General features: G+C 63.2%; 51 protein-coding genes (2 of these 51 only partly in view). 19 read left to right on the top strand and 32 right to left on the bottom strand.

Going from position 1 to position 57,526, the window contains the following annotated elements:
* The 3 genes in view from H6718_26875 to H6718_26865 are tightly spaced (at most 52 nt apart) and all read right to left on the bottom strand, a layout consistent with a single transcriptional unit that may run on beyond the window.
* Window positions 1-1,253, bottom strand: partial view of a hypothetical protein gene (locus H6718_26875; protein MCB9589066.1) — the 5' portion only. 958 nt of this gene lie to the left of the window's left edge; 1,253 of the gene's 2,211 nt are visible here — the first part of the coding sequence; its start codon is at window positions 1,251-1,253; the stop codon falls past the left edge of the window.
* 28 nt (window positions 1,254-1,281) lie between these two features.
* Window positions 1,282-2,661, bottom strand: a complete 1,380-nt coding sequence (locus H6718_26870; protein MCB9589065.1) for a hypothetical protein — start codon at window positions 2,659-2,661, stop codon at window positions 1,282-1,284.
* 52 nt (window positions 2,662-2,713) lie between these two features.
* Complete coding sequence (locus H6718_26865; protein MCB9589064.1) at window positions 2,714-3,700, bottom strand: PEGA domain-containing protein; 987 nt, start codon at window positions 3,698-3,700, stop codon at window positions 2,714-2,716.
* 345 nt (window positions 3,701-4,045) lie between these two features.
* On the opposite strand from H6718_26865, the gene glgP reads away from it, so the two are divergent.
* A complete protein-coding gene (gene glgP, locus H6718_26860) occupies window positions 4,046-5,731 on the top strand; it encodes an alpha-glucan family phosphorylase (protein ID MCB9589063.1) in 1,686 nt (561 codons plus the stop codon).
* 30 nt (window positions 5,732-5,761) lie between these two features.
* On the opposite strand, the gene H6718_26855 is transcribed toward glgP, so the two are convergent.
* The 4 genes from H6718_26855 to H6718_26840 are packed head-to-tail and all read right to left on the bottom strand — an operon-like array spanning window position 5,762 to window position 8,307.
* Window positions 5,762-7,003 (bottom strand): hypothetical protein, encoded by a 1,242-nt coding sequence (locus H6718_26855; protein ID MCB9589062.1) that lies wholly within the window; start codon window positions 7,001-7,003, stop codon window positions 5,762-5,764.
* Entirely contained in the window at window positions 7,000-7,413 is a 414-nt protein-coding gene (locus tag H6718_26850; protein ID MCB9589061.1) for a hypothetical protein, read from the bottom strand. Before H6718_26850 ends, H6718_26855 begins: the two co-directional genes overlap by 4 nt.
* Window positions 7,410-7,631 (bottom strand): hypothetical protein, encoded by a 222-nt coding sequence (locus tag H6718_26845; GenBank protein MCB9589060.1) that lies wholly within the window; start codon window positions 7,629-7,631, stop codon window positions 7,410-7,412. Before H6718_26845 ends, H6718_26850 begins: the two co-directional genes overlap by 4 nt.
* Window positions 7,624-8,307 (bottom strand): glycosyltransferase, encoded by a 684-nt coding sequence (locus H6718_26840; protein ID MCB9589059.1) that lies wholly within the window; start codon window positions 8,305-8,307, stop codon window positions 7,624-7,626. Before H6718_26840 ends, H6718_26845 begins: the two co-directional genes overlap by 8 nt.
* Before the next feature lie 42 nt (window positions 8,308-8,349).
* Between H6718_26840 and kdsA the strand changes: the two genes are divergently transcribed.
* Genes kdsA through H6718_26825 form a run of 3 tightly spaced genes read left to right on the top strand, consistent with a single transcriptional unit; the run spans window position 8,350 to window position 12,258 of the window.
* Window positions 8,350-9,225, top strand: a complete 876-nt coding sequence (gene kdsA / locus H6718_26835) for a 3-deoxy-8-phosphooctulonate synthase (GenBank protein ID MCB9589058.1) — start codon at window positions 8,350-8,352, stop codon at window positions 9,223-9,225.
* Entirely contained in the window at window positions 9,222-9,986 is a 765-nt protein-coding gene (gene kdsB / locus H6718_26830) for a 3-deoxy-manno-octulosonate cytidylyltransferase (protein ID MCB9589057.1), read from the top strand. Before kdsA ends, kdsB begins: the two co-directional genes overlap by 4 nt.
* A gap of 43 nt (window positions 9,987-10,029) precedes the next feature.
* Complete coding sequence (locus H6718_26825; GenBank protein MCB9589056.1) at window positions 10,030-12,258, top strand: molybdopterin-dependent oxidoreductase; 2,229 nt, start codon at window positions 10,030-10,032, stop codon at window positions 12,256-12,258.
* A 71-nt stretch (window positions 12,259-12,329) separates the two neighbouring features.
* Here H6718_26825 and H6718_26820 read toward each other — a convergent pair whose 3' ends face one another.
* Window positions 12,330-12,839 (bottom strand): hypothetical protein, encoded by a 510-nt coding sequence (locus H6718_26820; protein ID MCB9589055.1) that lies wholly within the window; start codon window positions 12,837-12,839, stop codon window positions 12,330-12,332.
* Between the two features lie 54 nt (window positions 12,840-12,893).
* Here H6718_26820 and H6718_26815 point away from each other — a divergent pair, with 54 nt between their 5' ends.
* Window positions 12,894-13,865, top strand: coding sequence for a hypothetical protein (locus H6718_26815; protein MCB9589054.1), 972 nt, complete (start codon window positions 12,894-12,896; stop codon window positions 13,863-13,865).
* Here the strand turns inward: H6718_26815 and H6718_26810 are convergent.
* A complete protein-coding gene (locus H6718_26810) occupies window positions 13,853-14,305 on the bottom strand; it encodes a DMT family transporter (protein ID MCB9589053.1) in 453 nt (150 codons plus the stop codon). The genes H6718_26815 and H6718_26810 overlap by 13 nt on opposite strands.
* A 344-nt stretch (window positions 14,306-14,649) precedes the next feature.
* Between H6718_26810 and H6718_26805 the strand changes: the two genes are divergently transcribed.
* Both H6718_26805 and H6718_26800 read left to right on the top strand, forming a co-directional pair.
* Window positions 14,650-15,771 (top strand): beta-lactamase family protein, encoded by a 1,122-nt coding sequence (locus tag H6718_26805; protein MCB9589052.1) that lies wholly within the window; start codon window positions 14,650-14,652, stop codon window positions 15,769-15,771.
* Window positions 15,772-15,789: 18 nt separating this feature from the next.
* Complete coding sequence (locus tag H6718_26800; GenBank protein ID MCB9589051.1) at window positions 15,790-16,068, top strand: hypothetical protein; 279 nt, start codon at window positions 15,790-15,792, stop codon at window positions 16,066-16,068.
* A 295-nt stretch (window positions 16,069-16,363) separates the two neighbouring features.
* On the opposite strand, the gene H6718_26795 is transcribed toward H6718_26800, so the two are convergent.
* The 4 genes from H6718_26795 to H6718_26780 form a co-directional block, all read right to left on the bottom strand.
* Window positions 16,364-16,981 (bottom strand): hypothetical protein, encoded by a 618-nt coding sequence (locus tag H6718_26795; protein ID MCB9589050.1) that lies wholly within the window; start codon window positions 16,979-16,981, stop codon window positions 16,364-16,366.
* 91 nt (window positions 16,982-17,072) lie between these two features.
* Window positions 17,073-17,681, bottom strand: a complete 609-nt coding sequence (locus H6718_26790; GenBank protein ID MCB9589049.1) for a hypothetical protein — start codon at window positions 17,679-17,681, stop codon at window positions 17,073-17,075.
* 223 nt (window positions 17,682-17,904) lie between these two features.
* Window positions 17,905-18,672 carry a hypothetical protein gene (locus H6718_26785; GenBank protein ID MCB9589048.1) on the bottom strand — a complete coding sequence of 256 codons (768 nt, stop codon included), beginning with the start codon at window positions 18,670-18,672 and terminating at the stop codon, window positions 17,905-17,907.
* A 139-nt stretch (window positions 18,673-18,811) separates the two neighbouring features.
* Entirely contained in the window at window positions 18,812-20,410 is a 1,599-nt protein-coding gene (locus H6718_26780) for a glycosyltransferase family 39 protein (GenBank protein MCB9589047.1), read from the bottom strand.
* Between the two features lie 58 nt (window positions 20,411-20,468).
* Here H6718_26780 and H6718_26775 point away from each other — a divergent pair, with 58 nt between their 5' ends.
* Both H6718_26775 and H6718_26770 read left to right on the top strand, forming a co-directional pair.
* The gene (locus H6718_26775; protein MCB9589046.1) at window positions 20,469-21,293 is read left to right on the top strand and encodes an inositol monophosphatase; all 825 of its coding nucleotides are present in this window, start codon (window positions 20,469-20,471) and stop codon (window positions 21,291-21,293) included.
* A gap of 49 nt (window positions 21,294-21,342) precedes the next feature.
* Window positions 21,343-22,347, top strand: coding sequence for a hypothetical protein (locus H6718_26770; GenBank protein ID MCB9589045.1), 1,005 nt, complete (start codon window positions 21,343-21,345; stop codon window positions 22,345-22,347).
* A gap of 26 nt (window positions 22,348-22,373) precedes the next feature.
* Here the strand turns inward: H6718_26770 and H6718_26765 are convergent, their stop codons facing one another.
* Entirely contained in the window at window positions 22,374-23,210 is an 837-nt protein-coding gene (locus H6718_26765; protein MCB9589044.1) for a M15 family metallopeptidase, read from the bottom strand.
* A gap of 285 nt (window positions 23,211-23,495) precedes the next feature.
* Here H6718_26765 and H6718_26760 point away from each other — a divergent pair, with 285 nt between their 5' ends.
* The 3 genes from H6718_26760 to H6718_26750 all read left to right on the top strand — a co-directional run bounded on the left by H6718_26760 (window position 23,496) and on the right by H6718_26750 (window position 25,977).
* Window positions 23,496-23,918, top strand: coding sequence for a group 1 truncated hemoglobin (locus tag H6718_26760; GenBank protein MCB9589043.1), 423 nt, complete (start codon window positions 23,496-23,498; stop codon window positions 23,916-23,918).
* The gene (locus H6718_26755) at window positions 23,915-24,826 is read left to right on the top strand and encodes a hypothetical protein (GenBank protein ID MCB9589042.1); all 912 of its coding nucleotides are present in this window, start codon (window positions 23,915-23,917) and stop codon (window positions 24,824-24,826) included. The genes H6718_26760 and H6718_26755 overlap by 4 nt, the downstream gene beginning before the upstream one ends.
* A 62-nt stretch (window positions 24,827-24,888) precedes the next feature.
* Window positions 24,889-25,977, top strand: coding sequence for a radical SAM protein (locus H6718_26750; protein MCB9589041.1), 1,089 nt, complete (start codon window positions 24,889-24,891; stop codon window positions 25,975-25,977).
* Here H6718_26750 and H6718_26745 read toward each other — a convergent pair.
* The 4 genes from H6718_26745 to H6718_26730 all read right to left on the bottom strand — a co-directional run bounded on the left by H6718_26745 (window position 25,951) and on the right by H6718_26730 (window position 33,607).
* A complete protein-coding gene (locus H6718_26745; protein MCB9589040.1) occupies window positions 25,951-27,468 on the bottom strand; it encodes a radical SAM protein in 1,518 nt (505 codons plus the stop codon). The two genes, H6718_26750 and H6718_26745, sit on opposite strands and share 27 nt — an antisense overlap.
* Before the next feature lie 51 nt (window positions 27,469-27,519).
* On the bottom strand, window positions 27,520-29,397 hold the full coding sequence (locus tag H6718_26740) for a radical SAM protein (protein ID MCB9589039.1): 1,878 nt from the start codon (window positions 29,395-29,397) through the stop codon (window positions 27,520-27,522).
* Window positions 29,397-30,782, bottom strand: a complete 1,386-nt coding sequence (locus tag H6718_26735) for a radical SAM protein (GenBank protein MCB9589038.1) — start codon at window positions 30,780-30,782, stop codon at window positions 29,397-29,399. The genes H6718_26740 and H6718_26735 overlap by 1 nt, the downstream gene beginning before the upstream one ends.
* A 503-nt stretch (window positions 30,783-31,285) precedes the next feature.
* Window positions 31,286-33,607 (bottom strand): radical SAM protein, encoded by a 2,322-nt coding sequence (locus tag H6718_26730; protein ID MCB9589037.1) that lies wholly within the window; start codon window positions 33,605-33,607, stop codon window positions 31,286-31,288.
* A 276-nt stretch (window positions 33,608-33,883) separates the two neighbouring features.
* Here H6718_26730 and H6718_26725 point away from each other — a divergent pair, with 276 nt between their 5' ends.
* Window positions 33,884-35,464 (top strand): hypothetical protein, encoded by a 1,581-nt coding sequence (locus tag H6718_26725; GenBank protein ID MCB9589036.1) that lies wholly within the window; start codon window positions 33,884-33,886, stop codon window positions 35,462-35,464.
* 6 nt (window positions 35,465-35,470) lie between these two features.
* Here the strand turns inward: H6718_26725 and H6718_26720 are convergent, their stop codons facing one another.
* Both H6718_26720 and H6718_26715 read right to left on the bottom strand, forming a co-directional pair.
* Window positions 35,471-37,756, bottom strand: a complete 2,286-nt coding sequence (locus H6718_26720; protein MCB9589035.1) for a hypothetical protein — start codon at window positions 37,754-37,756, stop codon at window positions 35,471-35,473.
* 245 nt (window positions 37,757-38,001) lie between these two features.
* Entirely contained in the window at window positions 38,002-39,111 is a 1,110-nt protein-coding gene (locus tag H6718_26715) for a hypothetical protein (protein ID MCB9589034.1), read from the bottom strand.
* Window positions 39,112-39,222: 111 nt separating this feature from the next.
* Between H6718_26715 and H6718_26710 the strand changes: the two genes are divergently transcribed.
* The gene (locus tag H6718_26710; GenBank protein ID MCB9589033.1) at window positions 39,223-39,774 is read left to right on the top strand and encodes a hypothetical protein; all 552 of its coding nucleotides are present in this window, start codon (window positions 39,223-39,225) and stop codon (window positions 39,772-39,774) included.
* Here the strand turns inward: H6718_26710 and H6718_26705 are convergent.
* From H6718_26705 to H6718_26685, 5 genes are read right to left on the bottom strand one after another with little or no spacing between them, the layout of a single operon-like run.
* Window positions 39,771-41,393 (bottom strand): radical SAM protein, encoded by a 1,623-nt coding sequence (locus tag H6718_26705; GenBank protein MCB9589032.1) that lies wholly within the window; start codon window positions 41,391-41,393, stop codon window positions 39,771-39,773. The two genes, H6718_26710 and H6718_26705, sit on opposite strands and share 4 nt — an antisense overlap.
* A complete protein-coding gene (locus H6718_26700; GenBank protein MCB9589031.1) occupies window positions 41,390-42,502 on the bottom strand; it encodes a hypothetical protein in 1,113 nt (370 codons plus the stop codon). The genes H6718_26705 and H6718_26700 overlap by 4 nt, the downstream gene beginning before the upstream one ends.
* A gap of 29 nt (window positions 42,503-42,531) precedes the next feature.
* A complete protein-coding gene (locus tag H6718_26695) occupies window positions 42,532-42,990 on the bottom strand; it encodes a hypothetical protein (protein ID MCB9589030.1) in 459 nt (152 codons plus the stop codon).
* Window positions 42,987-44,546, bottom strand: a complete 1,560-nt coding sequence (locus H6718_26690) for an AMP-binding protein (protein ID MCB9589029.1) — start codon at window positions 44,544-44,546, stop codon at window positions 42,987-42,989. The genes H6718_26695 and H6718_26690 overlap by 4 nt, the downstream gene beginning before the upstream one ends.
* The gene (locus H6718_26685) at window positions 44,543-45,520 is read right to left on the bottom strand and encodes a hypothetical protein (protein MCB9589028.1); all 978 of its coding nucleotides are present in this window, start codon (window positions 45,518-45,520) and stop codon (window positions 44,543-44,545) included. The genes H6718_26690 and H6718_26685 overlap by 4 nt, the downstream gene beginning before the upstream one ends.
* Window positions 45,521-45,589: 69 nt before the next feature.
* Here H6718_26685 and H6718_26680 point away from each other — a divergent pair, with 69 nt between their 5' ends.
* The gene (locus H6718_26680) at window positions 45,590-46,003 is read left to right on the top strand and encodes a CBS domain-containing protein (protein ID MCB9589027.1); all 414 of its coding nucleotides are present in this window, start codon (window positions 45,590-45,592) and stop codon (window positions 46,001-46,003) included.
* Window position 46,004: 1 nt separating this feature from the next.
* Here H6718_26680 and H6718_26675 read toward each other — a convergent pair whose 3' ends face one another.
* The gene (locus H6718_26675) at window positions 46,005-46,583 is read right to left on the bottom strand and encodes a hypothetical protein (protein MCB9589026.1); all 579 of its coding nucleotides are present in this window, start codon (window positions 46,581-46,583) and stop codon (window positions 46,005-46,007) included.
* Window positions 46,561-47,448, bottom strand: a complete 888-nt coding sequence (locus H6718_26670) for a CPBP family intramembrane metalloprotease (protein ID MCB9589025.1) — start codon at window positions 47,446-47,448, stop codon at window positions 46,561-46,563. Before H6718_26670 ends, H6718_26675 begins: the two co-directional genes overlap by 23 nt.
* A gap of 93 nt (window positions 47,449-47,541) precedes the next feature.
* On the opposite strand from H6718_26670, the gene H6718_26665 reads away from it, so the two are divergent.
* Window positions 47,542-48,321: a hypothetical protein gene (locus tag H6718_26665; GenBank protein MCB9589024.1), complete on the top strand. Its 780-nt coding sequence runs from the start codon at window positions 47,542-47,544 to the stop codon at window positions 48,319-48,321.
* Window positions 48,322-48,389: 68 nt separating this feature from the next.
* Here the strand turns inward: H6718_26665 and H6718_26660 are convergent, their stop codons facing one another.
* The gene (locus H6718_26660; protein ID MCB9589023.1) at window positions 48,390-49,853 is read right to left on the bottom strand and encodes a UDP-N-acetylmuramate:L-alanyl-gamma-D-glutamyl-meso-diaminopimelate ligase; all 1,464 of its coding nucleotides are present in this window, start codon (window positions 49,851-49,853) and stop codon (window positions 48,390-48,392) included.
* 139 nt (window positions 49,854-49,992) lie between these two features.
* Here H6718_26660 and metF point away from each other — a divergent pair, with 139 nt between their 5' ends.
* Window positions 49,993-50,853, top strand: a complete 861-nt coding sequence (metF, locus tag H6718_26655) for a methylenetetrahydrofolate reductase [NAD(P)H] (protein ID MCB9589022.1) — start codon at window positions 49,993-49,995, stop codon at window positions 50,851-50,853.
* A gap of 96 nt (window positions 50,854-50,949) precedes the next feature.
* Here the strand turns inward: metF and H6718_26650 are convergent, their stop codons facing one another.
* Window positions 50,950-52,284, bottom strand: a complete 1,335-nt coding sequence (locus H6718_26650) for a L,D-transpeptidase (GenBank protein MCB9589021.1) — start codon at window positions 52,282-52,284, stop codon at window positions 50,950-50,952.
* A gap of 196 nt (window positions 52,285-52,480) precedes the next feature.
* Here H6718_26650 and H6718_26645 point away from each other — a divergent pair, with 196 nt between their 5' ends.
* Window positions 52,481-53,245, top strand: coding sequence for a hypothetical protein (locus H6718_26645; protein MCB9589020.1), 765 nt, complete (start codon window positions 52,481-52,483; stop codon window positions 53,243-53,245).
* Window positions 53,246-53,291: 46 nt separating this feature from the next.
* Here the strand turns inward: H6718_26645 and H6718_26640 are convergent, their stop codons facing one another.
* Window positions 53,292-53,966 carry a glucosaminidase domain-containing protein gene (locus H6718_26640; GenBank protein ID MCB9589019.1) on the bottom strand — a complete coding sequence of 225 codons (675 nt, stop codon included), beginning with the start codon at window positions 53,964-53,966 and terminating at the stop codon, window positions 53,292-53,294.
* Between the two features lie 163 nt (window positions 53,967-54,129).
* On the opposite strand from H6718_26640, the gene H6718_26635 reads away from it, so the two are divergent.
* On the top strand, window positions 54,130-55,104 hold the full coding sequence (locus H6718_26635; protein MCB9589018.1) for a hypothetical protein: 975 nt from the start codon (window positions 54,130-54,132) through the stop codon (window positions 55,102-55,104).
* A gap of 76 nt (window positions 55,105-55,180) precedes the next feature.
* Here the strand turns inward: H6718_26635 and H6718_26630 are convergent, their stop codons facing one another.
* Together H6718_26630 and H6718_26625 are read right to left on the bottom strand one after the other, a co-directional pair.
* Window positions 55,181-56,638, bottom strand: coding sequence for a hypothetical protein (locus H6718_26630; GenBank protein ID MCB9589017.1), 1,458 nt, complete (start codon window positions 56,636-56,638; stop codon window positions 55,181-55,183).
* Window positions 56,639-56,883: 245 nt separating this feature from the next.
* A protein-coding gene (locus H6718_26625) for a radical SAM protein (GenBank protein ID MCB9589016.1) crosses the window boundary here: on the bottom strand, window positions 56,884-57,526 show its 3' end. It continues 1,745 nt past the right edge of the window; only the last 643 of its 2,388 coding nucleotides appear in the window; the start codon falls outside the window, past its right edge; it ends in the stop codon at window positions 56,884-56,886.

Below are 57,526 nucleotides of genomic sequence, written 5' to 3'. Positions count from 1 at the left end.
GCCCCATGCAGTACGTGATCTGCTCCTGGAAGTCGCGCCGCGCGTTTCATGATCGTCGGCAGGAGTTCCTTGGAGCGACCAGGCATCCACCGCCGAACCCGGCTGGTGTGGATGAATGTGTTCCATAAATGAGATGCAGGGTGGGAACCGGTCACGTCACCCTCTGCCAACAGCAGCTCGTGAGCAGCCACCAGCTTCCCCTGCTCCAGCAGAGCGCGGACTCGCCAGAGCCTTGCCTCGCTGCTGTCTAGCGATCGCAGCGTACGTTCCGCGTCCTCGTATCTCGACTCCAACACCTGACACGCTCCCACAACGAGCCTTGCAGTCTCATCTGCAGCGAGCTCGAGCGCGGACCTTGCGAGGCGCTTCGCATCCGCAATTCGAAGTTCGAACAGGCGGAGCTGCGCAAGGCGTGCCAGGTAGGCGACCCGATTCTCTCGACTGAATGCACGTTCTAGCAACGCCGCATAAGCGTCCAACGCACCGACCTCGAGCAGCGCGTCCGCGGCCCAATCAATCTCTCGTTCGGTCGGAGCCAGCGCCCACAAGGACTCCGCGGCCGTTCGAGCCCTGTCACGTTCGCCCAGCGCCGCACAGCACATCATCTCCCGGGCCACCAGCGCCGCGCATGGAGCTATGGTGTTTGCCGTGCAGAAACAGTCTGCCGCGTCTCGGAACTTACCAATGCTGGCTAGCAGCCGACCGAGCTCGGAGAGTTCATCTGCATCACGAGCGAGGGGTACGGCATTTTCGCAGAGGGAAATGGCCGCGAGAGGCTTTCCCGCAAGTCGCAGGAGCAACGCAACAGCCATCTGTGACGCGAGGGTCTGGAAAGTTGCTGGAGCGTCCAGGTCCTCCCACACGAGGGAAAGGGCAGAGAAGTTCTCTCCACTCAGCACCAGCTCAAGCGCCTTGACGAGGCGCTTCCGACCTGCGTCTCCGTCGCAAGCAGCCGCACCGGGACTTTGGGCTGCTTCGATCGTGGCACCGAGCGCTTTCCTCTCGGAATCACCGAGCCTCGCGAGTACCGTTGCCCTCAATTGCTCGAGGCCCGCTGAATCCTTTAAGGTACCTTGTTGCCAATGGGCCTCGACTCCATGCGCTCTTACGCTCAGCGCGAGATCGCGAAAGCCCCGCTCAGGATGGACGTAGCGCAGCGCCAGCCGCCGGTCGTCGATGACGATCCTGGCTGGACGAATGCCGCGTGGCCAGCGTTCCATCCAGGTTGGGATCGGGAGCCGGACATTTGCCATGGGGTCACGATAGCCGTGAACGCGTTGGCTATTGTCCTGGATTCTTGGAGCAGCTCACCACTTGGATGTCAACGTAGTGCTGCGTGCCACCACTCCCGTTATCTTCTTCGCCGACCCAGGCCACCGCGCTGGTCAGGGCACCCATTTCTCCGGCATCCGCCATAGGCACGACGCCGTTGCTGGGAGTGGCCACCGAGTACCGCCAAACTCTTGGGGTCCCATCCAAGGCGAGCTGGGACAAGAGCACGCCTGATTTGCTCTGTGTCGGCGAGGCCATGCTGACCCGTCCGAATTCGTACCCACCATGTCCGGGCTCGAAGTATCCATCCGCTTGGGTTGCAATGGTGGGCATCGCTGGAGGACTGGAGGATGTGGGCGGACTGCTAACGTCGAAGGTGCCCCAGTGGAAGTTGTAGTCGACGAAGCTCGCCGACCCTTCCAGGCTCAACATCGATACCTTGTTCGGGACGGTCGATGGGTACAGGACGTTCAGGGACGGCCCCGCCAGTCCGAAGTCGACCTGCTGCGACGAGTATGTGGGCGAGTAGCGAAGCTCGCCCAACAGGCTCGATTCATCTGTCAGCGAGAAGAACTGGTTCGAGCCTGATGTCACCATGTTGCGGAGCTTGTAGCTCGATGTGAAGCGAGCCGTTCCCTCGCCATCGACGAACACCTGGTTCGTCCCACACTGACCCGCGAAGTGGAGAGTCGTGCCGTCGAAATGGAACGCACTCTCGTTTGCGTCACCGGGGCAGGGGTCCGCAAGAACCGTGCGCACGAGTGTCGTATTGGACTTGTCGCCGTCCAGCGCGACGATGGCTCCGTCGTTGCCAAGAAACCGGATCGTGTTGCCGATGACCGTCGCTGCCTCGGGGAAAAACACGTCCGTCAGGTCCAACGTTCGGGAGTCGATGATTTGGCCGTTGTAGGTGAAGGTCTTTACCAGCGCTTTTGGCGACGCGTTGTCGTCCGCCAGAGACGCGATCAGGTGGATGTCATCCGAGCCCTGATCCGTCGCGAGCTTGATTCGGACGTCGGCGTAGCCATCGAGTTCCGTCGTCGAGAATACGCGCTTCGCCTGACCTTGATTGACGCAGCCAAAGGTTGGCGAGCTGCCACCGGTTCCGCCGGTCCCGGCCGTGGCCCCTGTGCCCGCCGCAGCTCCGGAACCCGCTGACGCACCGACTCCGCCTGAGTTCCCTGAGCCCCCGCTGTTTCCTGAGCCCCCGCTGTTTCCCGTTCCAGCGTCGGTTCCGCCCGCCGCCCCCGCGGAGTTTCCACCCGCTCCACCAGAACTGCCGTCATCGGGCTTGAAATCGCCCAGGCCAATTATCTGTCCGCACCCCACAAGGAGCAACGGCGCGGACGCTGCGAACAGGTTGCCGCGCCGGTACAGAGATAGCTTCATATTAAATCCAAGTGGAAATGTTGCGCAGCCGTCAGGGCGATGCTGGCAAGTGCTAGAAGCTACCGGAAAGGAAGACTCCATTGGTGCGAGGTCCAAGCACCGGCGTAACGGTCGCGAACTGTCCGCGCTTCGTCTTCGCGCTGGAGCTGGAACCCGAGGTCAGGAGCAAGACCACGCCCGTGATGGCTGCAGCGGCACCAACGCCCACGCCGATGGTTGAGATCAGCGCTTTGCCTTCTGCGCTGTCGATTTCGTCCTGGCCAGCTGCCGTGCACTCCTTGTTGGGGCACAGCGTCGGGTCGTTCTCGGCGTCGCTAGCTTGGTTCTTCGCCAGCACTCCAAACAACAGCCCCGTACCCATGAAGACGCCTCCGCCACCAATCAGCACCCAGGGCAAGATCCCAGGTCCGCCGGTCCCAGAGTCACCAGGCGTCACCGTTCCATCTGCGGTCTCGCCCGGCGGGAGTGCGCTCAGCGCCGGGATGCGCACGATTTGTGCGTCGCCATCGGGGCCCACTTCCACCGTGGTGGTCCAGGGGCGATAACCAGGCGCGCTGACCTTGATCTCATGTTTGCCTGGGTCCACCGCCACGGGCGTTCCCAAGCTCCCTGCAGCGATCAGCTCGCCATCCCGGGTTACGGTCATGTCCTTGACCAGTGGCTTCGGGGGCACGAGCTCGAGCTTTGACAAATGTGGCTCGAGTTCAGCCGCGGCGTTTGCCGCGAAATTCTGCTGTTCGTCACGACCCCGGTTCCGTGCCAGGGTTTCCGCGGACTTGTACTCAGCCCACGCGGACGCCGTCTTGCCCAGGGCCTTGTAGCAACCCGCCAGGTTGATCAGGGTGCCTGGCGATGGATCCGCCTTTTGGCTGGCCTCGAACTTGGGGCAGGCTTCTGCAGTTTTGCCCTCCGCCATCAGGCGCTTGCCTTCCTGAAACAGGGATTCTGCGGATGCTTTGTCGCCGGCGTGTGCGCTCGAAGCGAAGCCGAGACAAAGGGAGAGACCTAGGGCGGCGAGAACGGTGCGGTGCTTGATCATGGTGATGCTCTTCGAAGGCCCGCATCATGACTCGCGTCGGGGCCGATGCCAACGCGCTAGACGGTGTTTTTAGCTGCCTTGCGGATCCCGCTAGGACAGCTGGTCGATGGGCGTCTCGTCGCGCAGCTCGAAGGGTATTGTTTCCGCACGGTCTTCTGCGAGAAGAGCTGGATTTTGGGGGGAGGGGCAGCATCTCGAGCGGCTGGCTCCGGTTTCCCGCGGCGCTCCTAACCCCCGAAAATTCCAGATCAAACACGGATTCACCCGGCGTGGGGCGAGGCTCGCCGGAAGTTTGAGCTTGTAGTGACTCAGAATTGAGTTACTACTTCGGCCGGAGGAGACGTCATGAATCAATCGGTCAGTGTCCAGGCCCCCCGAGTCGCCTACTTCTGCATGGAGTTTGGATTGGACGAGAAGCTACCCATCTACTCCGGTGGGCTCGGCGTGCTCGCTGGCGACACGATGAAGGCAGCCAAGGACGCAGAGGTGCCTCTGATCGGGATCGGCATCTTCTGGAACCAAGGCTACACGATTCAGTCGCTGGGCAAGGACGGCCGGGTGGTGGACACGAACCGGGTGACGTCTCGCGAGGGACTCGAGCCGACTGGCATCGAGTTCACGCTCAAGATCCGTGGCAAGGCGATCCCGATCACTGCGCTCAAGTGCGAGCTCTTCGGCTCCGCACCGCTCTACCTGCTCGAGCCCGTGAATGAGGCGGACCGCTGGCTGACCCAGCGCTTGTACGGTGGCAACGATGACGACCGCGTCGCGCAGGAGGTGCTGCTCGGCGTCGGCGGCGTACGGCTCCTACGCGCTCTGGGGCACGAGGTCGATGTCTACCACTTCAATGAGGGGCACGCGGCGTTCGCGGGGCTCGAGTTGATCCGCGAGCAAATGAGCGCCGGTTTGGACTTCTTTGCTGCGTGGAAAGCAGTAAGGCGCCAAGTCGTGTTCACGACGCACACTCCCGTGGTCGCCGGCAACGAGGTGCATCCCCTATCGCGCCTGTTCGAGCAGGGCGCCGACATCGGGTGTTTCACTCGAGACCAGCTCGCGCGCATCGGCGGCGACCCATTCGGCATGACCGTCGCCGGCCTACGGCTCTCGCGTATCGCGAACGGCGTCGCTCAGCTCCATGGGGAAACGTCTCGCAAGATGTGGGCGCACGTCCGCCATGCGTCGCCCATCGTGGCGATCACCAACGGAGTCCACCAGGGCACCTGGCAAGACTCGCGCATCCACAACAGCTACGCGGACTCCCTGTGGGATGCCCATCAAGATCTGAAGTGGGAGTTGATCGACACCGTCGAGCGCCGCACTGGCGTGAAGCTTGCGGTGGACAAGTTGCTGGTCGGCTTCGCCCGCCGGGCGGCGACCTACAAGCGCGCCGATTTGATCTTCGGGGACTCGGGTCGACTCGAGCCCCTGCTCAAGAGCGGCAAGTTGCAGCTGGTGTTCAGCGGCAAGGCGCACCCCAGGGATCTGCCGGGCAAGGCGGTGATCGAGCGCATCGCGCAGATGGCCAAGCGCTATCCGCAGAGCGTGGTGTTCCTCCAGAACTACGACATGGAGCTCGGGAGAGCGCTGACTCGCGGCGCCGACGTCTGGCTCAACAATCCCCGTCGCCCGATGGAAGCCTCGGGAACGAGTGGGATGAAGGCAGCCATGAACGGCGTGCTCAACTGCAGCGTGCTCGATGGCTGGTGGCCCGAGGGTTGTGAGCACGGAGTGACCGGTTGGCAGATCGGCGGCGGCTATGAAGGCGACGATCAGGACGCACACGATCAAGAGGACTTGATTCGTGTGCTGACTCAAGAAGTCATCCCGACGTACTACGAGCAGCCCCATCGCTGGCGTCAGATGATGCGCTGCTCGATCGAGATGAGCGAGACGAAGTTCTCGGCCGCTCGCATGCTGTCGGAGTACTACTCCGAACTCTACCCGAGCGGCTCCGGCCTCGCGACCTTTGATGGTCTCGAGCGCAGCGTGATGAACAGCGAGCCAAAGCTCAGGGCAAGTGCGTTGGCGTGAGCAATCGCAACCAACACGGCTCGCCGTGTTCTAATTGTTTCCGTGCGGGTGTCTTGGAGGAGGTGGTGCGCTCGAGTTCGGTGTACTCCCGTCGGGTCGCGCTCCCTCTAATCTCGAGTAGTCGTGGGTGTGGGGCGGGCCAGAGAGCCTGTACAAGCCGGTGAGCACGGCCATAATAGCAAGGCCTACCATCCAGGCCGCACGAGGTTGCACTGCGGGAAGCTCGGCGGCTTCGTTCGTCGCGGCGACCTCCTGGACGGCGCCACCAGCCTTCCGGAGTTTCAACCAGGGGAAGCTCGCGATCGCGACCAGGCTGAGGACGATGACGACGACAGAGCTAGCGAGCTCGCGCTTGGTGGACCCGGTCAAGGCAACCACCGCGGCCGTCAGAAGCGTGGCAATCGGCAGCGCCCCGATTAGCGCTGCCCGCCCCCGCGGGGCGCTCGCAACTTCTACTCCGCTCTTGGCGATCCAGCGGTCGAGTGCGCTTGGAACCCCACGGAATCCCAGGCACACGATCAGCGCGAACCCGCCGTAAAAGCAGATCCCGGTGGAGTAGAGCAATCCGAGGTGCCAAGCCACGATGCCAAGGCCCGCTAGAGGTCTGAGCCGTCTGCACAGCGCGAACACGATCCCGCCGAGTTCGATGACCAAGGTGAAGCATGCGGCGAAGCGACCTACCGCCGGGCTGCGTCCGACCCAGCCGATGACGATCTCGTCGAGCCCGTTGGGGGGGAGCGGCTGGTGCGCGAGCGTCATGAGCCGGACGTGGCTCGGGTCCCAGCCCCAAGCGAACCCTTCAGCGAGTAGCTTGGACATCCCTGCATTGAAGTACGTGGCGCCTACGATCGCCGCGGCGCCGGCTAGACCCGCTCTTCGGCACGCGCCCGCGCTCGGTGGGTGCTCATCGTAGTATGCGAGCCCCCGCGCGATGACCACTCCCAGGAGCCAACCGAACACCGCGCTGGCGGGCTGGTAGAACGGCTCCTCGTGAACGCCGTACGCATGGAATAAGATTTCCTCGAGGCAAATAGTAGAGCCCAGCGCAAGCGAGCCCCAACGCAGCAACTCGGGGCGCTTCGCGAATCGGTACAGGCCTAACAACGCAAAGCAAGTGAGTACCCCCAGCAGCAATGGGCTGCGCAAGGCGCTGTTCTCCGCGGGGGCCACTCCCCAGGGGATTTGACTCATGATCACCACGTCGAATGCGGCGACGCTGGCGATGGCCTTCGCGTACCAAGTCCCTTCCTCGTGGCTTCTTGCGTTGGTCATCGAGGTTGTGCGGTGCAGCTCAAGATCGGGCAGTAGCGAATGACGGCCGGGCCTTCGGGATCTGGCGTGGAGATCTCTCGCCGTGCCACCGCGACCGCAACAGCCGGCTTCTGAGAGTCCACGGTCGGGGAGCTTTGAAGTTCCTTGAACACCCGCGCGTCGCTCTCCGGGTAGCTCGAGAAGCAGTCGTCGTTGTGCACTGGAGCTGGTGAACACGCCCAGTTGGCGAACTCAGACACCTCATGGGGGCGACCGTCCGGAGGCAAAGCGACCAATCGACTGGCGCGTGGCTGGATATGGTCGAACATGTGAAAGCGGGCGAATGGGAATGCTTCACCGACCCGGAACGCTGTCAGCACGTACAGCGCCGCGCAGCCAACGCCAACCAGCTGAAGGCGGCTGATCTTCACGTGGCTCGCTCACCCTGGGAAGACACAACCGAGGACAATTGCTGTGTGGAATTAATGTCGGGAGGCGGTGTGCTTCCGCCCTTGTCACGAAGCAGCACTAAGCCGCCACCGAGCACCGCCCCGACCAGCACGAACGCGGCCAAACGGCTGCGTCGTGAGAGCCCAATGAGTGCGGCCACGCCCCCTCCGCACAAGGCTCCAGCGAGGACGTCAGCCATCTTCCTGCAAGCCTTGCCGGAGCCGCGCGAACTCTGCGAACCACTCCTCCGTGTACTCACATCCCCGATAGTCTTCGAAGTACGGACCACCAAGCGTGAAGTGGACTAGCTTTGCCGCAGGGTTTTCCGCGTATTCGCCTACGAGGTGATTCCACTCCAAGGGTAGGTCACCGACTAGCTCGTCGGTCGTCCACTTGAAGCGATGGAGCTCGAGGCCGCTCGCAGCCTGCACGAACTCGGGTCGGAGCGTTGCACAGCGTGCGTTGTTCAGGAGCATCACGCTCGACCAATTCTTCCTTGGGTACTGCGTCTGGACGTTGCCCAGAAACTTCGTTTCGGTGCGCGGTGTGTAGTCGTGCTTCACGACCTGGAGGGCCTTGCTGTCGTCTCGCAGAGCCCACAGCGACCGAACGTCGGCTCGAGCCAGCATGTCGCAATCCATGAACAACGCCCAGCCTTGGTAGTTGCAGAGATAGGGAACCAAGAACCGGGTGAAGGCAAAGTCCGTCGACTGTCGGGGGTCTCGAGGTCGCTGGAAGAACCCCTCCACGCTACGCAGCGACAATGGAGTGATGCTCAGTGGGCCGGTCGTCAAACGCAGGAGGCTGTGACTGAGTACGTGGTACGCTATGCTTTCCGACGGGTCGTAGCCTATGAAGATGCGGATTGGATCCATGACATCGGGCACTTGGGTGGTCGCACCCAGGATGCGCCGATTATGGCCTATCCCTCGTGCGACCAAAAGGGCCGGCACCAGGTGCATCTAGGCGGCTTCGAAGTCACTCAGCGTTCGCCGCTTTTCCTCATTGCAGGACCGTGCGTGGTGGAGAGCGAAAGCCTGGTGTTGGAAACCGCCGTACAGCTCAAGGCGGTGAGCGACGAGCTTGGCCTGCGCCTCGTCTTCAAGGCTAGCTTCGAGAAGGCCAACCGGACCTCGGGTCGCTCGTTCCGCGGGCTAGACCTCAATGTGGCGTTGCGGGCACTCGAACGAGTAAGGAGTGAGGTTGGGGTGCTGACGTTAACCGACGTCCACGAGGACAGCCCACTCGAAGAGATCGCCGCGGTGGTGGACGTGCTGCAAACTCCCGCGTTTCTCTGTCGGCAGACTCGCTACCTCGAGCGAGTCGCGCGGGCGGGTCGCCCAGTCAACGTCAAGAAGGGCCAGTTCTTGGCGCCTTCAGACATGCTTCACGTGGTGGAGAAGCTTCGGCAGGCAGGCAACGATCAGCTGTTGGTGTGCGAGCGCGGTGTTAGCTTTGGCTACCACGACTTGGTGGTCGACATGCGCGGGCTCGCGGAGCTACGGCTGACGGGATGTCCGGTCGTCTTCGACGCGACTCATTCCGTCCAGCGGCCCGGGGGCATGGGTGACCGTTCTGGAGGCGATCGTCGCATGGTACCAGTGCTGGCCAGGGCCGCCGTGGCAGCGGGGGTCGCGGGTGTCTTCCTCGAGACGCATCCGCGACCTGACGAAGCCTTGAGCGACGGTCCAAACTCTTGGCCGCTCGGCAGCGTCAAGGCACTGCTCGAAGACCTGCTTGCGATTGACGCTGTGGTCAAGCGCAAGCGTTTCCTCGAGGAAGAGCTAGCTTGAGCCCCGACGTTCACATCGTCATCCCAGCGCGCTATGCATCCACGCGACTACCTGGCAAGGTTCTGCTCGATTTAGGGGGTCAGCCGCTATTGCAGCGCACTTGGAGCGCCGCATCGAACTCGGGATATGAGGTGTGGGTTGCCGTGGATGACGCGCGCGTCCAGTCCGCTGTCGAGGCGTTTGGGGGGCGCAGCTTGATGACACCCAGCGAGCTGCGATCAGGGACCGAGCGGGTGGCGTATGTCGCGCGCCATCGGGCGTGGCCCGCCGATGACATCGTGGTGAACGTCCAAGCGGATGAACCGTTCTTTCCCCCATCCTACGTGGGGCAGCTCGTTGAACCTCTGGTTGAAGACCCTAGTCTTGGCATGAGCTCGCTTGCGTGTCGTATTGACCAACGGGACCAGATCTTCAGTGAGCATTGCGTGAAGGTCGTCTGCAACCTGAGAGGCGACGCGCTCTACTTCAGTCGCGCTCCGATCCCCTGGGTTCGTGGCGGGATGGCCGAGGAGCGCGCGCCCAGCGGGTTCTATCTCCGGCACATCGGCGCCTATGCGTACCGAGTCGGCATGTTGATTCAACTCGCCGACTTGCCAGAAGCTCCGAGCGAAGTCAGCGAGTCACTCGAACAGCTGCGGGCCTTGCACCATGGGATATCAATCAGGATCCGTGCAGTCGACAGCGCGCCGCCTCCTGGTATCGATACTCCGGCAGACCTAGAGCGCGCCCGTGCGCTGCTCTCCGAACACTCGCAACGCTAGGCGCCTGCTATGCTTGCGAACCGGAAGCGTTCTTGGAGTCGCTGTGAAGAAGACCACCTATCGAGTGTGTACGTTGTGCGAGGCCACCTGCGGGATCAGCGTAGAGAGCGAAGGGACCAAGGTCACGCGCGTCGCTGGTGACTCCGCGGATCCTTTCTCGGCGGGCTATATCTGTCCGAAAGCGTTCGGAATGAAGGCGCTGCAGGATGACCCAGATCGCCTGCGCACCCCGTTGATTCGAGATGCCAACGGAAGTTTCCGCGAGGCATCGTGGGAGGAAGCGCTGGACGTCGCGATAGAAGGCCTGGACAGTGTACGCAAGCGCTACGGTGATGACTCGGTAGGCACCTATGCCGGCAACCCGAACGCGCACAGCCTACACGCGATGATCTATGGTCCGGTGCTCACCAGGGCTCTGCGCACTAAGCAGCGCTACAGCGCTAGTTCGATCGATCAACTGCCAAAGATGGTCAGCTGCGCGTTGCTGTTCGGTGGTGGCCTCAGCGTTCCGATCCCCGATCTCGACCGAACTGAGTATCTGTTGGTGCTGGGCGCGAATCCGCTCGTTAGCAACGGCAGCTTGATGACGGCGCCAAACGCGAAGGCTCGCCTACAGGGTATCCGAGAGCGCGGGAAGGTCGTTGTGGTGGACCCTCGCCGCTCCGAGACGGCCCGGGCGGCGAGTGAGCACCTCGCAATTCGTCCCGGAACTGACGCATTCTTCCTGCTTGCCTTGGTCAACGCCTTGGTGGAGATCGGACTGATAGACTTCGGGCACCTGGAGCCTTGGCTCGACGGGTGGTCAGACGTCAAGCAAGCCATTTCCGGGTTCACACCCGAGGCCGTTGCCGAACGCACCAGTATTCCTGCGGAAACGATTCGACGGATTGCAAAGGAGTTCGCCTCCTCTGGATCGGCCGCTTGCTATGGTCGAATCGGCACGACCTGTCAGGAGTTGGGGACGCTCGCGAGCTGGGCGGTGGACTTGCTCAACATCGTCACCGGGAATCTAGATAGGCCAGGCGGTGTGATGTTCCCGGAGCCCGCGGCGATGCGTGGGGGCAACCAGCTGAAGGTTGCAGGGCCCGGTAGGGGCGCAAGGTTTGGACGCTGGCGGACCAGCGTGCGGGGGCTTCCAGAAGCGTTCGGTGAGCTTCCGGTAGCAGCGCTGGCTGAGGAAATCCTCGATGCACCAGAGGAGACCCGCGTGCGGGCGATGCTCACGATGGCGGGCAATCCCCTGTTGAGCGTACCAGGCAGTGCGCGTCTCGAGGAAGCGTTCGAGAGGCTCGAGTTCATGGTGTCGGTGGACATCTACCTGAACGAGACAACGCGTCATGCGCACGTGATCCTGCCGCCACCGCCCCCACTAGAACGCGAGTCATACGACCTGGCGTTCTATCAGTTATCCGTGCGGAATATTGTCAAGTTCTCTCCGCCCGCGTTGCCCCGTACTTCGGGAGCGATGGACGAGTGGGAGATCCTGCTTAGCTTGGCCACCGGACTGATGGGAGGCCGGATGGAGCTGAAGGCTGCGGACGACTTCCTGCTCGCTCAGCTCATCAATCAGGAGATTTCTGGCAAAGACCTAAGGTTCTCCGACCTTGACGCCCAAGCCGTAACTCACGCACTCGGCGCGCAACCTGGTCCGCAGCGCGTGCTCGATCTTTTTCTCCGACTCGGCCCCTATGGAGATGGCTTTGGCGCGCGGCCTGATGGGTTGAGCCTGGCGCGGCTAAAGCAAGCGGAGCACGGCATCGATCTCGGACCACTTCGACCGAGACTGCCTGAGTTCCTCGAGACGAAGAGTGGGAAGATAGAGCTCTGGAGCGAGCTGATTTCGAATGAGCTAGCGAAGCTCGACGGCCGCCTCGGCGAGCGCGCCCCCGACCTGGTGTTAATCGGGCGCCGGCAGCTGAGGAGCAACAACTCCTGGATGCACAACATCCACGCGTTGGTCAAAGGCCCTGACCGCTGCACGCTGTTGATGCACCCGGCAGATGCGGCCCGCTTCGGCCTCAGCTCTGGTCGGAGCACTACGTTGAAGACCCGGGCTGGACAGCTCAAGGCTACGATTGAGGTGTCGGACGAGGTCATGCCAGGCGTTATTTCGTTGCCGCACGGATGGGGACACGCCAGCGAAGGTGCGCGCCTTTCAGTTGCGCGGGAGCGACCGGGGGTGAACGTCAACGTGCTCTCGGATCCTGCGCTGCTCGACGTCTCTGGCAACGCGGCGTTCAATGGCGTTCCGGTGGAGATCCTGCCTGAGTGACCAGCGTGTCGGGGCCGATGCGCGAGCAGGCAGACGCCTTAGCCGTCGCTGCCAACTCCGTGAGTCTATGGCTACGCGCGTTCTCGGCGGCTAGCCACGACGTCTTCGACGTTGTGTTCCATGCCGAGACCGCTCCATTGGATCAGGTAGCCGCTCAGCTCCGGTTGTGGCTTGCTCGCGAGTGCCGGCAGCTGGAGCACCTGCGGCGCGAAGGGGATCTGGCAAGGTTGATTGATTCCGCGCGGGATCGCGCGAGGCTTTGGGAGATTGCTCAGCGTGTACTCAGCGGGCTGGGTGATGATCTCGACCGCGCAGACTACCTTGCAAGCCGGATTGCTGGTTTTCCGACGCAGCAGCGTGTCGAACTCGACGCAGAGAGCGCGGTGGATCAGCGCGCCCTGATGCATAACGAGTTCGAGCAGACCAAGGTGCGGGTGAGGCTTGGCTTGCTGCGGCTTGCGGCCTCCGCGAGTGGGGATCAAGCCGACCGATGGGATGAACAGATTGCGCGCGCGACGCGGCAGCAGACCGAGCTCGAGTTGGAGCGAGTCGAATTGGTGCGCTCGCGGGGGGAGGGACATGCGTGGCAAGATCAGGACGCTCGAGGTCGACGCCAGATTCGCGAGGGAGCGACAGTGGTTGGCGAGGAGCTCATCAACGCGGCTAGACGCGACAGAGCGCGCTACGATGCCGTTCACAAGTTCGGCCCGGTTGCGCCACTGCGCGCGTTGTTCGAGCGGATCGAGGCGGGGCAAGCTGAGTTCTCGAACTTCCCCGATGAGCAACGGCAGCGGCGCTGGCGCGTGCTTGAACGACTGCTCTCCGGGCGCTCGGCGTTCGTGCTCGGCTCCAGCCACCAAGACGACGACACGGCGATTGCGGAGGCGCTGTTCCCTATTCAGAGCTCCGAGGGCGACTTACTCCTCGTAGTTGCCCCGCGAGACATCCTGGAGAGCCAGATGGTGGCAAGGGCCTTGTCGGCTCGCGGTTATCGCGCGGGCTTGCTCGGAGAAATGGATGGTACGGAGCGCCTAGACATTCTGGTGATAGACGTCCTGGGCTTCCTGATGCCGCTCTACGCCCGCGCAGTTGGCGCATTCGTTGGAGGTGGTCTACACGGCGTCCGCGATCACAACTTCGTGGAGCCGCTGTTGTTCGGCGCTCCAACGTGGACCGGACCGCATCACTTCTGGTCGCCTGAACGCTGGGACCTACTTCAGTCTCTGGCTCCAAACCTGGTTGGCGAGCTAACGCACGACCAGCTGCATCGACTCCCAGGTTTGCTGCAAGCTACGGACAACACCCCTGCCGCGCGTCGGCACCGGGCGGGTCGTCTAAAGCATTTCCTCGAGGCATCTGAGAAGCTGGCCCTCGAGGGGACGAGGGAACTTTCTCAGGATTTGCTGACACTACTGCGGGAGCTGAGGGCTGATCCGGGACAAATCGAGACGTGCGATCGCCGCGAAGAGCTGGTGTATCTAAACCTGGTGAAGCACGTAACGGTTCCGAACGTGTTGAACGTCGAGACCGACTGGGCGCCACACTGGCGTCTGGCGAACCACGTTCCGTACTTGCTCGACCTGCTCGATCGGACTCAACCTCGCTGAACAAGGAATACACCACCCGCCAAGAGCAGGACTCCCGCCACCCTCGCGAGCGTGACGGGTCGAACGGCATAGCCAAGGAAGCCGAAGTGATCGATCACGACACTGGCGACCAGCTGCCCCATCACGAGTGAGGCGATCAACAGCGCGGCACCAAGCCGCGGCGCAGCTACGACGCCGGCAAGCACCAATGCGGCGCCGCACAGCCCGCCCAAGTACGCCCACCAGGGGGCGCCCGCGATTGCACTCCACTTCGGCAATCCGGTTCTGACGCTGAGTGCAGCAACCGCTAGGATCACGAGCCCCCCGCCGAAGTTCACGATGCCGGCCAGGAATGGGTGCCCCAGGTTTCGTCGTAGCTCTGCGTTGATGCCGGCTTGCGCTGGCAGCACCACTCCCACCAAGACGACGAGGACTATGAAGAAGGTCTGACCGCCAGGCATTCGCTCTCGTACACCGACGTTCTCGGCTCCGCAACGCGACTGCCGCCGGCGTTCTGGGCCCACGATCCAGATGCGGCTAAGCTTGCTTCGTGCTCTGGCATGACTCACTGCGGCAGACGTTGATGGCTGTGCTTTTGGCATCCCTTCTTCCGACGTTTGCCTGCCATGACGACGCGGCGTCTAGAGCGGCCCGTCCGGTCGATTCGCCAGTAGTTATCGCGCGGAAACAGTCTTCTCCACCTGAAGCGGCACGGAGCGCGACGCCCGCGGTTCCCTCGGCACTGGAGGCTCAACCTGCCGCCCCGAGCGCACCCGCGTCGCCGCGGGAGGCTGACGCGGAGAGCGTGCGAGCATTGGAGCAGGAGGCTCGCGACCTCGGTACGGATCAGTTCCTTGTGTGGCAAGGCGGCAGCATGCTCGCGCGCCTCAACGAAGAGGGAACGCCCCTACAGAGCATGTCCATCACCAAGAGCGTGCTTGGGCTTGCTGCGTTGATTTTGCTGCAAGACGGTAAGCTGAGCCTCGAACAGCCAGTGTCCGATTTTTTTCCCCTCTGGAAAAGCGGGGAGAAGTCGCGCGTCTTGGTGCGGCACCTGCTCAGCCATTCGAGTGGTCTGTCGGAACCCAAGAGCACACTCCCCATCTACCGTAGCCAAGATTTCGTTCAGTTCGCCCTGGACTCAGAGCTCGAAGCCAAGCCCGGAGAGCGGTTCATTTATGGCAACAGTGCGAGCAATTTGCTCAGCGGGCTGATCGAAAGGGCGAGTGGAAAGCGGGCCGACCGCTTTGTTGCGGAGCGGTTGTTCAAGCCGCTTGGGATCACGCGCTACTGGTGGAGCCTGGACAAGGCCAAGCACGCTCACGGCATGTCGGGTCTTCATATCAACGCGGCAGGCTTGCTCAAGCTTGGCCTGCTCGTGTTGGGCGAGGGTGACGCTCCGGGGGGGGCTGGTGCTGGCGCGAAGCCCTTGATCGACCCGGAACTTCTGCGGCGTGCGACGACCGAGCTTGCCCCGGTGCAACCGAACCACAAGCGGCTGGGCCTCCTCTGGTGGTTGATTCCCGAGACCACAGAGCTTGAACTTACACCGGAAGATATTACCGCATGGCAAAAGGCGAAGCTCGATCCGGTTTTCGTGGCACAGATGAAACCGCTGATGGGTCGTCGCTTCAAGACGGCGGACGAATACCGCCAGGCGGTCAAAGCACTGCGCCCGGACGATCCCGATCTCGAGCGCTGGGATGAGCTGACGTGGAAGGCCGGAGTCCCTGACGTTACGTATCGCTTCGGTCCAATCATCGGGACATACTCATCGGGGACCCTGGGGCAATACTTGGTGATTCTCCCCAGAGATCGTTTGATCGCCGTGCGCATGCGTAAGGCCCCAAAGCGACGCAAGGACCACGATCCCAACGATTTCCCCCAGTTCATTCAGCGGGTGCGTGAGCTGGTCGAAGTCCGCTGACTCCACTAAACTCGTCGCATGCTCAACCGCTCTTCAGGCTTGGTGGGCTCGCGCAGGGCACCAACGCAACCTCTCGGCAGGTTCCTGGCGGGTTTGCTGTTTGCCGTAACGCTATCGGTTTCAGGCAGCGCGCTGGCGGATGAACCACCGCCAGATCCCGAGCCCAAGAAGGACGGTGGTTGCGGCTGTGAGACGACGGGCTACCCCCGCACCTACACTGCGCTTTCGTTGGCCTTCATGGGACTGGGTTTGGTGCTCTTTCGCCGCTCGCTAAACAAGCCCCAGCGCAAAGGTTGATAGGGCCTGTGCTGGTCAAATATCCTCAGGGAAATCTACGAGCTGCCCGGCTTCGCGCAATCAGCTTCAGCGCTGCGCTGCTGTTCGCTTCGAGCGCGGTGGCGCGTGACATCGCGCCACCAGGGGGGGACGGCTGTAAGTGTGATATCGGCTCGACTCAGCACTCCCTGGTGGGGCTAGCCCTCGGTGCCGCGTGCCTCGGCTTGGTCCTCATTCGGCGATCTCGACGCTGACTTTCGTGATCGCTCGAGGTGCCAAACGCAGCACACCAAACTCGCTGTGCGTTGGGAGTGGGTCATGCGTTTTCGGCTTCGGCGTCCAAGAGCACCTGGGCCACCGCTGCCAGGCGCACCAGGCGTACCTGGGCGTCGCGCAAGGACTTCACCAGGAACGCCAGGCAGGCCTGACCGATGAACAGGAAGAACAGCCCGAAGCGGTGTACCCCAAACGGCAGCAACTGAGCCGCGAAGAACACGGTGAGCCCGAGGAGCCAAGGCACCGCAAAGCGCTCCGCCGAGCCGGCGCCACTAGCCCGTGCCACTTTGCGCAGTTCCCAGTAGGCCATCCCCGCGCCGGCCACGGGGAGCACCAGCCAGAGCGGCCAGTAGCGCGATGCTTCAAGCGAATCCACGCGGAATAGCTTGGCGTTGGGCGTGGTCACACGAGAGAAGGCCACGAGCGACGCGAGCAGAAACGGCATGCTCCACGCGAGCAGCGTCTGCCCGCCGAAATCTCGCACAGGCGGCGCCTCCATCAGCGCCATGACCACCATCAAGATCGCCTGCATCGCACAGACCAGGATCACGAGCCGGGTCTGAGGAAGCGGATCTTGAAAGCTCTCCAGGAAGGCGGGCGGCGCCATCTCATCGCCGAGCTCGGGATCCGCCTCGGGCGCCTGATAGGGATTCGCCACACCCGGAGTCTAGCTGACAAGGCCGGTTCGCGAAGCAAGCGTTTCAGCGTGGATCCGTGAGGATCGCCAGGTCACGCTTTCGGTGTGCGGCTCACTCTTCCGCTGGATCTTCGCGGCAGAGCATGAACCAGGCGGACATCGGCTTGCCCTTGTAGGCGCGGCCAATCGAGATGTGCTCGCTCACCTTGCGCATGTAGTCTTTCATCCCGGCGTAGACGAAGCGGCCGAGCTTCTTCTCGTTGGGGATGATCACCGGCCAGCTCTCGGGCTTCTTCGGTGGGATCCTGGTGTAGTTGACCACGAACTCGCTCGGCGCGTCCTTGTCCTTCTCGCGATCCACGGCGTGGGCGACGTAGTAGCCAGGGCCGGTTGCCCAGTCGAGGGTCTGGTGGTTGTAGCCCCAGAGGTCCCCGGACTCGTCGTCTGCCAGACAGAAGCGCTTCTGAAAGAAGTTGTGCGCGGGCAGCGTGTTCTTTCCGTGGTGAATCACTTCCTTCAAGGGATCCGTGCCGCTCGGCACGAAGAAGTCGGCGTCGGCCTCTTCGCCCTCGAATAGATCCCACAGCGCCTGCTGATCGGCTCCCGTCGCTTGCTCCATCATGAGCATGCGTCCCTTGTGATCCATGCGATCGAGCGCTTCAGTGATGCGCTGCTTGGTGTGGTCGTCGCGATGGCCCAGGAGCATGGTTCGGAAAGTCACAGCGCGCGGACTATAGCGCGCCGCGCCATGCTGGCGACTCCTTGGAGCGCCAATTCTCGTAGACGGCAGCACTGTCGACGCACGTAGTGGGTCTGTGCGTCGCGCCGCGTTCGGTTCGGAGCCTGAGCGGATTACCTAACCCCCTAGAATTAAAAGGGGATCTGGCGCATTTGCCGCCCTCGAAACTGACATCGCGTCAGATCGAACGGTGTTGAGTTCAGCGTCAGAGCGCGACTTTGTGGCCAGCGACCGGGCGCTCTTGCAGCAGGATGAAGGTGTCGAGCTTCACCTTCTCGAGCTCCTTGGTCGACGCGCCGATGTCGTAGACCAAGCCCCACTCGATGCCTTCATCGGCGGAGAGGAAGATGTTGCTCGAGTCCTTGCAGGCGCCAGCGCGCTTCTCGATGGTTTCGCCGGTCATGCTCAAGTCGGGACCCGCGAAGCCCTTGCTACGCTTCGTCGCGGTGCCGCCAGCTAATTTCCACACGGCAGTACCGCGATCCTTGAGCACGATGGCCACGACGCTACACGATGGCGCGCTGGAAACCTTGCTCTGAGGCGTGAAGCTCAGAGTGGGGTGGAACGAGGGTCGCGTCTCGGTTTTCACCACGATGTGCGTCGCGCCGAGCTTGTACAAGCCCTCGAACATCGCCATCACCCAGTCGAGCTTGGCTTTGCGATCGACTGCGAGCGGCACGTCCTTTCCGTCGATGTCCTTCTTCTCTTCTTCGAGCGCCTTGGCGAGGCGCTCCTTGCCGTCCTGCTTTTCGATCAAGATGGGCGAGAAGCCGACCTTTGGACCTTCCGAAGTCACGCTGAACTCAGTTGGACCCTTGGGGGTCGGCACCGCGTCCATCGGGGGCGGCTTGACGGTGTCGCTGGGTGCGGCGAACGGGTTCTTCTTCGGCGGCGGATCGTCACACGCCACGCTAAGGAAGGCGCTACACAGCAGCGCGACGACGGAAACGTTGAGCGAACGACGAAGGAGCATTGCGTGCATCATGAACGTTTGGGGGTGAGGAACGCTGGCCCAAACCCGGGCTGAGTTTCACTGATTTGCCCGCGGCTCGAAACCCGAAAGCGTACTTCAGCGAGCAGAGTTCCCGTGTGAGCGCAGGGTTCGAGCAGCTTCAGGGCGCCTGTTTGGGTGCTGCGCTGGTGAATTGCCACAGCAAATAGCGCGATGTTTGCCCCACTCGCTTCACTCTACCGCTCAGCAGGCGCTCCTGGTTCTGATAGGTGATCGGTACCAACGCGTAGTCAGCGCGACCCTTTGCGCAGCTCAAGACCTGAGAGAGCCCGGTTCGCTCCGTGAAAAAGCCTTGATGCTCGGAGTTGTAGAAGAACGCTGGGTTGCGGTCGACGGACACGAAGCGTGCGCCTGGAGGCAAGTGCTGCTTGAGCAGGCTGGCGGTCGCTATGATGTCATTATCCGTGTGGTAAAATCCGCGATGCTCGCCACGCTTGGTTTCGGCGAACAAGATGCTCTGGGTGTTCCAGCCATGCAGGGCGAGCAGGGCGATGAGCAGCGTGCGGTTGCCCCAGCGCTGCGCGGGCACGCGCATTGAGTTGGCCTGTGGCGCGGCACTGTCCCAGAGCTTCGTCATGCCTCTGCCCGCCAATAGGCTGAGCGGGAGTACGGCTGGCAGCTGGTAGTAGACGTGAGTCACGTTGCCTTTGAGTACCGCGGCGACGAAGCAGACGAAGCCGACCAGCCAGACAACGTAAAGCCGAGTGCGGCGCTCTTCGAGCCCCGCACCCAGCCCGAGCAGAGCCAGGGCGAGCGCCCCCCAGCCCGCGATGCTCGAGACGACGCGCTCGCTGAGAGTGCGCCACGGGCCTTGCGAGTTGAACAGCGCCCAGCTGGAGAACTTGGTCTCTGCTCGATCGCCCCACACGCCGAAGGTCCAGGGAAACTGGTGCGCATGCCAGTACCACGTGGAACCAAGCGCGAGCACGCATACACCCCAGAGCCACAGCCGCCACTCCCGAACGGCGCGCGCAGCGCCCCGCGCGCTCAACACCAGGTAGAGCGCTGGGAGCCCCATGAACAAGTTTGGAGCCTTAATCATGAGCATTCCGCCGCCCCACAGCGCGCTCAGGCCGAGCTGCACGTCGCGGTGCTGCCACCAGCGCTTGGAGTCGGGCAGCGCTTCCGTGGGCCACGTGAGCCAGCGCTCTAGGTGATACAGAAACGCGACGCAGAAGGCCAGCGCCGGACCGTCCGGCTGGGGTGTCCGGTTGAAGAAGATCGCGAGCGGGAGCGTGGCGAAGACCAAGAGGCTCGACCCGCTCTCGAATCGGTTCGCGCCGAGCAGGCGTTGCAGCCGGTAGAGGTAGAACGCCGTGAGCACGAAGAACACGATGCTGACCGAGCGCAAGTACCACGGGGGGGGGAAGCTCACGCCCAACAGGCGCAGCGGCACTGCGCTAAGCCATGCGGAAATGGGTAGCTCGGCTTCGACCAACCCAAAAGGCGCGTCCGCTACCTCGCAGGGTTGACGGCTTGCGCGCGGCGAGAACGGATTGAGGGTCTCGATCAGGTAGCCGTGGGCGAAGCCGGCACTGTCGGCCTGACGCCAGGAATGGAAGTCCGCGATGAACGGGTCGCGAAGGTGGATGCAGCGCAGGCCCACGCCTACCAGCACCACGAGGGCCACCCCGACGAGCGCGAGCCAGCGCCGTTGCCGCGCCTTGCTAGTTGGCGCTTGTGTAGCCTCCGGCGTCATACCGCGTCGCATCGATAGTCGAACTTTCGCCGCGCCGAAACGTGCTAACACCCCGCCCATGGCTTCCCCTTCCACGACCGAACTCGCGGAGCTCTGCGCCATTGCGACGCAAGTTGCCGCGGAAGCAGCGGATCTGGTGCTCGGCGCCTGGCGAACGCAGCCAGAGATCAGCAAGAAGCGGCCCAAAGATCTCGTCACCGAGTGGGACGTGAAAAGCGAGCAGTTGATCCTGAAGCGCCTCGGTGAACTAGCGCCCTATGCGGTCTTGGCTGAAGAGAGCGGGCTCACGGGAGCCGCCAACGCAGCTGCCCCACAGTGGGTATGCGACCCCATCGATGGCACGACGAACTTCGCCCACGGGCACCCGATTTGGTGCGTCAGCATCGGGCTGATGTACGGCGACGAGCCGCTCTGTGGAGCTGTCGTCTCACCCACCATTCGCACGACCTGGAGTGGCTACAAGGGTGGTGGTGCGAAGCGGAACGGGGAGACGGTGCAGGTGAGCCGCACGTCGGTGCTGGCGGAGGCGCTGTTGGCAACTGGTTTCCCTCCGGAAAGAGACCGGGCGCCGTACAACAACTTCGAGAGCTTCGAGCGCATCAAGAAGCGCGCCCTCGCGGTGCGGCGCTGCGGCTCGGCGGCGATGGACCTCTGCTTCGTGGCTGACGGAACCTATGATGGCTACTGGGAGCGCCGGGTCCACGTATGGGACCTGGCGGCGGCAGCGGCGATCACGCTGGCCGCGGGGGGCCGACTCACGGCGCTGGACGGCGGACCAGCGCGCCTCGAGCGAGGGCATGTGCTGGGTACCAACGGTTTGGTGCATCAGGAGTTACTCGACCTGCTGGCAGATCTGCTCGAGGAAGACCCGGTGAACCTGTGACATCCAAGTAACGCTTGGTTGACGGACGTGAAACCGCTACTTTCATGCGGTGAAGCTGTTTGGGGCCAGCGTGCTGGGGATGTTGGCGTTGGCGATGGCTGGCTGCGGCGAAGATAGCCCGGGCCCGACTCGCTCGCCGTATCCGCGCGACAACGAGCTGCGGATGAACCAGGTGCAGCTCAAGGGTACACACAACAGTTACCACATCGCTCAGGACCCGGCGCCCGTGCCGGAGCTCGACTATACGTTCGCGCCCCTCGACATGCAGCTCGAAGAGCAAGGCGTGCGCAAGTTCGAGCTCGATACGAACTACATCCAGGCCAGCGAGACGATCGAGGTCTTTCACATCCTGATCGTGGATGAGGGAACCCACTGCCGGCTCTTTGTGGACTGCCTGCGCAGCATCGAGAAGTGGTCGAGCGAGCACCCGGGGCACGTGCCGATCTTCATTCAGATCGAGCCCAAAGGGCAGTTCCCGAGTTGGCTCGGAGAGGCCTTCTTCGAGCAGTTCGAAGGCGAGATCCTCAAGGCGTTTCCAAGAGAGCGCATCATCACTCCCGATGATGTCCAGGGGGAAGCTCCAACGCTACGCGAAGGGGTGACGACCAATGGCTGGCCCACGCTCGCGAGAGCGCGCGGCAAGGTCCTGTTCTTCATCAACGATCGGGCTGACTTCGCTCGCGCGTACTCCCGCGACTTCACCACCACCGCGGGTCGACTGATGTTCGCGGAGAGCCAACCTGGAGAAGACATCGAAGCCGTGCGTATCTTGAACGGAGCGCTGAGTGACTTCAGCGAGATTCAGCAGGCGGTGAAGGACGGCTTCATCGTGCGGACTCGGGATGGCGGCTTGGACGCGGCGCAGGACCCAGCGGAGTTCGAGAGCGCGCTCAAGAGCGGAGCGCAGATCATCAGCACGGACTTTCCGGTGAAGGTCGACGGCGTCGATTACGTGATGGAGATCCCCGGCGGCACCCCCGCTCGCTGCAATCCGCTCAACGCCCCAACGGATTGCACGTCCGCTGATATCGAGAGCCGCGAGCGCCTGCGCTAGCTCCCTCTGCGTTCGAGATTACTCTGCTACGGGAGGATCTTGTCTGGGTCGCCCAAGAACTCGAAGTGCATGGTGTCCTGGAGCTTGTCCCGCCCAAGCCAGTAGAAGCCGTACTTCTCGAAGGAATTGATCCAGCACTTGGTCAGCGCGGTACGCTCGTAGATGGACTTCGCTGGCTTTTTGCACAGCGGATGATCCGGCCAAGGGTCGACGCAGCCGCAACAGGGGTTGCGCCCCGTATCAATGTCGATGGCGATGCCAAACAGGTGGTTGGAGATCTCGCCGCCGCGATACGTGTTGCCGACGCGCAGGCCTCCGATGCCCTTCGCCGTGTACTTTTCGTCGTCGCCCTTGCATTCCTTCTGGATGCGTTTCTCCACGCAGATCAGCGCCGGTTCCAGACGCTCGTGGATCTGGATGGGGAGACCCATAAAGCGCATGCCGGTGACTTGCTCGCCGACCGACGCGCCGGCGTACTTCTCCAGGTTGAATCCAGGGATGTAGCCGTAATTTTCCGCTCGGTAACGTACCGCGCGATTGTGAGCCTTGGGTTGCACCTGGTTGTTCTTGATGAAGCTCGATCGCACCAGGAACTTCTGCGGAGACTGGTAACGACAGCCGCGATACTTCTTGGCGTTCTTCCAGGCCTTGAGCTTCTTCTTGAACGCTGCGCGGTCTTTCTCCCACTGCTTGCGCTTGGCAGTGTCGACCTTTGACTTCGCGCGCGGCGCCTTCGCTTCTGCGGGCGCTTCAGCGGGGGTCTCGGCGTCATCTTCCGCTGCGCGCGCGAGCGTGGCGAACGTCGCCAGCGCGAAGAGCGCGACGGCGACAATAGAAGAGTAGCGAGCGAAGCGTGAGGACATCGGCAGGTTATGGGGCGAGCGGAGCGTGGGCCAAGCCGCTCAGGCGCTTGGTTTGACGTGGGATCTCCGCAGAACTTCAGGGTTCTTTGTCCCCGGCGGGAGGAGCCCTAGCGCATCCCGACCAGTGGTGCCCACAAAACCTGCGACCGGCGCCTGGCTGTGGCGCTTCGGCGCGGTCGATTTCTTGGCCGTTTGAAGCTTCTTGGCGGATGGTCCACCCCATCCGAAGCCGATTGGAACAGTGCTAGAACTCAAGCGACGCCAATCACACTCCGGCATGCAGCGATGGATAATCCGAGTCTGTTCGAGCAATTGGGAGGCGAGCGAGAGCTGCGCACGATCATCGACGAGTTCGTCGATCGAGTCTTTGACGACGTGATGATCGGGTTCTTCTTTCAGCGCGCGAGCCGCGAGCGCTTGAAGGCCAAGGAATACGAATTCGCCGCCGAGCATTTGGGCGGTCCGGTGACCTATAGTGGACGACCCATCGCGCAGGCGCACGCTGCCCATCCGATCATGGGGGGGCAGTTCATGCGCCGCCTTCGCATCCTCGAAGAGGTACTCGAGGCCCACGATGTCTCTCCGGCGGTACGGGAGCATTGGCTCGCCCACACCGAGGGGTTGCGAGCGATGGTCACCCGCGACAGTGGGGGTCGATGCGATCCGGTGGATGCGATGAAGCGCGTTCAAGAACGAGGCAAGGAATGAACCCCGTGAGGCAGCAGCCAACTCGGCAGCGGAACGCCGTCAACGGCGCGTTGATGTTGGTGGTTCTAGGCGTGAGCGCTTGCGCTACGGCTGGTAATGCGTGGATGGACGAACCCCTGGTCGCCTCGGATGATTTCGGTGGGGGTGCCCCGCCGGAGCCGACGACCCGCTCCACGAGTGCGCCGCCGCCCTTACCGGTGAGCGCTCGCACGTTGGGAGAGCCGCCGCAGCGCGAACCCGGAGACCCCGTGGACGTGCGTCGCCTCAAGGGCAAGGTGCTAGGCAAGTTTCGCAATACCTACTATGATTTCCCCGCGGAAGCAGACTATAAGGGCGCCAATGTCGGCTTGAAGGACGCCCAGTGCAAGACGATCAAGTCCGTGCCCCAGGATTTCTTCGAGCGACTGTGTGTCCAGGGGAGTGGAACGCTGCTCAGTGGGCAGACGGTTAGCTTTAGCCGGCGTGACTGTGAGTGCGCGCCCGTTTGCGCGAAGACCAAGCAGAAGATCTGCTTCGACGCGCTGAGTCCGGAGAAGTTCCCTTGGGGGCGCGGTGCGACGGGTGGCCCCATCAGTCCACTCTTGTCGATCGCAGCTGATACCGGTGTCCTTCCGTTTGGCACTAGCGTGTACATCCCCGAATACGATGGCATGCCGGTCGACGACCAGGGCACGCGCCACGACGGCTGCTTCATCGTGCAGGACCGTGGAACCAAGGTCGTTGGCAAGCACGTCGATGTCTTCACCGGCCAGGAGAGCGTCACTCGGGTGTGGAATTCGCTCGTGCCGAGCAATCAAGGTGTGACCATTGTCCTGGACAGCCCGAAGTGTCAGCGCGCCCCGCTGCCGAGCATGCCTGCACCGGAGCCACCCCGAAAGCGCGAGCGCCGCGACTCAGAAGGACGATAGCCCCGCGCCGCGTCGACCAATTCGGTTTGACCCGTTGTGGCGTGCTGTCCACAATGCCTGCAATGGGTGACCCGGGTTCCGCCAGCTCCGCTCCAGAACGGGCCATCTGGGTCATCAATTCTGCGTGCCCTAGTCGCTGCGTCTATTGCGATATCGCTTCGCAGCGAGAGACGCGAGAACTCGATCGTAGGCTAGCGGTCGCAACTGCCGAGCAGCTCGTATCCCTGCGGTTTCGGCAGGTGATCTTCGTTGGCGGTGAGCCGCTACTCTTCAAGCACCTCGGCCCGGTGCTGGAAGTTCTGAAACGGGGCGGGGTAGACAGCGCCGTCTTCACCGGTGGGATCCCTGGGGATCACGCGCGATATGTTGAAGCTCTTCAGCACGGCGCAACTCGTGTCGTCTACTCTATCGACTCTGGCCGGGGCAATGTGAACGACCGGGTGCGGGGTCGCCTCGGCACCACGCTGGATCTCGTGCGCTTCGCCGAGTCGGTGAAACTTGCGCTGCCGGAAGTCGAGGCATCCGTCAGCACGGTGGTTTCTCGCCAAACGGTCGAGACGGTTGGCACGGTCTGGGATCGGATGAAGCAGTTTCGGCTCACGGCGTGGGTGGCCGTGCTAGCAGGCGATAACTTCACCGGGAGCCCAGCAGAGCACTTCCTCCCCCCCTCCCAAGTCCGGAACTTCTACCTAGAGGCTGCTCCGGCGGCGGCTCGCCAGGTCCGTGAGGAGTCGCCCGACACTGACTTCTTGGTGTTCCCCGTGCCGCTTCCGTTGCTCTCCCGCAGAGTTCCCATCGAGAGGTGGTCCGCGGAAGAAGTGGATGAAACGCTCCTGGCAGAGTTCGAAGCCTACTCACGTGGCGCCTACAACGAACGCTTCGTCAGTCGCTTTGGTTGCCCCCTGGTGGGCAGTGATCTCACGATTGGCGTGGGCGGGCAGATATACCCGTGTAGCCAAGCTCCAATCATCAAGGACGAATACAGCTTGGGTTCGGTTCATGACGTGAAGCTCTCGGACGTTCTAGCTGGAGGTGCCATCAAGCGGTTCCGTGAGGCAATACCCCACGCGCCTTGTTCGCGCTGCTGGGCACCGTCCAACGTGCCGCGAGCGACACTGGATGCGTTATTCGCCCGCTCGGGACTCACTTAGTGGGAGCGTGGGCTGAAAGATGCGCCGAAGCGCTTGCCCCACGGCACCGAGCAACTCTGGTTCGAATTCGCTCACGACGCTGTAACCCCGCCGCTTCTGCCCTTGGGTCGAGAAGAAAGCTTGGATTTCACCGGATCGACCTACCCTGAACCTGAGCTTGAGCTGCGACCTGCTTTCCACGAGCGTGTTCGTCCAGGTCAGTGGCGCACTGGGGGGCTGTGCTCGTAGGCGAGCGAGCACACGTTGAAGCGGCGGGTCGAGTTCGGCCGTGCAGTCTTCGCCCAACGGGCAGATCACTCGGGCACGGAAGTGAGTCAACAGCGCGTCCCACACCAGCTTGGCGTCTGCGAACGCTCCGCGTCGAAGGCTCAGCGAGAAACGATCCGAGATAGCGTGCCCGGTCCCCCCGGGGTCAAGCCAGACTTCACTTCCACCCAGACGAGCGAGGAGGCGCGAGGCACCCTGACCGTCGGTCACCATTTGCAACCTGCACCGGGGCAGCTGGGAGAGACAGTCAGCGAGGCTCGCTTCGAAGCTCTGCGTTGCTGCTGCGCCGGGCGTGCGCACCGGCACCAACTCTTCGGTACCGTAGAGTTCAGCGTACTGCGGGAAAATGCCAGAACACCGCACGTCGAACTGGCACTCTGCGCACGACGGCAGCTTGAGCTTGTTCTTCTGTTTGTGCTCGTACTTGTTCCAGGCTTCGTTCAACCCTGGTTCGCCTGAGACGGCTGCGGTCGCCGTCTGGGTAGGTTGACCGCCGTGATGAATGTGCGGAGCGAGCTCTGGCGCGATGCAGAATGGTAGATTCCCGATGTTGAAGCGGAAATCGTCGGGCATTGAACTAGCCATCGCGCGCAAGGCTCGCGCGACTTCCCCGTAGCGGGGGATCACGTCCGCCAGCGCCGCCGGTCGAGGGTCGGGCGTGTCATCCGGGTGAATCATGTCTAGGTGCAGATGGGTAACTCCGCGCGGAACCAAAAGGGCAGGGAAGTCAGTCACGGACTCAAAGTTTTGACGGACCACACACATATTGACCGTCGCAGCCTGCTGCTGTGCCCGAACGGCATCCAAGGAACTGACCAGTTGAGCGAAAGAGCCTTTGCGCCTGGTAGTCCTCTCGTGCGCCTCGGCGTTACCTCCCTGAAAAGAGAAGCGAAACTCGAAGTGCGCACCTGTATCCAACAGGCGCTCAAGCAGATCTCCGCGGTGCAGACGGGATCCGTTCGAGAAGACTACGATCTGCTCAAACCCACGCTTTGCCGCGTAGCGAACGAGTTCGACGAAGCCGGGCTGAATCGTTGGTTCCCCGCCAAGAAATGTGAGGTGCCGCGCGCCGTTCGCGTAAGCCCCATCAATCTGCTGCTTGAGCAGCTCGTCCGCGATGAGGGGCGCTTGCCGCAGGTGCGTGAGATGCCCTGAAATGCAGAACACGCATCGGTTGTTGCACAAGTGCCCAACCTGGAGCTCCACTCTCGCGGACTCACCCATTGCTCAAGCCTATTCCGTCGTTGGCATCGGTACCAGTGTGCGGGCGCTCGCTCACAGTCGTACCAAGCCCGGGTCCCGCTGCCGACGCGTGGCCGCTGCGGCGGTCATCGCGATGCGGCACCACAACAGCGAGGGCGGGAGTTCGGCTTCCACAGCGTCATACTGACTGAGCGGAGATTCACCATGCTTAATGACCTCGACGGCGAGCTGCCGTCCGGCGAATACGCGCCACATCCGCTCTGCCGCGTCCGCCTCTGCGCTCAACATTTCTAGAACGAAGCGCTGAGCGCCCCCACGTATGGCCGCTTCGCAGCGCTCGATGTCTGCGGGTGTTCCGTTGACACTGAAGCGCACACACAGCTCCAAGTCGGAGCCGCACCAAGCCATCGCCGCCACCACTTCAGCCTCGAGGTTCTCCGGAAGTTCGCTCGCCGGCTGCCATTCCAAGCGGCGAATGCCTTGCTTCACGAGCGCCTCGGCATGCGCTGGTGACCGGTGGTGAAAGTTGACCGCCACTGGCGTGCTTGCCGAGGACGACGGGTTTTCCGACGGTTGCTCGAGGGCGCTCAGGTGAGCCTCAAGAGCGGTGGAGTCATGACGCAGAAAGGTGATGAGATGCGCGACGCTGAACGTGCGGTTCTCCGGCTTTGCCCAGCCATCATGCGTGCGCTCCAACAGTCCCTGTCGACACAGGAACGACAGCTCGGGACCAAATACGGCGTCCGCCTCCCGCCCGAAGATGCTGCGAAACTCCGTCGCGCGCAGCTCGCCACGTGTCGCATGGTCGCCGAAGTAGAAGGCCATCTCGAAAGTCATCGGAGAGGGGCTGAGGAGCATGGGGAGAGGCTCACCTCGGGTGAGGGTCTCGACGTAGTCCTGCAAGCTACCTTGGTTGGTCGCATAGCCGCCGCCATGGAGGTGTGCCATTCCGCCGTAGCCGAGCGCCAATACGGATGTAGCCCCGATCATATCCTGCTGGAAATAGGGTCGTGCACGGCCTCGCTGGAACCAGACGTACTGCGTGCCGAAGCCTGGTGCTTTCACTGGCTCGGTCGGGAGGTTCGGTGGCTTCAACTCGCGGATCAGCCTGTCCCCTTCGACCAACATTCGATCCGCGGCACGCGTGTCGTCATTCGACGGTGTGTAGCCGAACGAGGCGAGTGGCGAGTTCTCAGCGATGTAGCGGTTCAGGCTGAGCGCGTCGAAGTCCAGCTGAAGTAGCTCGCGGAGACCTTGTTTGAATGAATCTTCCGTTTCCCCGGGGAGACCTGCGAGGACATCTACGTTGACTCTCGTGATGCCCGCGGCTCGAGCGACGTCAATCGCTCGAGCGACGCGCTCTAGCGTCTGATCTGCCCGGTTCGCACGTCGCAAGACCTCGGGGGTTAGGCTCTCTACGCCCAGGCTTATGCGCCCTACGCCGTGAGCTGCGAGGACTGCCATCTTATCCGGGGTCGCCGTCGACGGATACGCCTCGACTCCCGTTGGTACGTCCTCGGTTCTGGGAAATGCGGTGCCTAGCGCCGCGAAGAGACGATCCAAGTCCGAGGCTGACAGCAGTGTAGGAGTACCGCCCCCGACATGCAGCGCGCGAGGAGCTAGCCCTTCAAGGTAAGCCCCAAAGCGCTTTGCTTGTTCGATTAGCGCGTTCAAGTATGCGTCCCGCAGTGACTTTTCTGGTGCGCGCACACTGGACAACAGGCAATACGAGCAGACCTTGGCGCAGAAAGGAAGGTGCACGTAAAGCACCCAGTCCGGGTGAAGCTTACCCCGCTTCGCCAGGTTCGAGAACTTCTGCCATGCCGCTTCGTACGATTCCCCGCGGAACGGCCTAAAGTCGATGTCCAGGGGGTTTACTACGGGGTCGCGAGTGCGCGCGAGCAACTCCCGGGTGAGCGAGAGACGATGACGGTGTTGAGCTTCTTCCATCATGGTTGCTTCGGCCCCGTCAGCGTCTCGCTTGCCGGGCGCGCTTCCGGCGGAACGTGAACAAACGGCCGAATCCCGCGCATCCCGTGGATATTTACGTATTCGCTGCGGAACCCCAAGCAGTGGGGTCGCATCGCGCATCGGTCACATTCTGAGTGGAAAACATGACCGGCTATGTGCGCGGCGGAGAAGGTCTCTGGCGCCAAGAGCCGAAGCACGGAAGGAACCTCGGTGAACGTGCAGGGCGGAAAGCCGCAGCTACCATCCGCCACCACAGTGACACCCTGGTCCAGGAGCAGGCGGATCGCCTCCGCCAGCGCAGCGCGCGCGCGATCGAGGTCTATCGTGGTCGATTCGAAGAGGGCCGCATCGAAGTAGGACGATGGGTGCGAATACGTCACGGCCAACAGCTGGCCGTCGGCCTCGGGCAAGAAGTGCTCCAGAATGCGCTGCGCGTGGGGTTGAAGGTGGTTCACATTTCGACTGTCTACGACGCAGTTCAGGATCACGTAGACGCCATGCCGCATCAGCTCGAGGATACCCTGCTCCGTCCGACCGTGGGTGCCCGGGGCGCGTGTCATGCTGTCACTCACCTCGGCGTCTGCCGAGTGATACGACACGAAAGCGTGGCGCAGCCCGGCTTCGGCGAGCTGCTGGGTGTACTGCGGTTTTGCGCAACGAATCGCGTTCGTTTCCAGAGTAACTTCCATTTTCCTGCGGAAACACGCGTGTCGGATGACTTCGGGGAGCGCCCGATACAACGTGGGCTCGCCTCCGCTGATCACGAGATTCGTGATACCTGCATCCGCCATGCCGTCTATCCATTGCATGCACGCGTCGCTCGGCGGATCGGGCCAGCGCCGGCTCTGCCAGCAGAAGCCGCAGTCCTGATTGCAGCGAAATCCTAGGCGAACATGGCCTTCACGTCGCAGCGACCCCACCGGGGTCACGTAGCGGTACATCCAGTCTTCGACGCCTGCGTAGCCCTCAGATTGTTGAAGCGATTCACGCAGCGACGCTACCTGAGTCGCTTCGAGACTCTGCAGTGCCAGCTTTACGCGCTGAAGCACCAGCGCAGTCGCGCGCACGTTGAGTGGGTCTTGGCCATCGCGCAGCTTGCGATAGGAGAGCTGGACGTTCCCGTTGGTCGCAAAGCTTCGTTGGTTGGGTTGATGCTCCGAGAGCTCGAGTTCGAGGTCCGGCATCGACGGGTGCGTTACTCGCAGTAGCAGTCCGGGATGACTGGTTGCGCGAAGCGCCTCACTGGTCAGCTTGCAGTCGCTTGGGATGCGCAAGAACTGCTTGGCGGCGCTCGCTGTTTGGGTACGCAGCAGCGCTACCACTGGAACGAGAGCAGGGTGCGGGTGAGCCTCCACGTCAGCCACGCCCTTCGCCCTTGAGCTGGCAGAGCTCCTGACCGATGGGAGTTGCTCCAGCTTGCACCTCGGAGCACGAGGCATGTTCCCCCCCACGAGTGCCTGTGAAGGACAGAGTGCGACACGCATCTGCTTGCCATGAGTCAGGGATCACGGCCGAAGCCTTCGATTTCAAGTTGTCAGACCATGCCGCCGTCATCTTGACCTAGTCTATCCGCTCGGCTCGCGGGGAGCGACTCCACAGTGTTGCTCGCGCACTGTGCGACCCGTTTTCCCCCAGTCTCAGGGCAGTTGTCACCCTCGGCTGATCGGCTGCGTGCTCGCGCAACCGGGCATGCCTTGGGGCGATTTCGTACAGCGAGCGGTTCAAGGCTGGTCGCGAGGCGCTGGAGGAGCCCCTATGCCAGCGGCACTCGACCCTGACGGAACAGGTCTCAGGGGTATTCGGTACACAGAGGAAGTCTGATGATGTCGCGCGGAAACGGTTGTAGGGGCTCGAGAAAGAGATCCTGCTAGGTTGAGTTGGTCGGGATCTCTGCGATTCTGTCCCCAGGCTGATTGCCCCATGGTAATGGGGAAACGTCCAGGGATACACCACCGACCCTACAGGCCCTGGCGAGGCGCGCGAGAGCCACGTTGAACTCGGCAATGCGCAGCAGACTGACAGCCTCCAATGAAATGCTAACGCGCAACGCTCGGACGCCTAGCTTCGTAGCGAGCGCGGCGAAATACTCGAAGTGTTCCAGGTTCTGCTGGTGTGCCTCTGCGCGAATTTCTACGGGGATATTATGCTTCAGTAAATTGCGGACGCCTCGAAGCGCTTGATGCCAGCTGCCTGGATCCCGTGTGATGGCGTCGTTCATGTCTGCGGTGTAGCCGAACAACTTGACGCTCGCTCCCGTCAATCCCGCGTTCCGCAGCTCCTTTGTGAATGCCTCAGAGGCGAAGCGCCTGCCGTTCGTGACCATGCCCACGCCACGGTGATCTTCCCCCCGGGCCTGTCGAACCAGGCTGCTCAGCTGATCTGAGAGCGTGGGCTCACGCCCGGCGAGCAACACTGGCAGTCCTGATTCTCGCGCCCGAGCGACGCTGGCAGCGGGGGGGGAAGAGTGAAGCGTGGCTTGGTTAGGACAGGTGAGGCACCCGTTGTTGCATGGGCCACTCAATAAAACGGTCGCGCACCGTTGATTGCCGCTCGACGCCGGCTGGCTCTGGTCTCTGGGGCCCAGCAGCGCTGAAACCGACCGTTCGAGGTCGCCTATTGCCCGGAGGATGCGCTCCGCGTCTAGCCCTTCGCCTCCGCTCACTGCGTCGGCGATGGACGCCAGTTGATCGATTTCGGTTTCACGTCCAAGGCGTTCCCGTAGCTCCTTCGCGAGGCGATACGCCGTCTTGATGTTTGGATCTGCGAAACGCCAAGCTGCCTCTACCCCGTAGCCTTTGAGCCGGCCGGCGCCTTCGTCGTCTTGCTCCCAATCGTCGAGCACCAGACCGTCGCGGCGTGCGGCGTAGTAGATAGGCAAGTCGGGGTACAACCTGAGCCGATTGCGGCCGATTTCGTCGAAGAGCTCCAGCAGCCCTGAGCGCTTCACTGTGTCGACGTTGTCACGAATGTCAGCTGCGCTCGTCCAAGGGCTCCAGAGAATCATGCTGTGACCCTTCGCTCGCGCGTAGGCGAAGTTATTCGGGTACTCGGCAGCGAGCGAGCGCATGTTCTCCACCGCCCGAACTAGTTCATGAGACATGACGCCTTTATTGTAGCGGCGGAGCTCAGCGTCGGAGAACGACTCGAACCCCGTGAGGTATACTTCGAGCTGGTGCCCTAGGTCGGTCGCGACTTGAATTGCCGCGCGGATATGTTCGATGTCCCGTGTGAAACCGTCTGCGCGTGCCTGGAACAGCCAGCGCAACTGTGGGATGTTTGCGCTCGATGCCACGCGGAGTAGTTTGGGCAGATACCGGATGGGGTACTGGTCGACCAACACCAGCTCTTCGAGCTCCGGCACGTGCTTCGCGTAGAACGCCGCCTGCTCCACGAGGGAATCCAGGAGCACCGCTTCTGGTTGCTTCTGGTAGTCCCCGCCGGCACGGCAAAACGCGCAGCCCAACACGGATAGCGTGTCGTCCGAGGGGAGCTCTAACCCCTCGTAGAATGCCTCTTCCGAGGGAGCCCTCGAATACGGACAGCCAGCGTTGCCGAATAAGTACTTGCGAGTCAGGCGAGGGACAGCTCCGCTGGCGATGCATTCACCATTCACCTCGGCTTCGAATGGTGTCATCAGCGGTCGGGGCGTTGCGGGAGGCCCCATGAGCGTTTGTTGTCCGACTCTCTGCGATACCCCAGGGATCTGTCGGGCATCGTCGCCTGAAGCCAACGAGTTGGCTAGTTGCTCCACCGCCCAGGCAAGCTCTCCCGCCGACGGAGACCTGCGGGTGGTTCCTCGTCGCACCTGACCGGGGGTGGTGCCGATGGTGTAGTCGACAGATTGGGCGAGTTCCGCATCACCCCAACTCACCAGCGCTACCTTCGTGTTTGGACTTCTAGCGCGGAAGTTTGCGAATGGGGCTTGATCGAATAGTCGCTCTACAACCACCAGGTTCGGCTGAAACCCCTCGAGCCACGCTTCGACGCGCTTCTGCACTTCTGCGTCCGCTGTACGGTTTCCCTCGTAGTAGACGCGCAGCAACCGGGCTTCGTGCCCGTCACGCTGAAGTCGCGCGCACGCATGCTCGAGTAGGCCGTCTGGAAAGAAGCCTGGATCTCCCTCGGCGCACGGTATGACCAACGCAACCCGCAGGCGTGAGCGAGTCAGAGCCGTGAGGGAGCGCGACATTCGTCTGTCATTCTAGCAACTCACACCGGGCGTGGGCGTGCCACGGGTCTTGACCGCTGCTACGCTGGTCGTTTCTACTCTGGACCTATGATGGTTCGCACGGCGGTCGTGCTTTGCGGTTCGTTACTCCTTCTGGCGTGTCCTGCTGGCTGCCTCGAGGGCCGCGGGGCGGGTGGCGCTGGCGGTTCAGCGAATCGCTAGGGCAGGCGTTCTGAAGTTGCGCGCAGGTAACAACTCAACGAACTCACTATTCCGGCTATCCGGGCGGGAGGGGGCGTGCGGGAGACCGACTATCTGATCATTGGCGCGGGTATTGCCGGACTGACATTCAGGCACTTTCTGGGCGATGCGGACGCCGTCGTCGTCGATTCCCGCCCGGGTCGTTACAAGATCGGAGAGTCGATTGTCCCTCCGCATTTCTTCGCGCAGGAGCTGCGACCATTGCTCGCGAAAGCTCGCGAGCTGAAGTCTGCGTCGGACAAGCTGGGAACGCTCTTCGTTGGGGGGGAGGGCGTCAGCTTTTTTCATTCGTACTACGACGCCGAGTTCACGCTGCATCTTGATCGGCGTGAGCTTGAGCAACTGTATCGCGATCACTTCCAGATCGAGGTCTCCGAGGAGCGAGTCGCGTCGATCGACTTCGAGGCGAAGGTCGTCACTACGGACCGCGAGCGCTATCGAGTACGACGTCAGATCGTCGACTGCTCCGGTCCCGCGATGGTGGTCGCCCGGGCACGCAACGACGCACGCGAACTGTGGCCTGCCTACGCATCCTGGCTCTATCTACCGATCGATCGTGTCGATGATCAGCGATTCTGGCAGGATTTGGTGTCATCAAAGACTCCGTTCTTTCGTTACAGCGATACCACACAAGCGGTTCTCCCCGACGAGATCGACTGGGCTCTGCGACCAAGTCACATGACTATGTTGCGGCGCCTCGAGGACGGAGTTTGGAACTGGCAGATCCCGCTCTATCGATCGTCGCTGCTGAGCTTCGGGGTGGTCTCTCGGCACGGCCCAGTGAGCGACGACGCGCTGCTGTCCTTCGTCCGCGACCACCTGGGAAAGCAGTATGATGCTCGCGTTGACTTGACCGGCGGGCAGGATCCGCACAAGCGGATCCATCGCCGCAACCGCTTCGCCTTCGCTGCAAGCCAGTATGCTAGCCCCGACTGGGTGCTCCTGGGAGATGCGGCCTTCTTCGGCGATCCTGTCTACTCTGTTGGCACCGGGATCGCGACGAATCAAGCTATCCGCGCGGCATCGCTGATGCGGCGATTCCGCTGGGAAGAAGACGCCTGGAGAGTGTTTGACCAAAAAACGAAGCTGTTGTTCGAACGAGCCGAGAGTGCCTACGAGCACTGGTACGCCGGTCGCGTCACCACGAGTGATCAGGTGGCGACTCGGGTACAGTCTGACTTCCTCAACGGCCTAGCCTTCCACTGCACGACAGGGCAGGCGTACATCGACATGTGTTCGGTCGCCGGCTCGGAGGATGAATCAGATCCGCGGTATGAGGGTGACATCGGCGACGACGTGACGCCGCTGGTCGTTGAGTTGCTCCCGCAAGTTCCGGCCTGGCGCGTCGTCCGTGCCAAGTCCGTGCAGCAGATGTTGGAGGTCGATTGGGTGAGCGAAGATGGCGAAGCGTTGTGCATGCGCTTCGCTCGCCGGGACCTCGGCGAACCGTGCTATCGCGCGATCGGTCCGTTTGCCCTGAGTTACTCTCGCCTCCCCGGGGGGCTGACGCCTTCGATGCAGGGACTGTTCGATGCCGTAGCGTTGGGAGTCTCCAGCAAGCAAGGTGCAGTGCTGAAGCTGATCGAGTTTCGGGCCGTCCACACCAACCGTGACTAGCGGATGCTACGTAGGCGGCGCTAGCTCCCAACCGCGCAGCCACTCCAGTGTAGCCTCAATCTCGGATTGATTCCGCGCGAAAACGGCACTGTGTTCCGCCGCGCTGAAGTCGTCGCTGTAGTAGCTCAACGCATGACGATCCGTTTCTGCGAAGACATCTGCCTCGTCGCCCTTAGGATGCACCAGGAATCCCAAGCGATCTCCCTCGGTACTGCGAAGCCGAAGGTCGACCTCCCAGCGGTCGTAGCGGTAGACCCGTGATTCAACCAGCGACCAACCGGAGAGCAGGCCGCCGGCCAATCCCGCACTGAAAGCGTTGACCAACGGTTCGAGAAGCCGGGCAACCTCGGCGTGCTCTTCGTCTTCACGTGGTCTCGGAAGGCGCAGCCGCGGGAGTTCCACCTCCGGCGTTAGGTTGGCCAGAGCGCAGAGCAAACGGCGTAGAGTCGCCTGCGCAGCGCGCGTGAGGGCCGTGACGTCGCCGCTACTCCATGCGGCGTAGAAGCCGCCCCGCTCTTCAACACTCGGCGGCTCGACGGGCGTGACCTCGGCCTCGCTCCACAGCACGATGAGTTGCTGGTTGTCCCAAGTTTCTAGCCTCAAGCGCAGGGTACGGTCGGCGGCGAGCCCGAGGTCGAGCAGGCGAACCGCGCCGGCTCCGTTCGCCGCCAGCGACACTGCGCTATCCACTCGCGCCCGTAGCTCCAGCCCTGCGTCGCAGCTAAGCGGGTCGCCCGGTGTTGCGTTCACGCTGAGTAGCAAGTCGGTGAGTCCCACGGCTCGGAATTCATCGCTGCCGAAGCGCTCCAGGTACGCTCGGAGGAGCTCGCCGCCACAAGGCTCGCGGAGAGCGCAGTTCGACGCGTGGGGGCACTCAACCGTAGAGGCAGCGAAGGCTCCGCGGTCCCGATCGCCTGCGCCGTGGCGAAACGCCTTCGAGCGATACTCGGCGCCGGGGACGCCGGACATTCGAGGATCCAGCGATAGCCAACTTCGAAGTCCTATCCCTCTCGAGAGGTACTCTCGAAACGCCACGCAGGGCGCGACGCCCCGCACGATGAGCGGGTTCCCAGCGTCGGCGAGGGTTCGCGCTACCTCGCTCTGCTGTGGACATTCCGTGAAGAAATGATCGCTGCGACTCTCGCTGCTTGGGTACGGCATGTGAGCGGCGAACGCGAACCCCCGTTGGCGAGCGTACTCGCGAAGCCGAGGCAGCTCGCCAACCGCAGTGCGCGTGACCGCCGTGATCAGCGTAACCGCTTCTGGGCCCGAGAGCTGCACCAGGTTCTCAAGCGCCCTCAGAACTTTGGAATGCGCGCCGGGAGTGCCCACCACCGCGTCGTGGATGTCCGCATCAACACCGTACAGTGGCACGTAGAACTGCCGCTTTGCCGGCGCGATACCCACGAGTTGTTCGCAAAACTCAGCGTCCGCGAGCAGCGTTGCTGGCGAAAACACGTGAAGGTCGTCGAAGCCAATTTCGACTGCAAAACGCAAGACCTCCGCGACCCGAGGGTACGCCAAGGGGTCATAGCCGTTGAGCCGCAGACGAGTGATGCCCTTGGCTCTGCTCTCGCTTAAATCCGCGAGGTAACGCGTGAACTGGGCGTCATCGTCCTCGGTCGGCGCGGCGAGCTCCCGTACCGAACAAAAGCGGCACGCTTGCCCGCAGTCAGCAGAGATCGCCAGATTGAGCGTGGCGTCGATTCTTGGTGCCGCGGCGGGGCTCGCTGCTGGTCCGAGCAACGGTAGTTTTACGTCAGCCAACGTGTCGGGGAAGATGACCTCAAGCTCCCCGTGATCGCGCAATGCTAGGACTAGCGCGAGTTGCCTCAACAACGCCTCGGCACCTTCTGGTTCGCTTCGGCCTAGGGTCAGATAGCCCAAGCTGAAGTGCTCCGTCTCGGCGAATGCGCGTCCACCTGGGGTGCGGGGCCCTATCGTGGCGATGAGCCGCTGTTCGTCCGCCAGGCGTTGGAACTCGAGCGCTAGTTCCAATCGCGCTCCCTCGCGCTCCTGATTGTGCGACGCGGGGTAAACGTCGAACAGCGTGAAGCCTCCGGCGAGGAGAGTCCCTGGGGTGATCTCTGGTGAAAGCAACGCCCGCAGGCTCGCGCGCGAGAAGCGGATGGTCTCAGCACGACGCCTCGCTCCCAGCGCATCGGCGAGCGTCGCTGCGGGCCCCAGTCGTTCCAGGCTCGCGTCCACCGTCTCCGCAAGTCCGATAACTAGAGCGCCCGCCTGCTCCAGCAGCTCCGGAGTTCGCTCGCCAAGCCTGCTTCGGTAGCGCACTGCACACCGAGCGAGGCGTCTCAGCTGGGGGCCGGGAGCGTCCAAGGGCAGCAACTCCACTTCCAGCCAATCGCTGGATGCGTCACGCTCAAACCGAAATATCGCGTGACATGCATCGAGCAGAGTCAGCCCGGCGATTGTCCATCCGCCCAGCGCGTGCGTTCGTTGAGCGAGCACCGATGTCACCAAGGACTAGGTTATCACACACACGCGGGGGGAACCGCGACCTCAGGGCTTGCTTTCGCTCATCGCGACCACGCTCGATTGTCTGACACGAGGATGCAGTGGAGGTTCTCGTCTAGAGAGACCAGGCCACCTGCGTCCGGGACCAGCGTAAGCCCGTGCAGTTCTGCACATGGGACGAAGGTGCCACCGGCGTAAGCGTGAGCCGCGCGGATTGTTGGGCGCTCGGGAGGGCCATCTGCGTCCAGTGCCAAGTATCGTCCCTCTCGATCAATGGCGTGAATCCGCTTCGCGAAACCCAGCCAGCGTTCAATGAGGCCAGGCTGTTTCTGTTCGGCCAGCTTTAACAAGCGAGTCCCTTTCGCCCGGCTAGCGTTACAGGCCAAAGTGCAAGGAAAATGCGAGAGCGCGGTAACCCCGGGGTTCAACCAGGCCATGCTGGCTTCGAATGGACCGATCGGGGCGGGGGGGATATTGTTTAATGCCGCGTGGAAATCATCCCGGCGGTTCGAGTGAACGAGCTGTTCGATGCAGCAAGTGGGGTAGCCCAGCAGACGGCCCATCGCGCGAGTAGCTTCATCCCCGATTGAGTCTCGTCGGTGCAACAATTCCTCAGCCGCGATCGCCTGTTTCAGCACGTCGCTCGTCGCGGCGCCGAACAGGACGAATCCGGGGCCTGAGCGTCCTGTGGCTAGCTCGACAGCCAACCCGGCGTCCCCGTACTCGCGTGCCGCCTGGTCGGCTTCGTCTCCAGTCACGAGCTCGCGCTTGACGAGCACGCGTGACGACGCTGCGTCCAAGCAATCCAGCAGCTCCAGGTCGGGAACCTTTGGAGCCACAGCGGACAGCAACCTCCTACGAGGTCCGTCCCATGGGCGCGGCGGCACAAAGTTCGTAGGCCAGCGGTGCCACAGCTGCAGGCCGACGCTGGGGCCGAGATCGGGCAGCAGTCCCTCGCCTAGCGCTGCGAGCTGGCTCTTGAGGCGCTCTAGCGCCTCCCGCAGCTTGGCGGGAACCTTGGTTTGAGTCTCTAGTGCGAACCCCGCACCGTGCGCGAACGCCTTCGCCCGGCCCATCGGATCCGGAAAAAGCCGCAAACTGCAGTGTTCTCCGGGTCCCTGCAGCCGAAACAGGGTCTGTGCCGCAGGCGCCTCGTTGGATCCCGGGTTCACGTTGGCATCCGATCCTATACCAGCTTTCGTCGCTCGATTGATCGCGCCTGGAGGGGTAGCCGAGGGTCTGCTCCCCTAGCTCCCCGCCATGGGGCGACGCATGACTCGCGTGTGTTCTGGACGGCCGACCTGCGCTTGACGGAACGCGTCGGTCACGATCTAAATGTCGGCATGCGAACGGTGGTCTTGGCGGTTGGGTGCGTTCTCGCGGTGTGGGCCTGCAGCTCAGAGGAGTCGGGGGGAGGCGGCTCCGGTGGGTCGGCGGGAAGCGCTGGAACGTCCGCCGGGGGGAACGCTGGAAGCGGCGGTTCTTCGACCGCCGGCGGGACAGGAGGCAGCTCGGGCTCGAGCGGGTCCGCCGGTTCAGCCAGTACGGGTGGCGCGGAAGACGCGGGCATGGACGTGATGCTCGACGTGTACGTCTACCCGCAGTGTGAGGAAGGCTGCAACAAGACCATCGTCATGTGCAACGGGACCGCGGCTGAGATCGAAGAGTGCATCAGCACCTGTACGGCCGCGACTCTGGGAACGTGCGGCGATGAGATGAAGGCACTCGTTGCCTGCCTCCTGACGAGCGGCATCCAGTGCAACGGCACCCGGCCGATGCCGACTGACTGTGGCACTGAGGCGCAGGCCTTCTCCGACTGCGAAGACAACAACTAGTGACCGAGTCGGAGTTCGCTCTTGGATTTCAGCACCCACGCTACCGTCCACCGGTCATGCTCCCACACCTCTACCGAGCCGTCCTGAACCCTCAGGCGCTCGGCGTGGCGTAGTGGGGCGCACAGGAACTCATCCTGAAGGGCACGCAACAGCGCCGGTCCACTTGACGCTACGTGGGCGTTGAACCGTCCCTTGGCAACCAGCTCGTTGTCTTCCAGGTGCGCTGCTGAAAGCGCGATGCGTGTGCTACCGAAGGAGAGCGTGTACTCGTAATCCGCTTGCGGTGCCTCAGCCCGGGCGCGCAGTGCGCTGCGTACCTGAGTCTCCGCCACTTCTCGAGGGCTCGAGATGCCAAGCAGCAGTCTAAAAGCGAGATAGACGTCGGAGTAGCTGGAGTTTCTCGCCGCAGCCTTCATCAACCCATAAATAGCCGCATGGATTTGCTTGAGAGTCCGTTGAAGGCTCGTCAACGGCCCCAACAACTGGACGAGTAGCGCTACGACCCCGAGCAAATCTGCGAGCCGTTCGAGCTCGCCCCTGAGGGTCGGAGCGGCGCCATCCCCCAGCTGGCGCTCGATGCGGCGGGGAAACGACTCATCGTTCACGGGCTGGAATGCCGCGTGGCCTCCGTTCGGCAGGTACTCGAGCGCGAGGCGGGGGCAGTCGTCCTCGAACCAGCAGCCCTCACACGCAGCGGGAGTCTCACGGGCTGAATGGCGAGTGCGCTTGAAGCTCTGTGCGGGCCCACCAAAGGCATGGGGGCGCTTGCTCATGCTCGTCGCGATGCCTCGCAGCGCGTCGCTAGTCAGCTCCGGGTGCAGGCACGGCGGGAGATCCTGCAAGTGCAGCGAGATGCCGAGTTCCCGTGCCAGCCTGAGCGCCTCGCCGAGTGGTTGGAGCTCACCGGGAACGTCAAACGCTACACGCTCGATGACCGCGGGATCCGAGGCCAATCCACCAAACTGCACCAGGTGCGCCTGAATAGCATCTACCCCAAGCTCGTGGAAGAACTTGACCGCCAGAGGGAGCTCCGGCGCGGAGTTCTTGCTCACGATGAAGTTCACGTTGAGTACGAGCCCGTGTTCGCGTTTGGCGCCCAGAAGTTCGAGATTCCTCAGGCCCGCGATTGCCTCCTCAAAGCTGCCAGGGACCAGGCTCAGCGCGTCGTGAGTCGCTGGTGTTGCCCCGAGGAAAGAGAGAGACAGGTGCCTCAGCCCTGCATCGAGCAGCTCTTTGCAGAACGCGGCGTCAGCCAGGCGCCGCCCGTTGCTCACCATGCCTACTAACGAGAAGTTGAGCTCCTGGACTCGGCGCAGGAGTGCGGGCAGCGCGGGCCAGAGCGTTGGCTCTCCGCCTTGGATGCTGACTTGGGTCACCCCACGGGACCGTGCGTCCTTCAGGTCCGCGACCGCCGCCTCTAGGTCGTAGCGTTGGTGAAAGCGAGGGTAGGACTGACCGAACGCGACTTCCCCTTGGATCACGTTCAGGCCCGCCTTGGTGCGCGCGCTGCGCGTGGCGGCATCGATCAGTCGGTGCCCACAGAAGATGCAGTAGCTGTTGCAGCGCTGGTCCAGAAACAACGTGTAGTTGAAGCCAGCGTTAGCCATCTTCTCGCTCATGCCGGCTTTGGCTCGACCACGCCCAGTTCCCCGAGGAAACTACCGACGCGGCGGAAGGCCTCGCTGCGCCCCAGCTGCAGCAAGTGACCGCCGGGCCAGGTCTCCAGCGGGGCGTCGAAGTGGCCTGCGAGTCGCCGAGCGTGGCGCAGCGGCGTGATGCGATCGGCTTCGGCGCCGACGATCAACACGCGTTCTTTTGGGGTCTTGAGTGGACGGTGCAGCGGACTCACCGCGCGGTGCACCCGATCGAGCGCCTCATACTCCAAGAGCTGCTCGCTCGCGTTGCTCCCGAGCCGGCCCTGATCTCGCGCGAAGTCCGCTAGGGAGGCGAGGGGAATCATCGGCACCGCGAACGCTAGATCATTCTCCAACGTTGCGAGGAGGGACGTCGTGTAGCCGCCAAGGCTCATGCCCATGACGCCGACTTGGGGATGGCCCTTCTCCCGTAGCCAGCCGATGAAATCACGCAGATCCCCCATCGCCTGGCGGAAGCCTTCATTGCTGAAGCGCGGATCCGATCCGGGGAACGGCGGAGGGCCTTTGCGCTCCGGCTCGCTGCGCACGGCGTGGAAGGGCAACACGAACAGCGCTACGTCCAGCCCGCGCTTGAACAGCCACTTCACCGGCCAAACGCGCTCCTCAGCTACGAACTGGCCACCGAGGTAGCCATGAATCAAGACGATCACCGGACGCGGCTCTCCACGCTCGTGGCGAAAGAGTCGTGCCGCGGCCTGGGCGTTACTGCGATACCTGGCGTAGCGCTCGTCTAAATCCGGGAGGAAACAAACGTAGTCACTGCGCCAGCTCAGATCCTCCACTACGCCTGGCGCCGCCCCGCTCTCCCCCACGCGGCGCACCTGGCGCCGCACGGGATCGATGAGCCGGGGTGAACGGAAGAAGCGGTCGCCACCGCTTGCGTAGGCTTCGGCGATGTGTGTCAGCGCCTGCAACCGCTGGTCGTGGGTCAGGCTTTCCGCGCGAGAGCCACGCCGCTTGGCGCTCGCGGTGGCTGCCAGCGTTGCTGCACGGTCGACCGCGGCGGCGGCGCCGCCGACCAGACTCGAGAGCAAGCTCTTCTCGGAGCGCTTGGAGAATCGCTGACGGCTCATCCCGGTTTCCATGGCGTATTCAACCTGCTTCACCCCTCGGGCGCAACGCGCTCCGCGCCAAGCGAAGAAGGCTTGGATACAAAGCCCGCGAGGCGCAGGGCACCGAGCAACAGCACGCCGAGCAGCGGTAAGGCGAGCCACTCCGGAGCGTTGACGACCCAGCGCGGCCCGTTGAAGCTCGCTTCGGGCCACCACAGGAAGCCGGGCGTTGGTACCTTCTCGACGGACGCCGTCAGCGGGCCGAGGTGGCTCAGCTGTCCAGAGGCGTAGCCGTGGTAGTAGGTGGAGCTGCTCGCGGCACCCCAAGGAATCGGCGGTGAACAGGACACGTGGAGCGCGTGAAAGTGAGCACCGAGACACACCTCCAGCGACCCGACGTTGAGCCACACGAAGGTGTTGTAGCCAAACCAGTTCGCTATCCAGCAAACTTGTACCCAAAGCAGCAACGCGCCGAGTAGCGCGAGCGGGACGCTGCGAAGGACCTTCACAAGCGCGCGCACACGAGCTCTTTGAGCGCCGGCTTCAGCACCTTGCCCACGGGGTTTCGGGGGAACTCGTCGAAGCGCAGGATGCGCTTCGGCACTTTGTACGCGGCGATGTGTTGCTTTGCCCAGTCACGCAAGGGCGCTTCGTCGATCTCGGATTCGTGCCCCGGGCGCGCCAAGATGCTCGCCACGGCGATCTCGCCCCAGGTCTCATCGGCGATGCCTACCACGGCGACGTCAGCGACAGCGGGGTGCTCGCGGAACACTTCTTCGATTTCGAGCGCGGAGAGCTTGTACCCGCCGCTCTTCAGGATGTCGACGCTGGTACGACCCAGGATGCGGCAGTACCCGTCTGCATCCCAGGTGGCGGTGTCGCCGCTCTTGAACCAACCATCGACGAAGCTCGCTGCGGTGGCCTCTGGGTTGCCGTCGTAGCCGGCGAACACGCTTGGCCCCTTGATCCAGATCTCACCCGATTGCCCCGGGGAAACGTCAGCGCCCGATTCGTCGACGATGCGAATTTGCATGCCTGGCAGCGCCTTGCCGCAGGAGCCCGGTTTGCGTGGGCCCGCAACGGGGTTCGTCATGCCGACGCCGATCTCCGTCATGCCGAAGCGCTCGAGAGGGTAGCTACCGCAGAGCTCCTGCCATCGACCGCCCACCGTGGTCGGCAGCGCCGCGGAGCCGCTGGTGACCAGGCGGAGCCCTTTGGCGTGGCTACGCCAGCGCGCCTGATCGTTTTCCGCGGCTGCGTCGAGGGCGTCGAGCAGCTTCTTGTGCATCGTGGGCACGCCCATCAGCACGTTGGCGTCCCGCATCGCCTCCCACATGCGTGCGGCATCGAAGCGCTGGAGCATGTGCGTCCGGCTTCCGGATAGTAGCGAAACGAAGAGCGCGATACCGAGGCCGTGCAGGTGGTGTAACGGCAGGCAATGCAGGAGTGAGTCGCTTGGCTGCCAGTCCCAAGCCTCAGCGACCAAGCGCGCGAGCTCGCCCAGGTTCTCATGCGTGATTAGCGCGCCCTTCGGCTTGCCTGTGGTGCCGCTGGTGTAGAGGATCACCGCCGGCTGCTCGCCTGCGGGCAGATTATCCGTGGGGAATAAGTCGTCGTAGCCTCGCAACACCTCGATGTCGAGTAGCGGCACGTCTCCCAGGGGCTCTGCGCGGCTCTCGAGTTCTGCGCGCATGTCCGCGGAGACGATGATGGCCTGGGCGCGGGAAGTCTCCACGAACCATTGCTGCTCGAGGGGTGGGTGCAGGTGGCTGAGGGGCACCGCGATGGCTCCGGCCAGGGTGATGCCGAAGAACGCCTCGACCCAGCCGCTGCCTTGAGCCACGAGCATCGCGACGCGCGGTGGATCCGCGTGAGCGGTGTCAGTTCCAGGGCGAGGCCCCGCGAGGCCTTGGGCTGCCAGCCCGGCCGCGACACGGCGCACCCTCTCCCCCAAACTCCGAAAATCCACGGATTCAGCTTCGTCGACGATCGCGACCGCGTCGTTGTCCGGGTGCGCGGCGGCGAAGAAGCGTGTTTGAAGTGGGCTCGCTGTGGCTTCGCTCATGACGAGCTGGGGCGTAGCTCAAGCTGTCGACTGTGCCAAAGCAACATTTCCAAAGTGCCGATTTCGCGAAGCCAGGGCTGGTTGTGCGGGCCGGGCGCCTCTCGCAGCACATGAGGCACGCCGAGCTCCTCGAGGCGCTTCGACATTGCGCGCGTCGGCTCGAGATACGGATCTTCGCTCGAGCTCTCGAAGTGCAGAGCCTTGGGGCCGTAGCTTTGAATCAAGTCTGAGATGCGCGACGCGTAGAGCCCGGCTTGGACCACCCCGTAGGCGCTCTGCACTCCGCCGTAGCTCGCGAACAGCGCCGGTTTGCGCAGGAAGACCTCGATGCCGACGTAGCCACCAAGGGAGCATCCGTCGAGCCCCGTATGCAAGCTGTGCGGGCTCGCGGGGAAACGTTTCCGTACGGTTGGTAGGAGTGTCTCCTCGATCCAGTCCGCGTAGCGGTCCAGCGTCTGTGGCGCGGGCTGAAGCTTGTACGGGTTCGGGGTGACGGGGCACACCAAGATTAGATCCCGGAAGGGACGTCGCTCGAGGCTCGAGTTGAGACCGCTCAAACGTGAATCCGTAAGGTAACGTAGCTTTCGCAGGGTGCGGGCCACCGGCGCGCGTTTCAGGCGCTCGTAGCTGCTGACCAGGCCATAGCGGTCGCCCCACGCGTGAATCCCCAGGAGTTCATTACCAGTCTCGCCCAGGCCATGCAAAAGCACCAGTACCGGTAGGGGATGGGCGGGCAGGGGCTTTGGGGTGAGCACCAACGCCCGCCGCGCGATACGCGCGTCGCCGGGCAGCTGCAGGTCGTGGGCATCGAGCAGCTCGGACTTGGGCGTCTCCGCCTCGCCCTGCCGCGAATCCGTCAGCAAGGCGAGGAGCGTCCCGCTCCCAAGCAAGAGCTCTCGCCGGCTCAGCTCAGCCCGCAGCGCGCCAGATCGAGGGCTTCGCAGCTTGTCTCGAGGCGGCGGCTGCTTGCGCATGAGTACGCCTTAGCACCTCGGCGCACTTCGTGTGCTGGCGGCCGCACGCTTTTGCTACTCTCCTCCAAGATGTCCCGCGTCCCCTTCATCAAGCACCTGATGACGCCGTTCCCTTTCACCATCGAGGCCACGGCCTCGCTGGAGGACGCGGAGATGATGTTCGACAAGCACGACATCAGCCATCTGCCGGTTGCTCACGCTGGGAAGTTGTCCGGCGTGATCACGAAGCAAGACGTCTTGCGGGCGCTGGCCGAGGGCAGCGAAGAGTCAGTCAGCGTGGCTGACGTTGCCGTCGCCGATCCATACGTGGTCGACCTGCATGCGCGGGCCGATGAAGTGCTGCACGAGATGGCGTTGCGGCACATCGGCTCCGTCTTGGTGACTCGCGAAGACAAGCTCGCGGGGATCTACACTTCGAATGACGCCATGCGGGACTTCGCAGAGCACCTGGCCGCCTTGGAACCGCCGAACACCGTCGCCTAGCTCAGAGGTTGTCAGGCATGGAGACTTTGCGCTCCTGCTGTTCCACGCGTTTGGCGATCTCCTCGACCAGAGCCAGATACTCCTCGCTGCTCAACACGTCGCCGTTGGGCTTCGCGTTCTCGTAGTACACCGCGTACATCTGGGTCTTACGCGGAGGGACGAGCTTTACCCCGTCAATTCGCGACACGAAGACGCGCAGCGTGTAGTTGTCTTTGCCCAGCTCGATCTCGATGCGGCGGAGGCGCGGACCGCGAACCGCGATGACCTTGAAGCCCTTCAAGTCGTCGCCCGCCTTCAAGCCAGCGAGCAAGTCGGTGGCCTCCTGGGTGACGACGACTTGTTCGCCCGTTTGCTGGCCGCTCTGCTCGCGGGCCTTGGAGATCGATTGTGGGCCGTGTTCGCGGATATCTTTTACATATGGATAAACGATGAACACCGCGATCAACAGTGTCACGACCACCGGGATGGCGGCGCCCTTGAGGTCGAGCGAGGTACGCTTCTCCTGGGTCTCCGCCGTTTCAGGCTTTGCCTGCTTGGACTCCTGGGTGGCCTCGGCCTCAGTCTTCTCTGGCTCGCTCATGATCTTCCTGGGCGCGTCCTGAAACGTCGGCTGGCGCGGCGCGCATGCCGAGCATCCAGCTGCCTAGCGCAGCAAACAACAAGCCACCAGCCATGTAGATGATGGGAACAGTCTGGGACTCGTCATGGCCGCTCGAGTACCGCGCGGCGATCAGCACCGTTCCGTTGTAGGTCATGTGGGCAAACATCGAGGGCAGCACGGAGCCCGTGCGCAGGCGGATCCAGCCGAAACCGAGGCCGAGGATGATGGTACCGACGCTCTGGACCAGGTCCATGTGGACCATCCCGAAGAGGATGCTGGGCACCAGCCACGCGACCCAGTACCAAGGGACGAAGAGGCGCGTCACAAAACCGCGGAACAAGGCCTCCTCCACGAGGCCTGGCAGCACCGCGACGCACACGATGAGCAGTGCGAACGCGCCGGGCGGAGCGCCCGCCGCGATCCGGATGACTTCCTCCGACGCCGTCTCCACGTCGAACGCGCGTTGAACGGCTTGGGCGATCCCGAGCGCGAGCGGAGTTATCCCAAAGACGACGAGCAGTGCGCCGAGAAACGACGCGGCGCTGGGGCGCCCGACGGGAAAGCACTGGCGAAATGCCTCACGCGTGGTGAGCCCCTGGTAACGGCGCCAGAAGCGAGCTGCGCCCAGGGCAACCAACGCGACCGCATTCTGGGTGACCGCCGCGCCGATGATCAGCCAAGTGGGGTTTTTTATGGCTTCCTGAACATTCACGCCGGCCAGAATGGCGCCCAAGCCCAGGATCAGGACGGCGGCATACATTGCCGCGACCGTGATGAAAGCCGTCGTCCCAGCCAGCAACAGGTGGATTCCGAGGTGGGGCGGGGAAGAAGTCGCTTCAGACACGGATGGTTTGGGGGAGGCGCGACGTACACCGTCTAAGAGCGAATGGCGAATCAGCTGGCTTGGGTTATCGTCTGACCCGGGAGCGAGGTAAGCATGCTTTTCAAGTCGGGCACGATAGTCTTTTTGGGCGGGTTGGTTGGTTACTTGGCGTTTTTGGGCGCCTGCTCGGACACCAAGTCCTCCGGCAACTCGCTGAGCGGCCGCGATGGCTTTTGCCAGTCGTGGGCGAATGCTGCCTGTAACGACGCCGTCGTCAAGGCTTGCTCGGGAGACGGAGCAGACCCCGCCGACTGCCAGGCGACCCAGAGCGCCGCTTGCCTGAGCGCCGTGGGGGACAGCTACGACTCGACCAACGCGAAGAGCTGCATCGACGCCGTGAAGAAGGCGTACCAGGACGCGAAGCTCTCCCGCGCCGACGTGGACGTGCTGGAGCTGAAGAGCGGCGCGTGCGCCGAGCTCTTCAAGGGCACGAAGGAAGAGGGTGACAGCTGCTCGAACGACGCCGAGTGCGACACCATCAGCGGTTATCGCTGCATCGGAGAATCGCCCACCTGTCAAATCCCCGCGGAAGTGGGTGGCGGTGGGAAATGCAGCGACCCTGCGGCGGTGTGCGCCTCGGGCTTCTACTGCGACGGCACGAACTGCTTGCAGGCCGTCGGTGTGGGTCAGTCCTGCGTGGACGAGCCTTGCACCGAAGACCTGCTCTGTCTCGCCGGGACCTGTACGGCGAAGACGGCGGACTTCCAGGACTGCAGCAAGAACGACGACTGTCAGTCCGGTCTGTGCGACGTGCCTCGTGGCGCCAGCACTGGCCTCTGCGTGACGTCGTTCGACCTCGCGGTGACCAGCAGCACCTGCTCCAGTCTTCGCTGACGCCAGGGCGGCTTGGAACAACGGCGTGCTCTAGCGCGCTGCAGGCGGCTCAGCGCGCTGCAAGCGGCTCAGCGCGCTGCAAGCGCATCTAGCACTCGCTGGTGCATGCCCCCAAAGGCACCGTTCGAGAGCAGCGCGATCACGCAGCCGGGACGCGCGTGCTCCAAGATCAAGCGCAGCACCTCATCCAGGTGCTGCGTGTTGTGTGCCGGGATCCCCCCGGCTGCGATCTCACGCACGATCCGCGCGGTATCGAGCGCCTCTTCGGGCGCGAGCCCAGTGCGTCCCAGAGGTGCGAGGATCACCCGTGAGGCGGACCCGAACGCCGGTGGGTACTCCGTCTGATGGATCGCGCGACACGCGGTCGCGCTGCGCGGCTCGAACACGGCGATCAGGTCTGCTCCCGGATGCCGTGCCTTGAGCGCCGCTAGGGTCTCTCGTACCGCCGTCGGGTGATGTGCGAAATCATCGTAGACGAAGCAACCAACGGGCTCGCCGATCAGCTCCTGTCGCCGCTTGATGCCCGCGAACTCCGCCAGGCCTGGCACCATGCGATCGAAGCGCGCACCGTAACCCTGAGCACAGGCTCCGAGGGCCGCGATGGTGTTGGAGAGGTTGTGCCTACCCGATAGCGGAGAGACGACGCGACCGACCAGCACGCCGCCCGCAAACAGATCGAAGGTGGTTCCGCGCGGTGTGCTCTCCGCCGGTGCACCCAGCCAGTGGGGCGCCACACCGTGAGTCGGTTCGCCTTCGATGGCGTACCAGGCGACCTGACACCTGGCGTGCTCATGCACCAACTCCACGACCTGTGCGTCGGAGGCGTTGGCTACGATCAAACCTTCGCTCGGCAGGAGACGAATGAACTCCGAGAAAGCCGCGCGATAGCTCTCTTCCGTCGGGTAGATGTCGATGTGGTCGTGCTCGATCGACGTCAGGATCGCGACGCGAGGAAGATAGTGGAGAAACTTGGCGGTCTTCTCGAAGAACGCCGTGTCGTACTCGTCGCCTTCCACCACGAAAGGCGGCCGCGCGGCTACTCCCGGCCTTGATTCGTTGCCTCCGAGGCTCACCTTTGATTTAACCGCGCGGAAACTTTTTCCGAAGTTCTTGGGGATGCCGCCTACCAAGTAGCCCGGCTCGAGACCGGCGCGATCGAGCAACCACGCACAGAGCGAGGTGGTCGTCGTTTTGCCGTGAGTTCCGGCGACTACGAGCGGCCAAGTGCCTTCGAGGGCGAAGCGCTGCAGCGCGCCGGCGATGTGCGTGTATTCCATCCCGCCGTCGATCGCGGCGCGCGCTTCAGGGTTGTTCGAGCGACACACATTGCCAATCACCACCAGATCCGGCGCCGGCTCGAGATGCTTCGGGTCAAAGCCGGTCATGCACTCCACGCCCCACTCAACGAGCGCAGGACCCATCGGCGGATCGAAGCTGACATCGCTCCCGCTGACCCGGTGCCCGAGCTGCTTCAAGAGCCCCGCCAGCGCACCCATGCCCGTGCCTGCAACGGCCACCACGTGAATGTGCATCTCGCGCACCTACCATGAACTGGCGTCTACGGTGCAGTACCGGGAAGCCCAGAGCGCCTGCGCGGGCGCTCGTTCGGAGCCGCTGAACGGGAGCGCCGGTGGCGTGACTCGGCGCGTTGGTGTAGTTGTGGGAGCCTGTATGAAGATTGACGCGAAGCTCAAGAGTCAGACCCCCGCGTTCTCGTTCGAGTTTTTCCCCCCCAAGAACGAAGAGGGGATGCGCACGCTGTTCGACACCGTTGCAGAGCTGAAGGAGCTCGACCCAACGTATGTGTCCGTGACCTACGGTGCTGGAGGCAGCACTCGCCGGCTCACCGTCGAGCTGGTGGAGCGCATCCAGCGCGAGACGGGGATCGACGCCATGGCGCACCTGACGTGCGTGGGCGCGACTCGTGAGGAGATCGGCGGCGTGCTCAGCGATCTAAAGAACGCTGGGATCCAGAACGTGCTCGCGCTGCGCGGGGATCCGCCGAAGGGGCAAGAGAAGTTCGAGCGGACCGAGGGTGGTTTTGGCTACGCCAATGAACTCGCCCAGTTCATTCGTGACAGCCACGACTTCTGCATCGGCGGGGCCTGCTACCCTGAGATGCATCCCGAGGCCGCTAGCTCAGACGCGGACATGGATGCCCTCAAGCGCAAGGTGGACGCGGGAGCGAGCGTGCTGATCACCCAGCTCTTCTTCGACCCGAATGTCTATCTCCACTTCGTAGAACGTTGCCGTGCGGCAGGCATCGACGTGCCAATCATCGCGGGTATCATGCCGGTGACGAACATCGGCCAGGTCAAGCGCTTCACCGCCATGTGTGGTGCTTCAATCCCTGGTCCGCTGCTGCAGCGGCTGGAGCAGACGAACGGAGAGCAAGGCGAGATCCGGAAAGTGGGCGTGGAGCACGCCATTCTGCAGTGCCAGAAGCTGCTCGAGGCGGGGGCGCCAGGCTTGCACTTCTACACGTTGAACCGCAGTAAGGCGACGCGGGAGATCTTGCAGAGTCTGCGCTAGCGGACCCCTCTCCCCCCCCCCAAGAAAAAAAGCCAACAAAGTCGAAAAGCCGCACGAGTTTCCGTGCGGCTTTTTCTGTACTTGCGCCCGGCAACGCTACTTGCGGATCACCACGTGCACGGGTGGCTCGTCCTTCGGCCACTGCAGCACGCTGTTCCAGCCGTCGGGGATTTGCGCCGTGATCCAGCGGAAGACGTGGTTCGCGTCGTGAGGCGTGAGGTGCACATCGCCGTTGGTGTGCTCGATGCCGAAGCGGTCATGCCAGTAAGCGCCGTGGAGGTGCTGCCCGGAGTCGAGCTGGATCACCCACGGGGTATCGTAGGAGTCCCAGTAGTGGGCGACCTTCGTCGGGTCTAGGGTCGTTGCCGTGACGAACTTTGCGGTGACCTTGAATTCGCCGCGCTTCGTCACTGCCTCGCCTTCGTCGTCCAGGCGATTGCGCCCGACGCTGACCAGGGAGGTGTACACGGGCTTGGTGCCCTCGTAGAGCACCATCGAGCCGGTGACGATGCTGATGTCGATCCAGCGCTCGTCGGCCTTGGCAAACTCTGGGAAGTTTTCCCTGCGGCGAATCACCGTCACGTCGCGGTGGCGCACGAAGCGGTTGTCGCTGGTCTCCCAGTAGCGGAGGCCATTTACCTCACGGTATTTGCCCGTGAGCATGATGGTCTGGTGGTACTCGAGCTTGCCTTGCTTGTCGGCGTCGCCCTTTTCAACCTGCCAGGCGCGCACCCCGCGCTTGACCACGAAGGCGACGGGCAAGTCGGTGCCGTTGCCGAGCTCTACGCCTTTGAAGTCGCTGAACTCTGCCTTCTTCAGGTCCGCAGCCTTCACGAAGCGTCCGTCGGTCATCATGCCGAGGCGCAGCTGGTCTCCTTCCGGTCCCTTCGCGCTCCAGGAGCCGACGATGGCCAAGCCACTGCGACCGCGGATCTTCCCCACCTCTTGCACCGCGTGATCATCAGCAGGGTCGCGCTGGTAGATCGCCGTCGTCTTGGTGGTGCGGGCATATGCGTACGGTAATGAGTCGTCGAGCTTTGGCTGCTGTGCCATCGCGATCAGCGTCGGGTGGCTGAGCTCGGTCGTTGCTTGCTCCCCCGCGCACACAAAGCCGCGAGGCCGAATCGGGTACCAGCCGCCTTCACAGCCGTCTTTCGAGTACGGCTCTTCGGCGCGGGGAACCATCGCACCTGCGTGCAGGTGGCCAATCACCTGACCGTCCTTCGACGGCCGATCCATCACCTTGGTGATGTAGCTGATCGCTCCAAGTCGCGGCCCATCCGCCGGGGGTACCGGAACGTTCGGGATCTCATCGGAGCTGCCCTTGGAGAGCTGGGGCGTTTCCTCGCCGCCACCGCCGTTGCAGCCGAACAGCAGCGCCGAGCACGTGACGGCCAAGGCCGCGGGTACAGTCCATCGTGCGCGCATCATGATCCCCGGCTGTCATGACTTGCGCAGATTGGCCCAGTTTTCGGCACACATGTTTTTGCGGTTGGTGGGCGGATTCGTGGACTCGCTCTCGCGGAAAAAGCCCGAAAGCATTCGAGATTCTTTGTGCGAATGGGTTTCGGGGTCGCGGCGTCAAACTGCCTGTAAGTCAGATCAGGGTTTGGGGGTTAGGAACGACATGCGCACGACCAAGCTGATTGCCTCGCTCGGGTTGCCCGGGATCGCTCTGGGAGCGCTGCTCGGCTCCGCACAGCCAGCCAACGCAGGAGCTGTGAAGGCTCAGGTGCTTTCCACCGGCTTTTACGACATCACCGACGGCCGCAACAGCGACGGCTCTGCTTATCAAGGCGCCGTCCAGATCGCTCGTACTGGCAGCGTGGTGCACTTGCGCTGGGACTTGGGAGGCACTCCCAACACCCATCAAGGCGTTGGCCTGATTGACGGGAATCGCTTGGCTGCAGCGTGGACCGCCTCACCAAGCGGCGGTGTAGTCATCTACAAGGTGAACGGCGGCACGCTGAACGGTCGCTGGGCGAGCTACGGCAGCACCACCGAAGCCGTCGAGAACCTCAAAGGCCCAAGCGGCTTGCGCGGCACCTACCGCATCACTCTGGGTACGAATGAATCCGGAGGGAAATACACCGGCAAGGTTCAGATCGCCCCCCAGGGCGCGAGCTACGCGCTCAAGTGGGACCTCGACAGCGGCGAACAGTACAGCGGCGTGGGCGTGCTGACCGGCGACTTGCTCACCGTCGGCTGGGGCGCTGGAAGCGGCGCGGTGGTCTACGACGTGAGTGGGGACAAACTCAAAGGCAGCTGGGCGAGCCCTGGGGACACGGCCCTCGGCAAAGAAGAGCTGAAGCTCCACCCGAAGAAGCCCGCTAAGGCTCCGAAGAAGCCCGCAAGGCCACCCGTGAAGAAGCGGCCGCCAGTCAGCCGATAGCGCCGCAGCCCGTGCTTGCTGTGATGCTGCAAGCGCGCATGCCGCTCTAGCCGCTGCGGTGACGGGCGATCACCTGGGCCAAGGTGTGAAGTAACGCGTCCACCCAGGGGCCAGGGTCCTTCAGCTGGGAGAAGTCGCCGCCGCCGCTGCGCGTGTGCTCGGCGCTCAGGCGCTCGATGGCGCGCGAGTAGTCGTTCGGGTCTGCGGTGAAGTAGCCGCGCTTGCGGAGCCCAGCGACGAAGCCGTGCACATCGCCGCTCGCCGCGGCCTTCGTTGCCTCGGGGTAGCGCTCGCTGAGCGTTCGTACGTAGTCCGCGGCGCCGGCTTCCGGCGTGGCGTAGGTGCGGAAGCGACTTTGGATTGCCACCCGGTGGTCGCCGTAGCCCTCGTGGGTCTTGAGCACGGCGCTCCCGCCGCCGGGTGCGGTGCCTTTGATGCCGCCGAAGTTGTAGCCCCGCATGGACCGGCCGCGGCCTGTCTCGAGGGCCCACTGGGCCCACAACGTGCTGAGCGTTTTTGCACTTGGTGGCGTTCCGTGGACGCGCTCCCAGGCCTGGCTCAGTAGCCGTGAAGCTTCTCCACCGGAGAGCGGCGTGCGGGCGCCTTGCAGGGAGTTCGGCAGGTAGGCCCCGAAGCGCTCCGCGGTGCCTGAAGTCGCAGATTCCATACGGAATTGGTGCGTCGTGGGGAGCTTCGACGGCCCTTCGATGCGCTGAGTCATGGGCCCCGATTCGGCGCTAGAAGCCGCAGCGTTGCCTGGAAATGCGGATTTTCTTCGGGCCTGACACACTCCGAAGCAGGTCAGCTTTCCGTTCGCGCTAGAAAGCCCGTGTTTCGTAGCTGACACCGGCGCGGCGTTCGGACGCTGCTATCCTCCGCCCTTCATGCGTTCGGCCCTCACTGGAATCCTGCCTTCGAATCTTGGCCCTCAGCAGCTCGCTCTGAGGATCTTACCCCTGCTTTTGGCAGGCAGCGCCGCCTGCGCCTCCACCGAGAATCCCCAGCCCGTGCTGGTGATCAACGGTGGCACTGCGGGAGTCGGTGGCGACACCTCCGGCGGCACCGGGGGGAGCACCGGCGGCGTTGGCGCTCAAGCGGGTAGCGGCGCGAGCGGCGGGACCACGGGCGGCACCGGCGCGGTGGCTGGTTCGGACGCGGGCGGCAGCGCAGGCATGACCAGCGGTGGAGCCGGCGGTGCGGGCGGCAGCGCAGGGACGACGGGCGGCAGCGCGGGGACCGGCGCAACGGGCGGTAGCGCGGGCACGGGTGCGGCGGGCACAGGTGGCAGCACGACCGGCGGCACCGGAGCGACCGGCGGATCCGCGGGGAGCACGACGGGCGGCACCGGCGGCGGAGGCGCGGTGAACCTGTACTTCAGCGAGTACATCGAGGGCAGCGGGTCACTAAACAAGGCCGTCGAGATTTACAACGCTGGGGGGACCACCAGTCTCAACGGCTGCGTCGTCAACCTCTACTCGAACGGCACAACGTCCGTCTCTCAATCGGAAAACCTCACCGGCACTCTGCTGGCTGGGGACGTGATCACGCTTTGCGTGAGCGACTCGACGAACTCGAAGTGCAACATCGCGCCGACCCTCGCGGTGAACTTCAGCGGCAACGACGTGGTCGAGCTGCGGTGCAACAGTCAGCTGATGGACATTATCGGCAAGCTCGGCGAAGCACCCAGCTCCGGATGGAGCGGAGGTGGTGTAGCGACCTTCGACGCAACCCTTCGTCGAAAGTGCACGGTTAATATCGGCGATCGCAACCCGTCTGACGCCTTTGACCCTTCGGTTGAGTGGGTGGCTTCGGGATCGGTCAACGACTATTCGGATTTCGGTCAGTACGCCTGTCCTTGAGTTAGAGCATCAGCCTACAAAACCAAAGCGGCCTCGTGTTCACGAGGCCGCTTTTGCGTTGGGTTGCTAGCCGCGGCTAGTTGCCGGTGCCACCCGCGCCGCTGGTGCCGCCGGTGCCCGATGTGCAGGCGCCGCCCGCAACGCAGGTGCAACCGGGTAGGGGCACATCGGGGTTCCGCGGGGTACCGCACTTGCCGCCGCTCACGTCCGGCGGAGCCGGAACATCCACGACGGGTCCCGGAGTGAGCTGCTTGGCGGTGAAGTCGATGCCGAAGCTCAACGCGTCGCACGTCGCGTCAGGCACCGGGTCGTTGCTGTTCGCCAGCATGTCGACCTGCTGGTTCAGGTAGCCGATGATCGTGGTGTACGAGTCGCACAGGTTCTCGCAGCAGCCGATTTCACGGAACGACGTGATCTGGTCACCCGGCTTGATCGTGCCGCCCATAGTCGCCGATGTGAACTCCCAGCGCTCGCTTTGGGGGTCCTGCACCAGCTGAGCGGCAATCACCGTGTTCTGCAGGATCAGGCGCATGCCTGGAGTGTCGGCGTTGAGTCCGTTGAACCACAGCTCCGCGTTGGGCGGCAGGTGGGCGATCACCCAGCCGTTGCGCACGTAGGCGCCGGCGTCACCCCACCGAGAGTTTTGGATCTCGCCGTTGGGGACGCCCGGGGCGGCGGGGTCGATGTCGCGCTTGGAGAACTGATACTTCTTGTTCAGCGCTTGAGCAGCCTGTTCGACCCAGGTCGTATCCAGCAAGTCTGTGTTCGTATCGCCCTCGCGGCAGTTCCACGCTGCGGCGTCCGTCACACCGGTAGACGAGTACATGTCCAGGCGCACCGAGCTGTCATCGGGTTTGCCGTTGTAGCCGCTGATCTTGAAGATGATCGTCATCGCACCTTTGTGGATGTTGCAGTTCCAGTCCGCCTCGGTCAGGCGGAAGGGATTGCCCACGATGGGAGACAAAGAGGCGATGCCGAAGAGCGCGCCGATGGCGTTGTCCTTGCAGAAGTCACCGTCGTACACGTTCTGGAACTCGTTCTTGCACGCACGGTTCTTCAAGCCCTGGCAGCTGTCCACGGCGCCACCCATCAACACGCCATCAGGCCAGCTCGCGGCGTTGCAAGAGCGATCGAGGTTGAAGCCAATGCCCTTCCAGGCTTGGTCGTCGATGGCAGAAGGGCTCGCCACCGCGCTGTCCTCAAGGCTCGAGACACCTCCAAATCGCAGGCGATCGATACCGACGTAGATGGAGCCGACGTCGCCGTCTTCAGTCCCGCTTGGGCGCTGGTCGGCTAGGGGAACGCCCTCGGTCGGGCACTCCATGTTGTCGCCCTCCATGTCGTTCCAGAATTTGTCGGTGCTGGTGTTGTTGCCAGAGCCTGCGGAACCGCCGGTTCCGCTGGTTCCGCCATTGTTGGTGCCCGCGCCACCGTCACCCGGGAGCAGCAGCGAGTCGTCGTAGACGTTGCACGCAGCAACCACGCTGCCGGTGCAGGTAACGAGCAAGGCTGCTCGCTGAAAAGATCGAAGCAAGTTGGAGTTCATCGAGTGTTGGCCCCGTTGATTCGCAGATGGGAAGCGAGCCCCCTAGTTGCGCACTCCCCCTGAGCGCGCGTCGGACATGGCTCCGAACGAACAGTGTAGCGCGGTCCCGAAATCCTCTCAAACCTCGTGAGGTTGTCGGATTGTGCCGACCTCCATTTTATGTGGGGGGAGAGGTGCTGTGTTTGTGGGGGGAGAGGCGCAGGGGTATCAGACTGGGCGCCAGCGCTTGGTCGCTATCTTGCAGCACCTACGGGGGTGTGGGTCAGGCGCCGCAGCGGCACCAGCCAACTCGGCTGATCCGTGTCTCTATCCACGAATCCCCCGCAAATTGTCCGATAGTGGCAAGCGACGCAGCGCTCCGTGTACGTGCGCTGGGCCCGCACGTAGCTCGGCAAATCGACCCCCTCGAGGGAGACGTAACGATCGCGTGAGAGCTCCGGGGCGAGCTTCGATAAGTCGACTTCGACCAGGCGTTCGAACCCGGGCAAGGCGCACACGGGCAGATTTTTCACGCAGAAACTGAGGGTGTCTGACGAATCTACCGCCTCGTGTGGTGCCTTCACGCTCTGCAGCGCAGCGACGAGATCCGTCGATAGCTCTTCGAGATCGTACGCGGCGCTGGCGTAGCCGGCGCCTCCTGGTTCGAGCCCAAGCAAGCCAACGTTCCTCACCCCCAAACGAGAAAGTAACGCAAAAAGCGCCGACAAATCGCGCTGGTTCTGACGGGTGAGGGTGATCTGAACGCCGAGCTTGAGCGACTGTGGAGCGCAACTCAAGAGCTGCTGCAGGCCGCTCAGCGTCTGCTCGAAGGCGCCTGGATCGCCAACCAAGTTGTCATGCAGCGCGGCATGAGAGCCGTGGAGGCTGACCCAAATC

It is taken from the genome of Polyangiaceae bacterium, assembly GCA_020633205.1.
Taxonomy (GTDB): Bacteria; Myxococcota_A; Polyangia; order Polyangiales; family Polyangiaceae; genus JAHBVY01.
This window is presented reverse-complemented; position numbering and strand designations above follow the sequence as displayed.

Coding starts and splice junctions, on each gene's coding strand:
- H6718_26780 (MCB9589047.1), bottom strand. CDS start 20,410: ATGACGCCGGAGGCTACACAAGCGCCAACTAGCAAGGCGCGGCAACGG.
- H6718_26660 (MCB9589023.1), bottom strand. CDS start 49,853: ATGCACATTCACGTGGTGGCCGTTGCAGGCACGGGCATGGGTGCGCTG.
- H6718_26800 (MCB9589051.1), top strand. CDS start 15,790: ATGCTCAACCGCTCTTCAGGCTTGGTGGGCTCGCGCAGGGCACCAACG.
- H6718_26855 (MCB9589062.1), bottom strand. CDS start 7,003: ATGACCAACGCAAGAAGCCACGAGGAAGGGACTTGGTACGCGAAGGCC.
- H6718_26650 (MCB9589021.1), bottom strand. CDS start 52,284: ATGATGCGCGCACGATGGACTGTACCCGCGGCCTTGGCCGTCACGTGC.
- H6718_26675 (MCB9589026.1), bottom strand. CDS start 46,583: ATGAGCGAGCCAGAGAAGACTGAGGCCGAGGCCACCCAGGAGTCCAAG.
- H6718_26640 (MCB9589019.1), bottom strand. CDS start 53,966: ATGACTCAGCGCATCGAAGGGCCGTCGAAGCTCCCCACGACGCACCAA.
- H6718_26665 (MCB9589024.1), top strand. CDS start 47,542: ATGCTTTTCAAGTCGGGCACGATAGTCTTTTTGGGCGGGTTGGTTGGT.
- H6718_26730 (MCB9589037.1), bottom strand. CDS start 33,607: ATGTCGCGCTCCCTCACGGCTCTGACTCGCTCACGCCTGCGGGTTGCG.
- glgP (MCB9589063.1), top strand. CDS start 4,046: ATGAATCAATCGGTCAGTGTCCAGGCCCCCCGAGTCGCCTACTTCTGC.
- H6718_26750 (MCB9589041.1), top strand. CDS start 24,889: ATGGGTGACCCGGGTTCCGCCAGCTCCGCTCCAGAACGGGCCATCTGG.
- H6718_26705 (MCB9589032.1), bottom strand. CDS start 41,393: ATGAGCGAGAAGATGGCTAACGCTGGCTTCAACTACACGTTGTTTCTG.
- H6718_26820 (MCB9589055.1), bottom strand. CDS start 12,839: ATGTCCCTCCCCCCGCGAGCGCACCAATTCGACTCGCTCCAACTCGAG.
- H6718_26740 (MCB9589039.1), bottom strand. CDS start 29,397: ATGGAAGAAGCTCAACACCGTCATCGTCTCTCGCTCACCCGGGAGTTG.
- H6718_26775 (MCB9589046.1), top strand. CDS start 20,469: ATGGCTTCCCCTTCCACGACCGAACTCGCGGAGCTCTGCGCCATTGCG.
- H6718_26680 (MCB9589027.1), top strand. CDS start 45,590: ATGTCCCGCGTCCCCTTCATCAAGCACCTGATGACGCCGTTCCCTTTC.
- H6718_26685 (MCB9589028.1), bottom strand. CDS start 45,520: ATGCGCAAGCAGCCGCCGCCTCGAGACAAGCTGCGAAGCCCTCGATCT.
- H6718_26840 (MCB9589059.1), bottom strand. CDS start 8,307: ATGGATCCAATCCGCATCTTCATAGGCTACGACCCGTCGGAAAGCATA.
- H6718_26870 (MCB9589065.1), bottom strand. CDS start 2,661: ATGAAGCTATCTCTGTACCGGCGCGGCAACCTGTTCGCAGCGTCCGCG.
- H6718_26865 (MCB9589064.1), bottom strand. CDS start 3,700: ATGATCAAGCACCGCACCGTTCTCGCCGCCCTAGGTCTCTCCCTTTGT.
- H6718_26810 (MCB9589053.1), bottom strand. CDS start 14,305: ATGCCTGGCGGTCAGACCTTCTTCATAGTCCTCGTCGTCTTGGTGGGA.
- H6718_26645 (MCB9589020.1), top strand. CDS start 52,481: ATGCGCACGACCAAGCTGATTGCCTCGCTCGGGTTGCCCGGGATCGCT.
- H6718_26690 (MCB9589029.1), bottom strand. CDS start 44,546: ATGAGCGAAGCCACAGCGAGCCCACTTCAAACACGCTTCTTCGCCGCC.
- H6718_26760 (MCB9589043.1), top strand. CDS start 23,496: ATGGATAATCCGAGTCTGTTCGAGCAATTGGGAGGCGAGCGAGAGCTG.
- H6718_26845 (MCB9589060.1), bottom strand. CDS start 7,631: ATGGCTGACGTCCTCGCTGGAGCCTTGTGCGGAGGGGGCGTGGCCGCA.
- kdsA (MCB9589058.1), top strand. CDS start 8,350: ATGGCCTATCCCTCGTGCGACCAAAAGGGCCGGCACCAGGTGCATCTA.
- H6718_26765 (MCB9589044.1), bottom strand. CDS start 23,210: ATGTCCTCACGCTTCGCTCGCTACTCTTCTATTGTCGCCGTCGCGCTC.
- metF (MCB9589022.1), top strand. CDS start 49,993: ATGAAGATTGACGCGAAGCTCAAGAGTCAGACCCCCGCGTTCTCGTTC.
- H6718_26755 (MCB9589042.1), top strand. CDS start 23,915: ATGAACCCCGTGAGGCAGCAGCCAACTCGGCAGCGGAACGCCGTCAAC.
- H6718_26745 (MCB9589040.1), bottom strand. CDS start 27,468: ATGGGTGAGTCCGCGAGAGTGGAGCTCCAGGTTGGGCACTTGTGCAAC.
- H6718_26635 (MCB9589018.1), top strand. CDS start 54,130: ATGCGTTCGGCCCTCACTGGAATCCTGCCTTCGAATCTTGGCCCTCAG.
- H6718_26785 (MCB9589048.1), bottom strand. CDS start 18,672: ATGCTCCTTCGTCGTTCGCTCAACGTTTCCGTCGTCGCGCTGCTGTGT.
- H6718_26700 (MCB9589031.1), bottom strand. CDS start 42,502: ATGAGCCGTCAGCGATTCTCCAAGCGCTCCGAGAAGAGCTTGCTCTCG.